We start from the raw sequence: 57,671 nt of genomic DNA, 5'->3' as shown, positions 1-57,671 counted from the left end.
TGTTTAAGGTTAACACTTTTAACAACTCTAAAAAAATTAACAAATCTTAAAATCTTTTTCAATTTACTACTTAACGAATATCTATCTTTTATAGCCATTGTTGGAGTAATCTCTTTACAGGAAATAACCCTATTTTTTAAAACTTTATTATAAAATTCTTTAATTTCATTTATATCAGAACATAAGATATCGAAGCTGCTAATATTCTTAGTATTTTCTAAATAGTCTTTTAGGACAATTTCAGCACCACTAATAATACTTGTACCTGAAACTATTAATACTTTATCCATAAACCCCCTCCTTATCTTTTTTATAACACTATATTTAAGTCGTTGCAGTTTCTATAAGTTCATATAGATTATATTCTATTTAATCCTAAATTCAGCAAGTGATTTTTCGCATAGTAAAAATTTTTTGCCTTTATTTCAAGTTTGAATTCTACATAGTTGGTCTTAATTTTTTTCATCAAGAGATGAACTTTTAGTATACTTAATAAACATCATATTAACACTAAAATTCAGAGAATATATCTTACTTTTCCTATATTATCAGTTATTAAGCTTTACTTTTTCAACAATTCTAAGCATACTAATGCTTGTAAATCCAGTTACCATTTTTAATAATTTATTTAGTGAAAAACTAAGGGTTCTCATTTTTTTCAAATTAAAACTTTGGCAAAATTATCAAAGGATCTCTTTAAAGTTTTTTAACCAACAACATTAAGCAATATTAATAACTCTGACAATCACTTACCAAACTCAAATTTATAATAAGGTTAACTACCACACCATTTGTCATAAAATATTTCTTTTTCTTAATTTCAAATACAAATAGAAAACACATGTTGAAAAATATGGATAAATAAACGTAATTTGCGTACCACAAATATGAACTAAAACTTGAAATAGACCAATAGATATTATGTATATTGGTAACTTATACGTTTTTATATATATAATTATTCTAGACATAATTATTATAAGAATTATTGACAAAGGTATTCCCACTTCAGCAGCAGTTTCTAATATTCCAAGTCCACTGTAATCTAGACCTAATACCTCTGGAAAATAAACTCTATATGTAGGATCATTTCTCACTATTGGATAATTTCCTAAGCCTACTCCTATAATAGGCTTATTCCTTATCATATTGGGCACTATATGACTACCAGCTATTCTTCCATATACGAAATTACCATCTTCTATATGCATATAAGCTTCATATTTCGCATTTTTATAACTTTGATAATAGTTGCTTATGCCATTGAAAATCATATTCCTATTTAAAAAAACAATAATTAGAAACATAAGTACAACAACTAAGTTACTTTTTTTTGTCTTGTTTCTTTTATTAATATTTAAATTTAATAGCAGCGTAGCTGCTGCTATTGTTAAAATCATTAATATTAGTGCTGCCTTTGACTTTGCTAAAATTAAACATACAAATAAAATAGAATATGATAAGTACTTAACAAATCGCTGCTTCTTAGTTAAGTTAGTATATAAATATAATATATAAATTACACTTATGATATAGTTTCCGAAAGGTCCTCCTTCAACAAAGGTGCCTCTTAATCTAAATTCATTTCCTGATATATATGCTCCCCTAAGTTCAAATCCAAAGTATTTATTCAAAATATAACAAATTAAAGAGTAAATACATATTAGTACTCCTATTCTGACGTACATTGCCAGTAACATAGTAAACTGATTCCTGTTCTCTATGCTATTATATAAAAATAATACCATAAAGGCACATATAAATAATTGTATAAACCTCGATATACTAATTACAACAGGCTTATATATAAATCCTGTTAAATTACTAGGTATATAAAAACTTGAAGCAAATGATAAAATAGAAAAAATAAAAAATAATACAAAAACTAAAAATAAAGACTTAATATATATGTTAAATTCCATATCCAAACACTTTTTCTTGCTTCTTCCCGATAAATATTTTATTGACTCTGATAAAAATAAAATAATAAAAAAACTTTCAGATAACTTAATTCCATATAATTTAACGTCAGTTAAAGGTATTAATATTAGCATAAACAAAATACTTAATTTCAAAATATGTACCACCTTTTAGCAATATATTTGCCTTATAACTTCTAATGTTTTGTCACAAGTATTCTTCCACTTAAAACTACTTGAATAGCCAATTATATTAGTTGTATATTCATTAAATTTAGTAACGTTATTCTCAAAATAATAGCTGATTTCACTTTTAAACTGATTTATGTCTAGAGCTTGTGCAAGTATTCCATAATTGTTTACTATCTCAGTTAACGAACTAGTATTTGCTGCTATAACAGGGCATCCACACGCCATTGCTTCCAATGGTGGTAGCCCAAACCCCTCGTATAATGAAGGAAAAACAAATACTGTGGCTAAGTTATATAATATAGGTAAATCATTATCTTCTACATATCCTATAAATTGAACTCTATCTTCCAACTTAAGCTCTTTTATTAAATTATTGAGCGATTCATTAGGTTTACCATTTATAATCAACTTAATATTTTCATTAGTTAACCCCATGGCCTTCACTAATGTCTCTACATTTTTATGAGGTTTTAAATTTCCAATATATAGAACAAACTTGTCAGGTAAATTATACTTTTTTCTAACTCTATTTAATTCAACAACATCTTCTATAACTTTGAATTTCTCGTCTACACCATTGTAGGTAACAACTACCTTATCACTATCACATCTTAACCAATCAATAATTTCTGTTTTAGAAAATTCTGAAACAGTCAATATTTTCTCGCATTTTAACGCTGATGGTTTTACTATGTATCTATAGTAATATTTGTGAAATGGTGTATAGTACTGAGGGAATCTTAGATGATTTAAATCATGTATTGTCATAATCATTTTACATTTAATAAATGGACTTGATACAAATGATGGAGAATGAAATATAGCTCTACCTTTATATTTATTAACTATTAAAGGTAATTCTATTTGTTCTCTTAACGATAAAAATTTAGATTTCATCTTTATAAATTCAATATTGCTTAATCCTTCAAACAACTTGTTTGCTAGATACAAATCATTAACTAGGACTATGATGTGAATATCTTTTTCTAAAGACATATTCTTAATGAGTTCATAAGTGTATCTTGCAATACCATGCAATTGTTCATTTACCATTCTTGCATCTATGATTATATTTAACTTTCCTTCCATCTAACTACAGTACCTTCCATCTCTTAGTATTTTTAAATTCATTGTATCTTTCTAAAATAAAATTATTTATTTTCTCCTTAAATATTCCTTCATCAAACTCTTCCGCATGTTTTCTTATAATATCCTTATCAAATTTAATCTTTTCAAATTCTTCAATAGCACTTTTAAGTGATTCAACTGTTTGTTCTTTAAAAAATATTCCTGTTTTCTGTTCAACAACAGTCTCCAACGCTCCACCTCTACCAAATGCAATAACAGGTCTTCCACTTGCTTGCGCCTCTAATGGAGTTATTCCAAAATCCTCTTCTCCTGGAAACACAAAGGCCCTACACTTAGAATAATAATCTTTTATAACACTATCAGGCTGTCTTCCTAAAAATTTAATATTATCTTTAGCCATAGCTTCAAGTCTTTTTCTTTCTGCTCCATCACCAATAATGACTAAAGGTAACCCGAGTTCATTAAAAGCCTCCACAGCCAAATCTATTCTCTTATATTCTACTAACCGAGATACAATAAGAAAATAATCCTCATCTACATCGCTGATATTAAATAAATTACACCTAACCGGTGGATGTATAACTACGCTTTCTCTTCTATAATGCTTCCATATTCTTCTTGCTACATTTTCAGAATTAGCAATGAAATAGTCTACCCTATTAGAAGAAACATTATCCCAAACTCTCATGTAATTAATAAAGTATTTTAATAAGTCCTTTTTTAACTTTTTCATATCAGATGTGTCGGCATATTCATAATAAAACTCCCACCCATACCTCATAGGAGAATGGCAATAGCAGACATGCATTGCGTTAGGATTAGTTACAACTCCCTTAGCACAGGATGAACTACTACTTAGCACAACATCATATTCATTTAAGTTAAAACTTTCAAAGGCCATTGGCATAAATGGAAAATACTTTTGATGGTTCTTTTTTGCATCTTTTTTATTTTGTAAAAATGACGTCCTTACATCTATATCTCTAAGCGCATCATCTAAATTGTCTGGATTATATATAGTTGTGTATATAGGTGACTCTTTATAAACCTCTTTAAAGTTTATAACCACTCTTTCCGCTCCACCCATATTGGTTAACCAATCATGTACTAATGCTACCTTCACAAGTGCACCTCAATTCTTATATATTACTAAATTACCTTATTCTTTATCTCCTTAATTCTCTCAATGTCCTCTTTTTTCCCAACAAAAATAATATCATCACTTTCAACTACAAACACATCATCAAGCCCAACAACAACAATAGGCTTTTCCTTACTTACAACGATATTATTGCTTCCTTCAATGTTCTTTATATCACCAACACAGACGTTGTTATTGTCATCTTTATCCCTGTATCTCTCTACCGAATACCAAGTGCCTATATCATCCCAACCAAAATCCGAAGGGATAACATAAATATTTTCCGCCTTCTCCATAATTCCATAGTCTACTGAAACATTATCTACCTGAGGGTACCTGTTTTCCAAGACCATGTTAAACTCATCCTCTGAAGTAGCTGCAATCTCGCTTAACACCTTATAGGTATTAGCTAAATACTCCTTGGTTAACTTAATTACAGTAGAACATTTCCATACAAACATTCCACCATTCCATAAAAAATTACCTTCATTTAAGTACTCTTTAGCTGTTTCTAAATTTGGCTTTTCAACGAATTTGTCTACTTTTCTGACTTCAAATCCATTTAATATTTCTTCTGTTTTACTGTACTTTATATATCCATACCCAATCTCCGGTCTGTCTGGTCTCATGCCTAAGGTTACTATGGCATCCTTGTTATTCTCTATAAAACCATTTGCAGCTTTTATAGTATTTCTAAAACCTTCTTCATCCACTATTAAGTGATCTGAAGGCAATACCACTATAGATGCATCCTTATAATATTTATGTATTAAAAATGCAGATAACCCTATACATGGTGCGGTATTCTTACCTACTGGCTCCACTATTATATTTCTTTCAGGTAAATTAGGAAGTTGTTCCTTGACCAAATTCACATACCTTTTAGCTGTTACCACAAATATTTTTTCTACTGATATCAACTTTTCTAATCTCTTAACTGTCATTTGTATCATAGTGTCCTCACCTAACAGCTTTAAGAATTGCTTTGGTTTTTCATCTGTAGATAAAGGCCAAAATCGCTCGCCCTTACCTCCTGCCATTATAAGTGCACATAGCATATTAATTCCTCCTAAATATTACTGTATTTTATGCTTTAAAAATTACTATTAAGCTAAGTCATATTAATATCTACTGATAAGTTTGGGTTTTCACCTTATTTTGCGCCTTCTTTTCTAACTACAGCTCCAACTGTTTTGAATATAATGGCAATATCAAACCAAAAGCTTCTCTTATCAATATACTCCATATCCATCTGAACTCTTTCCTCATATGTAGTGTCACTTCTGCCGCTAGCTTGCCATAAACCAGTAAGTCCAGGCTTAGCACTTAAAAACTTGTCCCCATATATTCCGTATTTCTCTAATTCTTTTTCAACTATAGGTCTAGGTCCTACTACACTCATATTACCTATTAAAATATTAAGCAATTGAGGAAGTTCGTCCAAACTTGATTTTCTTAGAAAGTTTCCTAATTTAGTTATTCTAGGGTCATTTTCTAACTTAAAGTTTTCCTCAAATTCCTTCTTTTGCTCTGGCGTAAGTTGTTTTAATAATTCTTCAGCATTTGTAACCATTGTTCTAAATTTATAAACTTTAATTGACTTACCATCTTGTCCTAATCTTTTATGTCCAAAAAATGCTGGTCCTTTTGAGTCTAGCTTAACAAGAATCACTAGTATTATAAAAAGCGGTAAAAAAACTATTATTGCACATAAAGAACTTATAAAGTCAAAACATCTTTTGGAGAAGTAGTACATCAAACTTTTTTCGCATATTTCAACATTTTCTACCTGTGTATAGTTTTTATTTTCCTGTAACTGTTCCAAACTCCTTCTCCCTCCCTTTTACCTCTACTTTTAATTATATATATCTATGAAAAAACAAACAACCTTCAACATTGGAAAAACAAACTCTTTTTGTTTGATTTTTCCTTATAAATCTACCAAAAACTATGGATAATAATAAAATTCTTTTTCTTATCCTATAGTTATTGTCATAAGTTAAAAATTGTTTGTTCTTATAAAATAACTTCTAAGTATTTGCTGAAGCCTTTTTAAACCAACGACCTTTGGACTTATCTTGTACTCTCTCACCATCAACACCGTAATAATAATGATAGTAATATCCATAGTATCCCTTTTCTTGAACTTCTAACTTATTTAGCACAACACCTAGTATCTTAGCATCCACCTTTTCTAAAAGCTCTTTAGCCTTCATAGCTGCTGCTCTTTCTGCTTGTCCAGAAGCAACTACTAGTAAACATCCATCTGCATATCTTGATAAAAGCTGTGCATCTGTAACAGCTATTACCGGTGGTGTATCTAGAATTATACAATCATAAGTCTCTCTTAAAGTTTCTACAAACTTTTTCATTTTTTCAGAGGCTAGAAGTTCCGCTGGATTTGGCGGTCTTGTACCAGAAGTTAAAATATTTAGATTTGGAATTTCAGTTTTTTGTACTGCTTCCTCAAAGGTAACCTTTCCTACAAGTAAGTCTGATAACCCAATACTATTAGACTTCAAGAACACCTTATTAAGCTTTGGTTTTCTCTGATCACAGTCTATTAATATAGTCTTATTTCCACTCTCTGCCATCACTACTGCTAGGTTAGAAGAAGTAGTAGACTTTCCTTCACTAGGTCCAGAGCTAGTTATAACTATTGTTTGTATCTTTTTATCAAAGGATGAAAATTGAATATTTGTTCTAAGAGTTCTATATGCCTCTGCAATAGGAGACTTAGGATCTTTTATCGTTATGATATCTGGCTTTTCCATTATATTCACTCCATTTATTTGTATTTCTAGTAATTCAAAACTATTTAACCTTTCTCTTCAAAAAGTCAAATATGCTCTTTTTCTCTTTTATCTTCTCAGGCTTCTTCTTTATTTCTTCATTATTCAAAAGAAGTTCTACGTTTTCCATTACGCTTTTGTCCATACCATTACTTAACTTTCCTGCTATATCTAATGCATTTTTTATCTTAGGTGATCTTCTGTTAACCGAATGGGCATCTGAACCTATAAAGTGGCAGATACCATGAGAAATTAATATTTCTGAAGTTTTCTGAACTCTTTTTCCAAAATGTCCTTCTATACTTCCACTATTTATCTGAAAAAGGCAGCCCTCTTCAATAAAATTGTTTATAACAGAAGGTTTTTCTATTATATAACTATATCTTTCTGGATGGGCAACTACAGGAACTATACCCTGTAATCTCAACTCATACATTGTATCTAATGCATTTTTAGGCATATCCTGCATTGGAAATTCTATGAGCATATATTTTGTATTGTTTATTCCCTTTATAATTCCTTCTTTATAGTGGTCTAGAGTATGATTGTCCAAAAATATTTCTTGTCCAAATATTATTTCTATATCCAGTCCCTGTTCTTTTACTTTTCCACTAATTTCTTCTGTTAACTTACATATATCCTCGAATTTATTTTCATAATACCCTCTATAAAAATGAGGCGTTGCTATAATTTTTTTTATGCCATTATTTCTAGCAATTTTAAGCATTTCTATAGTGTCATCTAGTGTTTTTGCACCGTCATCTATTCCCGGAAGTATATGGCTATGTATGTCTATCAAATCTAATACCTCCTCAATTCTCTCTTTAGTTCTGCTGTTCCATGTTCTTAGGTATTATACCTATAACTGGTAACCCTAAGTATTTATTTATATCTTCTTCTGTTTTCATAGTACTATCCATATATTCAAGTACAAAAGTAAGTCCTACAGAGGCCATAAGTCCTAAGAAAAAGGCAATGGCTATATTTAATGCCTTTTTAGGCTTTATAGGTTCTTCTGGTAACTTAGCCTTATCCATAATTTGAATATCTCCACCAGTTGGAAATACCCTTTTTGATTCTTCTATAAAGGTTGATGAAACTGCCCCTACTATCTTTACTGCTTCCTCTGGGCTCTTGCTTGTAGCCGTTATGGCAAGTATTTGTGTTCCCTGCTGCGGTGTTACTGTTGTTATTTTTTTCAACTGCTCTGATGTTAAACTTCCACCTAATTTTTGTGCTGATCTTTCAGATACTGAAGCAGATTTGGCAATTTCAGCATAAGTTTTTACAAGATTTTGATACATCATGACATCGTTATATTGTACGTTGCCATTCTTTTCATTCCCCTGAGGTTTCCCAACTATTATAGTTGATTTTGCTTCATAAGTAGGTTTAATTACAAAAAAACTTAGGATTCCTGCTGCCAATGTACATGCCACCGTTACACCTACTATCATCTTCACCCTTTTTCTGATTATATAGAAAAAGTCCCTCAAATCTAACGTTATCTCTTCATTCATTTACCCTGACTCCTCCCTGAAGTTATCATTAAATTATAATATTATTTCCCAATCATACTACTTACAATATTTATATCTGTGCCGTTTATATTAGAAAATACTGCCGCTTTAAGTTCAGTCTTCTCCTGCTGGGATAGTTTGTTATAAACTGCCCTCACTCCACCAGCTGCTGAGTAGGGATTGGCAGAAGGGTTTCCCTTCATACTGTTTATTGCAGATATCATTGAAGATATTACTGCCTTTTGTCCCCCTGTGCTTACAGAACCGCCGGCTGCACTTAGTCCGTTGTTTATTCTATCTAATGCTTCATCCCTTTGAGAAAGATTTTTAGTATTCTCACTAGGTGCGTCATTACCTTTAGTTTCTCCACTTGAAGTATTATTTTCTAAATTGCTCTTTGAAGCATTGTCCTCTGTTAAATTATTATTTTTCAAGGCATCTTTTATATTATTTTGTATGTCTTTTATCTTTTCTTCTATAATATTTGAAACCTTTTTCATGCCTACAAAAATTTCATCATTTTTAACTTCTATAGAGTTTATCTTTATAGGAAGGATTTCTTCCTTAACTGCTATAGTTCCATTTTCTATACTTATTTTATCTTTGGATTTATCTTTAAGCTTGGCCATAACAAAATCCTTAGGCAGTGTTATCTTTCCTGCTTTAAAATATAATGGTGTATATACTACTTTATTCTCTTCATAAGATAACTTACCTTCTGATGTTATTAGCAGATTAATTCCTTTATAGCTAGTAGGTACATAAAGTTTTAAATTACCATTTACTATATCTCCCTGAATACCTTTAATTCTAATATTCCCAGAAGACTTTTCTTCCTTAATATACATGCTTATAGCTTGATTTAACTCTTCTTTGTCTAACTTCAGAGTTTCACCTTGTTTTTGCGACTTTGTTACTTTGTCCACAAAAGAAGCTGAAACCTTTGTTTTCTCCATAGTATAAGAAGAGTTCCAAAATAATAATTTAAAAAATGTAATAAGTAATGCCGCTAATACTATAATTCCTACACATAATTTGAACTTTTTACAATTTATTATTTTATTCACTACTTATCTCCTTAGAAAAACATATTTTGTGCTCATCTATATTGACATTTCTATTTTAGCACCCTTTGAACTATAGGTAAATATAAAATAAAATCCAGTTTTTTATAGAACAAAAAAGTATGATTTTTTCTCTTGTTCTATAGTCCAAACTTTTATGATAATGCCAATAATATTTCAGCAAAACCTTTATTTGTTTTTAACACTTTTTAACATTTTTATACCTCTTCTCTCATTGTTAAATAATAAATGTATTCTCAAATCTTGATAAATATACCTTTATTATTTTATCACTTATATATTATTTACTCAAGTTATAGTATTACTAAAAGAACTCAGGCCAAAACCTGAGTTCTTAAATTTTACTTTTTAAATTAGTTTCTGTCAATATTTACATTAAAATAATTATTATTACTGTAAATCTTATAATCACCTAAAGTTGAATTTACATCCAGAAGGTTAACAACTTTGTCAACTATTTGAGCCCTTGTTAAGTCTGTAGAATATATATCTACACCATTTTGCTGTACTTTAGTTACAGCAATTCCACTAATCTTTAGTTCTGGAACCTTTGTAGTAGTATCTATATATCTTTCGTTTAATTCATTAGTTAATTTAGTTTTCAACTCTCCCTGGAACTTTTCATAGCTTAATGAACTATTTTGTATTTTTTCCACAATTAGTGTTTTATTTAAGTTTCCGTTAGTATCAAAATAAACTGAATCTGCTTTTGATAAAATATCCGTTAAAGAGTCTCCGCCAATTTCTAACGAACTAATAGTTTTAAAGTGATTTATTTGTTCTTGAACCTTGTCTAATCTTGCTCTTAACACAACTGGATCTTGATTCTTACCTGTTTCAAATATATCCTTTAGAGATTCCATGTTTTCCTTTTGTAATTGTACTTTAACAACATCACCAGTGGTATCCAGCTTTATATAGTTTGTTAAGCTGCTATTCTTTTTTAACTGATCGTTGAATTCTTTTTGAACTGCTAATTTAGCTATACTTGTTATATCGGTGTAGTTATCTCCGCCACTTGAAGATCCGCCACCGCCGCCGCCACCAGTTGATGGTGCTGTTGGTATCTCTTTCTTCATCTCATCTAGTAATTCATCGGACACGTTAGCTTTTCCACCTAATACTGTTATTGTGCTGCTTGCATTTAACGTTGATTTGATAAGATTCTTAGTATAACCACTTAAGTCCTTTCCAGTTATTACTAAAGGACTCTTGTTTTTACCTGCTAAGGCTGAACCTGTTAACGCGTCTGCAAATTCATCTCCTTTTGGTCCGTCTCCTAGTGCTATATATACGTTTTTGAAATCAAAATCTCCCTTGAATCCTTCAATTACCTTTGCATTTGTTTCATACCTGTCTACCCCACCAAATCTTTCTGGTGATGGTACCTTACCCATTGTGTCCTCACTAACTGAAGCATACCCTCCAATTATATAGGTTTTCGTTATACCTGAGTTAGCTTTTATGTAATTAGCTGTAGGCTCTGATAGTTTCTTGCTTTCCGTTAAAAGTATTGGCATTCCTTTAATAGCTGCTACTGGTGCTGCTGAAAGTGCATCAGCATAGCCTTCTCCTGAAGCTAAAACAACCTTATCTTGAACTCCAATTTTTTCCGCAACTTTTACTGAAGTAGCATATCTATCTAAGCCGCCAAATCTCTCTACACTTGTAGTTATTTCAGCTTTTATCTTATTTACGATAGTTTCTGAAACTACTCCTTCTCCGCCTATAACATACACATACTTAACTTTTAATCTTTTTAGCTCATCTAAAGTACTTTGGCTTATGCTATTTTTTTCAGTTAAAAGTATAGGTGCATTATTTGCCTTTGCTAGTGGCGCTGCACAAAGTGCATCAGCATAACCCTGTCCACTAGCTATTATGGCGTAGTCAGAAGTGCTTGTCCAACCTGCCTGTGATACTTTTACGGCAGTTTCATATCTGTCTGCTCCCCAAAGTCTTGGACTTTCAGGTGGTGTAACAGTAGCGGCCTTTACATTTATTGCTGTTGCAGAACTAGTTATAAGCAATGAAGCAACAACTGCAGACGAAATAGCCTTTTTACCTAAATTTTTCATCATTAGTACCCCCAATATTTTATAGTATAGTCATATTATGGTTGCAAAAAACAATAGTATTTCCTTGTTTCTTTGTTAAATACGATTATATTATACAATACCGATTTATAATTTAAAACTGAAAACAAAACCCACCGTATCCATGTTATTCCTCAAGATACAACAGTTTCATCAATCTCATAAACCCCTGCCCCACTAAAATTTTTGGTACTTAAAAGGCCACCTAACGGTATAATCGTTAGATGGCTCTCATGCTCTTAGTGTAAGAGTATTATAAACTCTCAAATATCTCTCTTTACTTTTCTATAGTTATATTTGCAATATTATTTCCTTTTTGTACAGCCTGAACATTTATTTTCTTATCCTTGTGAGCTGCTTTCAATTCCTTAGCATACTTTTCTGCTAAAGCTTTAGCATCCCCTTCACTTATGCCCTCTTTAATTATCATAGTTGCAATTACAGAATCATCTTTAAAATATACTTGTCCGTCATATACTTCTTTTTCCTTCTTAAGCTGTTCTGTTTTTTTTGCGTCTTGCTGAACCTTAGGTGCTTCCTCTTTTTTAGCCTTCTGCTCTGATTGCTTTGTATTATTATTTTGTTTAGAAGAATCCTTTCCAAAAGAACAGCCTGACATAGAGATAACTAAGGCAGCTGTTATAGATAAAGCTGATAATCTTTTTGCTAATTTCATCATAGCTATTCACCCCTTTTGATTTATTATTCTCCTAATAAATCTTTAAATTCCTCTACAGTTACCATATAATCATTTACTAAATTTTGAACTGTAAGCTCTTCTTTTTCTAAAGCAAGTTTCTTTGAATAAACTTCAAGCTGATCTACTTGTCCAACTTCGAACTTAGCTGAAGCATTATTATAGTTTTCTCTAGCATTTTGTAAATTTATTTGCTCAGCAGTAATACTATCTTCTTTATTTTTCATATTATAGTAAGAAGACCATGCTCTTATCTTTAACTTTAATGTTGTGTCATCTAAAGTATTAATTGCATTTTGCAGATTTAACTGAGCGTTAACTAATCCTGTAGTGTTATTATGTCCATATTTAGTATTTAAATCTACATTCATTTTTGCCCACTCTATATTTCTATTAATATTAGCTAAATCATAGTCATCTTCTATGGACTTGTTAATTCTAGCTTCTATATTGCTATCGTCAAATTTTACAAAGTCAATTTTTGCTGGTGCTAAAGTTAAATTAGCATTTAAGTCTGTGTTTAGTATTTGCTTTACAGTTAATACAGACTGTTCTATTAGAGCCTTCGGTCCATTAAGCGCTGCTACTAACTGACTTCTTTGTACATTTAACTGTTGCAAATCTGATGAAGTAGCCATACCTTGCTTTATAAGATTATTTACTTTCTCTATTTGCTTGTCTATATTTGAAATACTATTATTTATATTTGTGATTTGATCCTGATAGTTTATTACGTTCATATACTGTCTTTTCATATTAAACTTTAAAGCCTTTAATGCATCTTCTTTTTCATGCTTTGCATCCTTTACTGCTTGGGCACTTTGTTGTGGTTTAATTTCTATTGCTTGTTTTAATGATATGTATAGATTTTCATTTTTATTAACACTATATAGCATCTTATCTGCATCAATAGCATTTTGGTGATCATAATCATATTGTTTATTTAAAAGTATTAACTTTTGATCCATTAATTGTATTGATGTATTATACTTTTCTATACTATTTAAAGCTTCTTCCAAGGTAAAATTAGTTGATAAATTTACAGTGTCAGTAATTGTAGTTTGTGGTGTAGTTACAGCATTAGTAGATGCTGCCAAAGAAGGACTGCTTATTGTTATTGACATTGCAAGGGCGATTATAAGACTAAGTTTTTTATTCATGAATTATTACCTCCATAGTTTTTAAATATATTGCTATTGACCAAGACTTGTACTACTAGCTCCAATTTCACAAGCATATCCAAGCTTTATTTGAGCTATCCATATGTCCCTTTGTAAGGCTTTTACGCTATTTTGTGCATTTTGAAGAGTTATCAGCTTAGAATCAGCTTCAATTTTGCTAATTAAGCCTAGTTTATACTTTTGTAATGCCTTGTCATAATCCTGCTTGGCATAGTCTGCACTATCCTTCACTGATTTAAGCTTTTTAGATTTATTTTGTAAATCATTATATAAAGCATTTACTTCCAAAGATATGTTTATCTTGCCAGTCTCTAATGTGTTTTTAGCTGAATCTACGTAATATTTTCCTATTTTGTATTCAGCATCTCTTGTATCAGGGTAAAAGGCCTTAACAGTTTTAAATTCAAAATCCATTAAATTAACGTATTCTGAAGCATTTAGCATCTCTGCTCTATTTTTTAAAGCGTCCTCTAGATAAGAATCATATCTTCTTATGTAAGGATCTTCTGTAATCTTATCCTTTAAAAGAGTTGTATATCTAGTTTCAATAGGCGCTCCAATAAGCTTATTCAGGTTCATAGTTTCTATTTCGTATTGTCTTTTTGCCTTATTAAAGGCAGCTAATTGTGAATAATAAGCATATTCCTTTGCTTTAAGGTCATTTTGTGTTATCATTCCTGTTTCAAGCTGCAGCTTTGCCTTTTTATATTCTGCCTCTGAGTTATCTAATCTTTTCTGCTCAGTGTCTAAAACATCCTTTGCATCCATAAGCACAGTGTATTGACTATATATAGATAGCTTGACTTCATTCTTAGCTACCTCTTTTGCATTCTTGCTTTGGTATATAGAATATTTAGCCTCAGCAGGACCATTGTCTCTGGATTTTATTAGTTCGAACTTTTTGTTATCTGTTAGCAATGGAGTGTTATTTATTTGATCATTTACCTTTGGTGCATTTTCCATAGCGCTCTTATAGTTATTTTCTGCCTGCTGAACAACTATATCTTTGCTCTTTACTGTATATGAGCTTTCTATAGCACTATCTATAACAGCATCTATATCTAGAGTATTATTGTCTTGTGCAAAAACTGTATTGCTGGATAATGCGGCAATAATAACAGCAGCTGTAGTTAAGAGTTTTATTCTTTTCATTCTCTAACAATCCTTTCGCATACGAATATTTCAAATATGAAACAATTTTACCACAAACATATAGGGATTACTATATCTTTTAAATCATATTTTTTAGTTATTCATCACTTAGTGTAAAATTCATTTTTGTCATCCACTGATTCATAGGCTGACCATCTTTATTTTTAATATCATTTAGAACTATAATAGTGTACTGTTCATTTCTCTCATAGCCTTCATAAGGGGGATTTATTAAAACTACATTAGTACCTTTAATTTCAAAGGATACTCCTACACTATTCCCTTTGCTGTCTATAACCTTAACATTATTTAAGATAGTGTTTTCTATGCTGCTTATAACAGAGTTGTCGCTATCATCTATCAATTTCTTTTCATCAATAGGCATGGTAAAGGTTATTTTCCAAACCTTATAAGGGTCAGAAACGGTCTTTGTCCCCATATCTTTCATACTTGTGTTTTTTATTACGCTATAAGCAGAATCTTTTTTAACTACTGCAGCCCCTTTATTAAATGGAGTTCCTGCTTCAAACTTCCCATCAACTAAAGTGCCGCCTAATCTATCTATATAGCTCCACTTACCTGATCTTTCTACTAATGCCGTTCCCTCTTGAAAGTCCGTTGCATTATTAAACTTAGCACTAATAACTGTATCTCCTCGCTTATTAATGTAACCATACTTGTCCTCAACTTGTATTCGAGCTAACCCTTCGGAAAATGGATATATCTTCTTAAATTCAGGTTTAAATGTAACCTTTCCGCTTATATCCATGAAGCCATATCTCTTATCCTTTATTACAATAGCCATATCTTCTCTAAATTTATCTATAGATTCATATTGAGGATTTGCGAAGACTTTTCCTTCCTTATCCAAAAGCCCATATTCGTCATCTTTATTAACTAAAATAAACCCTTCATTAAGTTTATCTATACTTTTATATTTTATATCTGTTAGCTTATTTCCCTTCTTATCTATAAGCCCCCACTTGTCTTTATTTGCAACCTTAATTAAATTTTTGCTCACAAAGGCAATATCATCAAATTGAGGATTTAAAACTATATTTCCTTTTGTATCTGCAAGTCCCCATTTACTATCCTTTTTTATATAGAAAAAATCATATTCTGAGGGCTTCATTTCATCAAAATCAAATCCAGTAAAAGTTCCCTGTTTATCAATTAGTCCCCATCTGCCTTCATAACTTACGACGGCTCTACCCTTTTCAAAATCATAAGCATTATCAAACCTAGGCTCTATAATAACTTTTCCTGTCCTATCTACAATACCATATTTCCAATCCTTTTTTACCCTGGCATATCCTTCTTTGAAAGAATATACATTGTCAAACTGAGGGTCTACTATAATGTTGCCTGTACTGTCTATAAAACCGTATTTGTTACCAACAATTATTTGTGCTACTCCCTCCACTGAAAAATCAGATTCACTGTCAAATTGAGGTTCCGCAATAATTCTTCCTGATTTATCTATAAAACCGTACTTATTTCCCTTTGTCACCTTAGCAAAACCATTGACGAAGGCAGATATTGACGCAAACCTAGGCTCAATAGTAACTTTGCCAGTTTCATCTATCAATCCATATAGTCTATCCTTTTGAACTTTTGCTACTCCGTCGCCAAAGGAATAAACAGTATCAAATTTTTCTCCTATATCTATAGTGGAATAGTTATTACTAGCCTTTGCTGACACCTTATCAATTTGAACTAAAAAAGTAGTATTACAAAAAGTACAAAGTGCCAAAATTGCATTCAAATAAAGCTTTGTCCTTTTCTGCAAATTTTTCCCCTCCTTTGAGTAAATATATGGATATTAATATAATTATATCATTTAATATCTAAAGTTTACACTGATTAATTCAGGAATTAATGTAATAATATTGTAAACAGCCTAGTATTATCACTAGGCTCATCTAAATAATAACATATATTTGCTCCTTAAAATAGGCCTTTAGTAAATAACAGGATTAAATCCCACCGATTCCCGAGACGATTTTATTATTGTTATCGCATAATCAGTATTTATAATTGAATTTTTATAGTATAATATTGTTATATTACCTTATGGTGGAAGATAGGAGGGTATTACAATATGAAAAAGATAACTACAAGAGTACTTGCTAGTGCCACACTAATGTCCTTAGTATTAACTACAGCAATATCAACTGGCGTTGTGCAAGCATCTGAGCAGATTACAAGAATTGGGGAAGCAGATAGATATGAGACTGCTGCTAAGGTTGCCACAACAAACTGGACTAATCCTGAAAACGTAATTTTAGTATCTGGTGAAGGCTATGCCGATGCAGTAAGTGCTTCAGTACTTGCAAAACAACTAGATGCTCCAATACTTTTAACTACTCCAAAATCGCTTAGTTCAAGTGCTAAAGCTGCATTGGATACATTGAGCCCTAAAAACATCTATGTAATAGGTGGAAATGCTTCTGTATCTCAGTCAGTAAGAACTGAGTTGAAGAAATACAATTATAAATTAGTAGAGCTAAGCGGAAAAAATAGATACGAAACTAATACTGCCGTTGCGAAGAAATTGGTAGAGCTTGGTGTTAACGCTGATAATGTTATGTTAGTTGGTGGAGAAGGCTTTTCAGATGCTCTATCAGTAGCTTCTGTAGCAGCTGCCAAGGGCCAAATTCTTTTACTAGGAAGTAATGATAATGGTTCAATGAAATCAATTCTTGAATTCATAAAAGCACACAATTCAAAAACTACTGTTATTGGTACAAGCAATGTTATAAATGACAGTATGTATAGTAAAATTGGAGCCATTGAAAGAGTACACGGTGGAGCTAATAGATTTGAAACAAACTTAAATGTACTTAGAAGATTTGCAGAAGACTTAAAAACTGACAAGCTATTTATTGCCAATGCTTCCGGTGACGGATATGCAGATGCTTTAGTAGCTTCATCATTGGCAGGAAAGTGGGCTTCTAATTTAGTATTGATTGATAATGCATCTTCATCATCTACAAGTGAAGCTTTAGACTACATAAAGAATAAAAAGAATGATTCCACTGCTTTAAATGTTATAGGTGGAAGAGGAGTTGTGCCAGATTCAATTATTTCTAAAATAGAAGATGTTCCAGCTGAAGTTCCTGAAACTCCTACTATAAATGAGCCTACAGTAAAATCTGTAACTTCTAATGGACTTAGTCAAATTAAAGTTGTATTTAACACTGATGTAGACGAAGATACAGCAGAACTTGTAAGAAACTATCAGATTGATGGAGATAATCTATCTTCTTCCTCAGCTTCTGCTACAGTTCAGGCTGATAAGAGAACGGTATTGATTACCTTCTCAAAACCTTTTGCACAAAATAGTGATGCTAAGTTCACTGTTAAGGATGCTATACTAGATAGCAACTTAAATTATACTATAAAAAAATTCCAGCAAAAACTTGAGTTTTTCGATACTGGTCATCCTACGTTAGATTCCGTTACACCTGTAGGTGGAAATAAACTAGTAGTTAAGTTCTCACAACCAATAAGAATGGATAAGAGTGCTTTATCTTCAATGAAAATTAATAGACAAAGTGCTGCAAACTACGGTTTAAACTCATCCGAATCTACTTTCTACAATAACTCTGGTGAGTGGGCTGATAAGGTAGAGCTTTATTTTAACTCATCACTGCCAATGGGTACTAATACCTTTACTATACCAGATGGGGATGTAGGCAAGAAATTTGATACTGCTGCTGGTTTCCCAGTAAAGGCAACATCCTTCGACTTTACCATTGGTTCAACTTCTGGTACTCCAGAGGTTACTAAAGTAACTAGTGAAGGCTTAAGTGCTATTTATATAACTTACAATAAAACTATGGACAAACAAACTGCCCTTGAAGACAGTAACTACAAAATAAATAACTCCACAGTTGCTGTAGATCCAGAGGATATAACCTTTGTAGAAGGTTCAGAGGATAAGATTGTTAAAATAAAAGATTTAGACAGATACCTTGAAGATGGAGAAAATGAAATTCTTATAAAGGATAATGTAGAGGATACTTACGGAAATGAAATAAAAGAAACAAAGATGAAATTTGACGTAGGTAATGATTCTGATAAACCACAAGTTACCAATGCATCTATAATTGATAAGAATACAATCCGCGTTAAGTTCAATAAAGACGTAGTTAGCAGTTATGCTACTGATGAATCTAACTATAAGTTAATTGATTCCTCTGGAACAGATATCAGTTATAAAATTAATGACATAATCAGAGGAAGTTCTTCATCTGCAGACTATAAGAGCACTTATTTCATTAAGTTTAAAGATGCAGATCGTTTAACTGATTATGAGTATACTTTAACAGTTAGAAATATTATTGACACAAATACTGTTCCAAATATAATGGATACTACTACAAAAACAGTTACTAATTCTAGTAGCTCAGCTCCATCAGTAGTATCAATAACTAAAAAATCAGATGATACTCCTTCTGTAGTCATATTCTTTGATAGATTTATGGATGAGGATTCTCTTTTAAATTATGCAAATTACTATATTACTAATGGAGAAGGAAAAACCGAAAGACTTCCATCTGATTCAAAACTTTTTGTAAATTCTGATGGCAAGAGTGTAACCATAGAATTTTCCTCCTCTTATGAAATAGGTGATTCAAAATATGATAACTATATTAAGAGAGTAGGAGTATCTGACGTTAAATCTAGAGAAGGAGTTCCTTTAGTAGGTTTATACATGGATAATATAAGCAAAAGTACTAGCAATGGCCCAGAATTTATAGATAACTCAGGAAAACTTACTTATGATGGTGATGATATTAGGGTTACACTTTCCCTTACAGCACCTTTAGATGTATTAAATACAGGTGACTTTAAGGTTTCTGGAAAAACTCCAGACTCTGGTTTAGTATCAGGAAATGACGTAATTCTTATATTTAAATCTGGAATTAAAAATAACGAAAAAATTGATGCTATAAACAGCAATACTACAAGCACTACAATTAGCATAACTAATCCGCTTTCTGTGGATGTAGCAGGACGTAAATTAAAATCTGCTTCGGATATTTTAGTTATGCCGCCAAGAACTGTTGCAAATTCTTGGAGTGCACGAGGTGGTTACATCAGCTCAGTAGATATTGTTTTCAATCAAGATATTGATGATGATATTGAAAAGTCCTATAATGATGACTTTGTATTTATAAATGAGTCAACAGGCAAAAGACTTGATGTTACCTCTGTATCCGTAGATGATAGAACTATTACTTATAGTTTTGACAATAATTCAGTACAAGTTGGTGACAAAATTAATGTTAAAGCAAATTCTTATTCCTCTTCTATCAGCATAAGAGGTGAAGAAGAAGATGATAACGGCTACTATGGAGTATACAGCCCATCAGAAGCTGATTTAGATGGTAGATCAATCACAGCAAAAAAATAAGGAATCATTTTCCAAAATAATAGCCCGCCTCAGGGACGAAAAATTGTCCCTAAGGCGGGCTGCCTTTTAGTTCACTTCAGTTGTGATTGGTTCTTTTCCTTGAAGTTCTGCTAGTGCTTTGTCTAGCTGTGTTTGTACTGCATCAACATCAACTTTAACTGCATCATTCTTTGCTGCCAAAAGTTCTGCTGCTGCTAATTTATCTTTTACAGCTATATATTTCGTCAGATCAGTAAAATCTTCTGGTTTTTTCCCATCTATTGCTGTATGAGCCGCTGTTATAGATGCTTTTAATTTTGATATATCAACTAAAGCTGTAACTGCTGCATCTAACTCTGATTTTACAGTGTTAACCTGCTCTTGGGTTCCTTCATTTTTTAATGCTACAGCAGCTGTCAACTTATCCTGCACAGCTGTCCATGTTGTTACTGTGTAGTTTTCCTGATGTAATGCTTGAGCTGCTGATATTGATTTGTTCAAAACTTCTACGTTAACTAGTGCAGTACAAGCCTTATCTAATTCTAATTTTGCATTATCTATTTCTATTTGTTTCAGAGTAGTTTTTTCATTTATTTCTTTAGCTTCTGCTAACTGGTTTTTCATAGCTGTCCAGGAAGCAGTAGTATAGTTAGTCTCTACTAGTTTTTCAGCTTCTACAATTGAGCCTTGCAGAGTCGCTTTGTCAATGGATACAACTTTAGCTGTTACTACTTTAATCTTTGTATCATCTTTACTTGGCTTAAACTTAACATGCTTTCCATCTCTATCTTCTTCGCTCTTAATATCTATATCATCTTCATCATGGGCAACAGTTATATCAATTTTGTCTCCCTCTTCTACATCACTTTCATCAAGATCTACTATAAATACTAATGTATTGATATTATCTACTACTTCTTGTCTTACACTACTAATTTCAAGCTGTTCTCCTTGGCTTGAGTTTACAAATTCAAAGTCATCTTTATAGGAATTTACTATATCATTATCAACAGGTGTCTTCATGGTAATATTTATTTCTGCAGCAGTTACTTTTCCATTAGCTACTGTTAATGTTGCACTATAGTTATCTCTATCTGTTTCTGGAGCTATATCATTATAATAAAGCTTTTGATTATCTCGTCCTATTTCTCGTCCTGCTATATCCTCTGATGGGTCTGTTGAAGATGGTCTTATCTGGAGCTCTGCGTTAACTCCAAGGGCTTTTATCTTATCAGCAGTAGAATCTTCATCAAAGGTAAGAGTTACTGTTCTACCATTGAAATCTGCGTCATCTGCTTTTATCCCTGAAATCTTGAAGTCTGCTGGATTGATTGTGTCTAAAGCAGTACTTAATTCAAAATCTGCTTTAACGTCTTCATCATCTGTGTATAATCTAAAGGTATCTTCCTCTAGCTTTGGACCACTACTTGCAGATCCACCTATAGATAATGCTCCTATAAATACATCGTTACCTGCAGCATCCTGGACGGTTCTTAAGCCAATCTTCTTTACTGCATCCTCATCTTTAGGTGCACTTGAAGTAGTATACACAGTCTTTCCAGTATCATCAAAGTCTATAACTACAGCCTTGTTATCAGAACTTGGTGTTATATCAACATCCTCTGGTAAATCCTCTGATTCCCCATCTCCATTAATATAATAGTAGTTATCTATATCTGAAATTGAAGACTCATCCATTTCTGAATCGAAGTATATAGCTACCTCTTTGCTAGATTTCCTAAAGGCTTCTATATTTTCTATATTTGTTGAAGCATCATCACTTCCATCTACAGTTAATGTCTCATCATCCATTTTATTTGGTTCTGATGCTTTATCAATTATATTTTCAACAGTTAAAGTATATTCAGAACTGTTTAATTTATAAGATGACCTATCAAACTTTATATCATAGGTATCTGTATCTTCCTTATTTTTTTCATCTACATCAGAAGAAGCTCTTATATATACTCCTGATTTCTTCATTAAATCTATATTATAAGGATCTCTCAATTCATAGTTATCTTCATTTGTGGCATAAGCATATCTAACATCTTCACTAAATTGAACACGAAGAGTTTTACTGTCAATTACTATAGCACTTAATACTGAAGGATCTGTTTCATCCTCTTCCTTATCAAAACTCTCCCTTGTATCTTCATCCATTTTGTTTCCATAGGCATCTTTAACTCCATCAGTAATTGCTAATACGTTTGTGTTATTCTTTAATATATCACTATCGATTTTTGTTATTTTTACAGTGCAATCATCATCTTCAAGTTCAAGTTTGGCACCATCTATATCCTTATCATTTATTGTATAATAGTCTTCATCTACGGCTGTCTTTGTATCCATTGGTCTATCAAACTTAACACGGATTTCTCCGTCATCGGAGCAGGTAATGTCTTCTATTTCTGGTTCTGTATCTATATCCTCCACTGAAACATTTTCTTCTGTTTCCTTAACTGCAAAACCGGCAGCATCAACTAATACTCCATTATCTCCTTCTTCAATTTCTACTGTACGTTCTCCAGATTTAAGTCCTGAAGGTAAATAGAATTCTACTTTACTTGCCCAAGTTTCATTTCCATTAGTGGCCTTTTCCTTTATCTCACTATAATTATTATTATAATTGGATAAGCTTTTGCCATTTACTTTAATATAACTTGCCACTTTACTTAAACTTGGCATTTTTACTGCTTCTGAGAATTCTACTACCAGCTTATTATTACCTCTAATGGACACATTCTCAACAGTTGGTGCTGTAACATCTCTAAATTCTATTTTCTTATCAAAGGATTCTATAGTTTCAGACTTGTCTTCAGTTAGTATACCTTTTTTAATTGAAACAGTCCTTTCGTTTCCTTGATTTATATCAAATTCATCTTTTACTAAAGTAATTCTTACAGTATTATTATTTATTAGTTCAGCATGAGCGTTGTCATCATCTAGTGTTGTCCCTGCAACCTTGTAGTTTGACTCCAATTCTGCTGTATCTTCATCAACATCAGTATCAAATATAACATCAAATTGAATGAGGTTTATCGGCTCAATTGAAGACACTGAGTTATCTCCGTTAGTAGTATGTCCTCCATTATTATTGGGAGTTGGATTAACAGCCCGATTTATAGCATTAACAGTAGACTCTGAAACAACACCTGTTCCACCTACAACATTAAGATCAGTAGTCTTAGAGGCTTTATTCCTAACATAATTTATTGCATCCGCTGTTGCATCTGTTCCAAGTTCATCTACTAATACCAGTGGGGAAGCGTTTTTCCCTGCCAATGCTGAAGCTACCAAAGCATCTGCATATCCATTTCCACTGGCATTAGCAACATATAACTTGTCAGATTTTAATTCTGAATCAAATCTTCTTAAAACATTTATATTAGTTTCAAATCTATTCCTTCCACCATCTACTCTTTCAACAGCTCCAAGTTTATTATATATACTGTCGTTTATAACGTTGCTTGTTCCTACAACAGTTACCCTGGAGCCATAATTTTTCACAAAGTTTACTACTGGTCTCATGGAATTTACATCATTACTGCCTAGGAGCAAAATCTGCCCCTTTGCTGCTGCCACAGGTGCTACTGATAAAGCATCAGAAAAGCCTTCTCCACCAACTAGTAAAATGTTGTCAGCATTAACACCAAGCTCTACCATCTTTTTAGCAACGGCTATATTGGTTTCATATCTATCTCTACCCTGAAGCTCTATTAAATTATAAGAATATCTTAAATTATTTCTTACCGATTGACTTATTGAAGCATTTCCACCTATTACATATATGTTTTCTGGATTTAATGCTTCTAATGCTGATCTTGTATCAGAATTTAGTACCCTTGATGTAGTCAAAAGTATTGGTGCATTCAATTCTTTTGCTAATGCAGATGCACTTACTGCGTCTGCATACCCTTCTCCCGAAACTAATACTACATCTTTAGCACCACTTGCCCAATTTGATTTTGCAACAGAAGCTGCAGTTGCGTATCTATCTGCTCCACTAGTTCTCGTAACCTGTCCTACTGCTGCATAAGCCAAATTAGGTGATAAAGCTGAAGTTAAGACTAAGGAAATAATACTTCCACTGGCTAGTACCTTTCTATCCTTTTTACTCATAACACCCTCCAAAACTTATTTTTGTTTCATGATATTTTTATCTCAATGCTAATCAATAAATATTTTGAAATTTCTCACTCTATCTTATTATTATATCATTACTTTCACACTTTGTTAATTAATGGAACAGACTTGTAAGATAAACTTTTTATAAACTTTTCAAAAAGAAAAAAGTAAGAGCTAGATTGCTCTAACTCTTACTTTTTAAATCTTACAATATTATTTTACAACAACACTCTTAACTTTCTTGTCATCGTTTGATGGTACAAACTTAATGTGTTTTCCATCTCCATCTTTTGCTGTTCTAATATCTATTTTACTGTCATCTGTTGCTGTAGTTACTTCTATGCTATTTCCAGCTTTTATTGTTGTGCTGTTGATTGTAAATACTAATGTATTACCAACTACTTCTACACCACTAACATTAAGCTTAGCTCCGTTGCTTATGAATACAAAGTCATCCTTGTATGAATCCTTTATTTCAGTGTCAACTGGTGTTTTCATTGTGATATTTACTACTGCACCTGTTACAGCTGTACCATCTACTGTTAAAGTTGAAGTATATCCATCTCTATCAGTTTCTGGTGCTATTGCATTATACTGTACTAATGTTTGGTTAGCTGTAAGTTCTGTATTTATCTTACGTCCAGCTATATCTTCTGATCCAGTTGCTTTTACTGCAAGTTTAGCATTAACTCCAAGAGCTTCTGCATCTTCTGCAGCATTTGTTGTAACGCCATCAACTGTCACATCTGTATCCTTGAATGTAAGTATTACTGTTTTGCCACTAAAGTCTGCATCACTTGCTGCTACTACCTTTGTACCATCTGCTGATGTAAGTGCAAAGTCAGCTGCATCTATTGAATCTAATGCAGTATCTAATTGGAATTCAGCCTTAACATCATCACCATCTTTGTACATCTTTAGTGTCTTGTCTTGTACTGATAATGTAGTGCTTGGTTTAGCTGCAATAGTTAACGCTCCACCGTATAGCTCGTTACCTGAAGCATCTTTAAGGTTTTTAACACCAATTTGTTTTACCTTGTCATCTCCAGATGTTGCAGTTGGATCTATTGACTTATTAGCATCTTCGAAGTCTATAACTACACCTTTGTTGTCAGCACTTACTGTTATATCTGCATCTTCTGGAAGGTCTTTAGTTTCTCCGCTTCCATTAATGTAGTAGTAATTTGCTTTATTTGATATTGAAGCTTGATCCATCTCTTTGTTGAAGAAGATAGCTACTTCTGTTCTATCTGCTGCTGCATCTGAGTAATCCTTTAAGAATACTTCTTGTACTACTGGTGATTGATCATCATTTCCATCAAGTGCTACTGTGTAATCATCCATTTTATTTGGCTCAGTTGCTATATCAACTATATTCTTAACACTTAAAGTATATTTTGAACCATTTAATAAGTTAGTTGCGTTTCCACCGTTTCCAAATGTAATATCATAAGTGTCAGTATTACCAGTTTCAGCTCCTGCTGCTTTGATTACTACTCCACCCTTAGTCATTAAGTCAACATTGTATGCATCTCTTAATTCATAGTTATCAAGATTTGTTGCATAAGCACTGTTAACATCTTCGCTAAATTGGATACGTAGTGTTTTGCTATCTAATATATTAGCACTTACTACTGTTGGCTTAGTTTCATCTTTTTCTTTGTTGAATGTTACTCTTGTATCATCAGCAAGCTTATTGCCATAAGCATCTTTAACATCTTTCTTAACTTCTAGCACGTTTGCATTATCTTTTAATATTCCGCTGTCTATTCCAGTTATTTTTACTACTGTATCATCTTCTTTTAACTCGAATTTTGCTGTAGATATTGCTTTATCATTTATTGAATAATATCCTGCTTTTACAGCTGCTTTAGAGTCCATTGCTCTGTCAAACTTAACTCTTATTTCACCATCATCAGTAGCTGTGATTTCTTTTACTGTTGGTGCTGTAGTTACTGCATCAACTGTAACTGTCTTAGTTTCTTCTTTAAATGTAAATCCTGCAGCATCCTTTAATGTATTTCCAGTTGTGTCTTTAACCTTTATTGTATTTTCTCCTGAGTTAAGTCCTGAGTTAAAGTAGATTTCTACTTTGCTTGCCCAAGTTTCTACTCCATTTGTAGCAGCTTCTTTTACTGTTAAATCAACACTTGATAAGCTCTTTCCATTTACTTGGATTAATGATTTTAATGCAGATTCATCAGTCATGTTAACTGCTTCTGAGAATTCTATAACTAATTTGTTGTTACCTCTTATAGATGCACTCTTTAATGTTGGAGCTGTTATATCTTTGAATTCTACTTTTTTATCAAACTTTTCTATAGTTTTAACTTTATCAGCTGTTAAGATACCTTTCTTAACTGAAACTGTCTTTTCATTACCTTGTCCTATTTTGAATGCATCATTTACTAATGTAACTCTTACTGTGTTATCATTTATTAATTCTGCATGAGCATTTGCTTTTACTGTAGTACCATTTGCATCTGTGTAATCATCATGTAAGTCAATTCCAGCAACCTTGTAGTTTGATGCTAATTCAGCTGTGTCTTCATCAACAGTTGTGTTAAATACAACATCAAATTGGTTAAGGTTTATTGGATTTACTGATGCTACTGTGTTATCACCAGTTTGTACTGGAGTTGGGTTAACTGCTTGAGTTACTGCTTTTAATATTGCATCTGAAACAACACCAGTTCCACCAACAACATTTAAGTCAGTTTTCTTACTCGCATTAGCCTTTATGTAAGCTAAAGCATTAGTTGTTCCTGTTGCGCCATCTTTGTCAACTAATACTAATGGTGCAGCATATTTTCCAGCTAAAGCTGAAGCTACTAGAGCATCTGCATATCCATTATCTTGTGCATTATAAGCTGCTGATGCAACATATAATTTATCAAATTTAACTGTATCCTTGAATGCAGTTAAAACTTTTTGGTTTGTATCCCATCTGTCTGATCCGCCATCTACCCTGCTAGTTGCTCCAACTGCACTGTATATAGCTTCATTTATTACATTTTTAGTTCCAACTACTGTAACCTTTGAGTTATGCTTCTTAACAAAGTTAACAACTGGGCTCATGTAGTTAGCATCGTTCATTCCTAGTAAAAGGATTTGTCCTTTAGCAGCTGCTATTGGAGCTACTGAAAGAGCGTCTGAGAATCCTTCTCCCCCTACCATTATTACATTAGCTGGATCTACTCCTAATTTAACTAATTCTTCAGCTACTGCTGAGTTAGTCTCATATCTGTTAGCTCCACCTAATTCTGTTAGTTTGTATCCATCAGCTTTTAATCCAGCTCTTACTGCTGCTGAAACTGAAGCATCTCCACCAACAACATATATGTTCTTAGCACCTAAATCGCTTAATGCCTTCTTAGTATCAGCGTTTAATGATTTAGCTTCTGTTAGAAGTATAGGTGCATTTAATTTTTTAGCTAATGCTGATGCGCTCACTGCGTCTGCATAGCCTTCACCAGATACTAATACAACTGTTTCTGACTTGTCCCAATTCTTTGTAGCAACTTGTGCTGCTGTTGCATATCTGTCAGCACCACTTGTTCTTGTTGCTTCTCCTGCTGCAGCTTTAACTGGAACTGCTGATAAAGCAGTAGTTAAAACTAGAGACATTAATGTAGCACTTGCTAAAGCTCTTTTACCCTTTTTACTCATATTCTAATACTCCTCCTAAAGAAAATATAATTATTTTACTTTTGATGATTGTTACTAACTAATTGCTGCCATTGTTTTTCAATCTTATGCTAAGTTATTACTGTCTTTTCTGTTGTCATCTAATATTTTGTCTCAACCGATGTTTTCATTATACTTTTAACTTTTCTTCTTTACAATCTATGAATTATTGTTAATTACTGAATGTTAATCCACGTATTCATTATATATCCATATTGTATTCCACACTGTTCAATAGTAGTAAAATAATGTAAGCGTGTTATACAATATTAACCACAGTAATCATAAAGTTACACTATTTCTAGGGTATAAATCCTTATTATGAGTAAAAATAAAAAACCACTAAATAGTTGACCTTAATTGGTTAACCTTTTAGTGGTTTTGATGCAGGGAAATCATTCCTTTGTAAATACTACTTAATCAAACATACTCTTTATTTTTAGCAATGTACCTATTGAAAAATTACTTAATATAGCACTTTGGAAATCCTCTTTTTCAGCATTTGAGAGACTTTTATACTTTGCTTTAAGAGCTGCTGTATTTATTGTTATAGATGGATCATTTATCTTTGCATCTACTGATGATTTTAATTCAGATACTAAATCTTTTTCAGCCTGTGTTTTTACTATTCCTTTAACCTTTTCTAGTCCACTAGATGCTTCTACTAAGACAGGATCAGCCTCAGAAGTATTACCTGAGCCACTGGAGCCGCCTGAACTACCTGTGCCACCAGAGCTGCTGGAACTTGCTATAGTAAAGCTCATTCTAACTTCCTTTGAAAGAGTTTTATTAGTTTTGCTATTTAAGGACTTTTTTATAATTATAGTATAGGTCTGTCCAGCTGAATAATTTGAACTTGGTGGTAAAACATCTATAGAAGTATTATCAGAACCTGCAGTTAACTTTACCGAAACAGCTTGTCCCTTATTATCTATTACTTGTACACTGTCTTGACTAAGAGAGCTATAATCTACTTCTTTATTAAATTTTATTGTCCATTTCTTATTAGAAGGTATATTACTCTTAGACTCTAATAATTTTACTTCCGAATTCGCTGTTGTAATAGCTGAATATGTATTGTTGTTAATAAGATTAACATCAGCGGCAGCAGCTTTTGCACTAAATAATGAAACACAAATTATAGATGCTGTAAAAATAGTTTTTAATTTCACACTAATCCCTCCCCTTAAGGTTTTGAATATATTATACCACAAAATTGTAAGTTAACCACAATTTACTTAAGACAAAGCTGCATATATTTCCTTTATCTGCAAAGGATAATAATATAAGAGAGTATTTTATAAAATTAACCTATTAACCCATTGCATTCACTATTTGACACAATTTCTAAAAGTTGCTATTATATTGTCATAATTTAATATTTTTTTCCAAAACATAACAAATTAGGAGGTAAGTATTTTGCTGCTTAGGGATATTCTTAAAGAATTTATATATTACCTTAAAATAACAAATAAAAGTAACGAAACAATAAAGTCTTATACTTCAGATCTTATGTGTTTTGAAAATTTCCTAGAGGAAAAGTATAATTGTGCAATTTATTTTAACGAAATAACACTAATAGATATAGAAGACTATTTGTATAATTTAAAAGAAAAAAACCTAAAAACCGCTAGCCGCAGTAGAAATCTCTATACTCTTCGTTCACTGTGGAATTATGCTTATAAAAATAAGCTCTGTGAGTATAACTTAGCAATGGCAGTAGAGCCGATTAAAATACAAAGGAAAGAACGTGTCTTTTTGTCACTAGAAGAAGTAACTACTCTCATAACCTCCATTGATCATCCTTTAATCGGAGTTGTGGTACAAACCTTGTTTTACACAGGTATGAGAATCAGCGAATGTTTAAACTTACAATCGAAAGATGTAGATTTTGATAATGGTGTTATACATATTATTAACGGTAAAGGTGGAAAAAACAGAAATATACCTATAAATAAAAATCTTCTTCCTATCCTTAAAAACTATATAAAAAATTATCGTTCGGACATTAACGGAAATTATTTTTTTGCCACGGAAAAATCAGGCCGTCTTAGTGCCCCTTACGTTAACAGAGTAATAAGTGATACTGTAAAAAAACTTGGCTGGGAAAAACACGTCAGTGCTCATATACTAAGACATAGCTTTGCCTCCAATCTTATAAAGAACGGGGTAAACCTAGTATATGTTCAAAAGCTTTTAGGCCATTCAAATTTAAAAGTAACTTCCATATATACCCATGCAGATATGGAAGATTTAAATGAATCTATAAATGTATTATAAAGGATGTGATCTTTATGAATGATAACTATTACGACTATGAAGCAGAATATGAAAGTGCTGCAGTCCTAGAGAATTTAGAAAAACATGAATATGATGACAAGTATATACTTAAAAAACTAATGGAAGGCAAAAGCAGAGAAGAAATCGCCTTAAATCTTAACCACAAAAATTATAGAACTTTAGATATGTATATGCGTAGACGGGGATACGTATGGGATTCTATTCGTCAAACTTATATAATAAAAAATAATTTTTCATCAAAGGAATCTTTTCACGATTCAATGAGTGGAAAAGTACAAAGAATAATTTCATTATTCAGTAGTGGCCTTGACCCAATGGAGGTTGCAAAAAAGGCTGGTATGTCTGATCATCGTTCAATGGCCGCTTATATGAAAGCAAAGGGATATATATGGTCTTCAGAAAGTCAAAATTACATACTTTCAAAAGGCAAGCAAAATACTAGAGATAACCTAGAAACTGAATTTCAAAGCCTAAAAAACTTTTCCTCTAATACAAACTTACAGGAAGATGACAGATCAATTGACAATAAAGATATAGTAGACTACAATTTAGCCTCACTAAGTACATCATCATCCCAACTTGAACGGTTAGAAGGTTTAATCCCTATGTTGGAGATGATTAACAAAAATAGAGATAAACTAGCAGAATTACTTTCCTTTAACACTTCTGCTACTATTCCACGATATGTAGTTGGTGGGATAACTATAACTAAGTCTTTGTGTATGTCCCATTCTCTTGCAGAACTTATTAAAGAGTTCAGCAAGGAAAAGAATATAAGTCAAAGAGAGATCTTTGAAGTAGCTATAATTGAATTTTTCAAAAAATATGGTTATGAAAGAGAAATTAATTCATTATTTTCTTCTTAAAAATATGTTATCATTGCGCTACATAAACCCCTAATTTAAACATACTTCAAAATGTATGTTTTTAATTCCAGTTAACATCATATTTGTAATATGATGTTTTTTATTTACTCAGTTACTTGCTTTTTATAATGATTATTCTTTTAAGCTTTATTATATATTTATATTTATAATAAAGCAACATTATATCTTTATTAAATAATTATACAAATTATTCAAAAGCAATAGATTCTATATATTAACATAATGTATAAATAACAAATATAAAGAATTTATTATCCCTTTTGTACAAGCTATACTGCCATTTTTAGCCTATGGGAAATTATGTATAAAAATTGGAAATATAAGTGCTATTAATGAAACAACTCTTCAAGTAACACTATCTGGTGTTCCAACAACAACTCCTGTAGCTGGAGACTTCTCAGTAACAGCATCAATCAATGGCGCTGCTCCAACAACAATCACTGGTACAGTAACAAAAGTAGAAGAGAATAAAGTAACTATATCTGTACCGGAAATTCCTGCCAAAGATATAGATCAAAACGTTACTTATAGTATAGCATACAAGGGTGGACAAGGCAAGTCAGTAGATGTTGTAGTAAAGAAAACATCTCTTGAAGTGCAATCTGTTAATAACATAGCTAGCAAAAATGCTGTTCAAGTAATACTTAAGGACGGAGCAGATGCTGCAAAAGCTAATGATAAGACAAGCTATGTTGTTAAAGTTGGTGATGCAGAGGTTGCTGTTACTGCTGTAACATATTTACCAGAATTAAAGAAAGCAACTTTAACTGTAGACTTTAGCGGAAAAGAAGGAGAAGTTTCAGTTAACGGCGTTAAAGCAGTAGCTGCAATAGACTTTAAAGCTCCTGAATTAGTTCAAGTTACACCTGTTTCTGATAGATTAATAGACGTTAAATTTAGTGAAAAAGTAACAGAAGCAACAGCTGGTGTTGAAGCTAACTACGGAATAGTTTTAAAAGGAACAGCTTCTTCAGTTGCAATTTCATCTGTAGATAAAGTTGATGATTCAACTTACAGAATTACAGTAGCAGCTGATCTACTAAAAGAAGGTTCAGTTTACACTGTAAGCGTAAATAACTTAAAAACTATAGAAGATACTAATTCAAATGTTATGAAAGACATTAAAGTTGGGGAATTTACTTCAATAAAAGATACTACTAAGCCAACTCTAGTTTCAGCTACTGCTGTTGATACTAACAAAGTTGAGATAGTAATGAGCGAAGAATTAAACAAAACTGTTCTTCCAACAGTAGTAATAACTCCATATAAAGCAGATGGAACTTTAGATACTTCAAAAGCATACACAAAAACAGTAACAGCTGCAGATATAGCTGGAAACAAGGTTACTGTAAACATAGATGATGCTAACCTTTTAGTTAACGGAAAGAATTATAAATTAACTATAAGTGGTGGACAAGACTTATCTGAACTTGCTATAGCAGATGATCAAGCAAAAGATTTTGTTGGAGTTAGCGATGTTGTAGCTCCTACAGTAAAAGATAGTTCTTATGATGCAAAGACTCATAAATTAACTGTTAACTTCAGTGAAAAAATGAGCGGATTGGCTACTGTTGGAAACTACAAAATATTCGATAGCCAAACTGGTGTTGAGCAAACTGGTGCTGTTATAACTCCAGCAGTAAATGCGGATGCGACTAGCGTTACTTTAACAATAACAGAACTTGATACTAACAAAGATTACTCATTAAGATTAAACGGATTAACTGATGCTTCAAAGGCAGCAAATCCACTTAAAGCTAATACAATAGTTAACTTTAAAGTACCTGCAGAAGTTGTAGATGTTACTTTAAACAGTGCAACAGCAGGAGCTGCTGGAAACACAGTAGATTTAGTATTCAACACAGCTTTAGATAAAGCACAAGCTGAAAATATTAATAACTATAGCATAGTTTCATTAGCAGATGAAACAAAAACATTAAAGGTAACAAAAGCAGTTTATACTGCCCCAACAGTAGATAGCGATACTTCAAAAGTTACTTTAACAACTGATTACCAAGGAGAAAAAACAGATAGTACTCCAAACTACAAGGTTACAGTTTCTGGATTAACAAACCTTAAGAGCGATGCTGCAACTGCAAGCTTTGCAGGTAAAGATAAGGTTGCTCCAACTTTACAAAGTGTTAAGAGCATAAGCCAAAATTACATTGACTTAAATTTTGATGAAAATATAGCAGAAACTCAAGATGCTACAAACTTCGGTATAACAATTATAAAAGCTGGAACTGCTGAAATAGCAGGTGTATATGGTAATGAAGTTATAGAATCAATCTCTAATAAAACAATGAGATTACACTTAACAGATGCTTTAACTGAAAACACTACTTACACAATTACTGTTAAGAATGTTAAAGATACTTTTGGTAACTACTTAACTAATGCTTCAACACCAGCTGACAAAGCTGTATCAAAGAACTTTGATGCTGTGAAAGACACTACAGCTCCAAAGTTAACAACAGTTACAGCAGTTAACTCAGCTAAATTAGTTCTTCAATTTGATGAAGAAGTTTCAGCTGCAGGAGTGGCTTCTAACTATGAAATAAAAGATGAAAATGATGCTGTAGTAGCATTTGGTGCTAACTCAACATTTACAGTTAACTCAGAAGATAAAACTCAAGTTATAGTTGAGAATAAAGCTACTGTAGAAGATGCAGTTAAATTAGTTGACTTATTTGAAAACGGAAAGAACTATACATTAAAGATTAGTGGCGGAGTAGCTGACGTTGCTGGAAATGCAATTCAAGCTAATGCTGCACAAAGCTTAAGCTTTGTTGGAGTTAAAGATGAGGTTGCACCAAAACTATTAAGTGCAACAGCATCACCAGTAAAAGTTACTGATGGCATATACAATACAAAAGTTGTTCTAACTTTTGATGAAGAAATCAGTCCAGCATTTGCAACTACTGATTTTGTTGTTACTAATACTGAGACTTTCGATGAGTTAACAGTAACAAATGCTGTTCTTGGAGAAGATAAGAAGACTGTAGAGTTAACTCTTGGAACTTCAACTAGTGCGGATGGAAAATACAAAGTATATGTTAAAGGTAGCATAAAAGACGTAGCTGTAGACGGAAATATCATTGATTCAGCTGCTAGAGTAGCATTATTCAATGGTGTAGATACTCAAGCTCCTACTTTAACAGGTATGGAACTTAAAGGTACTAAAGCAGATGCTACTGAAACAACTGCAACAATCACATTAGGTGACTTAGATGCAAACAATAATGGAACAATTACTATAACAGGACTTGCAGCAGGAGCTAAATATTCTACTGGTTCTGTAAAATTAAGCGAAAATGTAGAAGTTACATTTGATGCTGTAAATAATGACTACGATGTTAAAACTCCAATAAAAGTATCAAAGGATACTGACCCAGCTGCTTTAACTTCATTAGTGTTAACAGTACTTGGCGGAGTTGATGGTGTAACTACAACTCAACTTCAAAACGAAAGTACTTCAAAGCTATCATTAAAGGATGCTGCTGGAAATACTTCAACTTATACTATAGTAGTTCAATAATAGTTTTTAAAACATTAAAAATTTAATAGGAGGCGTCTTTTGGACGCCCCTTCCAATCTTAAGTTTAATCACATCATAAATTTTAATTAATCATATCAAAATATAAACATATTACATATCATTTAGTGTCATATCTCAAAATACATATCATAAAATAATACAAGCCTTAAAATGCTCTAAGAGACATTTTAAGGCTTGTATTATCAATTGCAATCCAGAAACCTTATAAAGGTTTGTTTTTTACCTAAAGGCTTCTTATAGCCTTTTAAAAGATAGTATCACTGTAGTTTACTTATTCGAATATTGCACTCCAGTTATCCTTAGTTACTGACTTTTCTGTAGTTAAATCTGTTTGAAAAGCTAAGTTAACTACCTTTGCCTTCATAGGTTTTAGCACAAAGTCAGTTAAAGTAAACCTTCCAGAAGCAATAATGATGTTGTTTTCATCTTTTATTGTCAGAGGTATTTCTTGAATAGAAACATCTCTGTCTGCTGAATTTCTTATTACTAAGGTTGCAATAACCTTACCACCAGTTTGAAGACATATGTTAAAGGTTGATATACTTAATTGATTTTTCTCCATTTTAGGAAGGTCTTCTAAGAACTCTTCAAAAGTGGTTCTTATATCTTCAAACTCCTTTGGAAGTTCTTGGTATTCTATGCTGGCATAAGATATCGCTCTTATTTGGGAGTTAAAAACTACTTTACATTGACTAAAATCTACATCAATTCTATTCATGAATTTTTTTTCAAAGTAAAGCTTCCAAGGAGTAGCTGCATAGGCTGGTATATCTCCTAATTCCATTAAATCAAATACTTTCATACATAGTACGTTGTCTTCCTTGTCTACTAGAGCTAAGGATACTTTTTCAAAGTTTATTGTTCTATTTAATGCATTTCTAAAATAAACTTTAGCCTCCAGTTCATCTCCATCATCATAAACATATATGGTTGATATATTTACATCGTTCTCCTTTATAGGAGACAGTTCCTCTAATTCTTCAGTCATTATTTCTTTTTGTACACCTGATACAACGGCTTCCAGTTGAGGAGGTAATGACAATTCTATTTCTACTTTTTCTTCCATAATCTTCTCCTATTAATTACTTAAAGTAACAGTATATTCTTTTCCTGATTTATCAATAACTTTTACAGACTTGGGCTCATCAGACAAACCAGATATAGCAACTGCTGTATCTGTCTTAGTTATACTGCTGCTTGGCATCTCTTTACCGTCTATGATTACTTTATCGATTAAACTTGTGTCGTTAACTTTCATATTCATTCCATTAAGTAAATAGTAGTATCTTGCTGATACAATAGTTAAAGACTTCTCTGAATTAGCTGGCGGAGTTTCTGGAGTGGTTGGATTCTGTGGTGTTTGCGGAACAACGCCATTTATTTTAGAAACTAAGTTTTCAGATACAACTCCAGCACCACCTATTACCTGAAGATCTGTCTCTGAAACAATGTTAGCTTTTATATAGTCTATAGCTTTGGTAGTGTCATCAGAGCTTTCTGTATCTACAAGTACTAGTGGAGATGCAGTTTTTCCAGCTAAAGCAGAAGCTACTAGTGCATCAGCATAGCCATCTTTGCTAGCATTAGCTATAAATAGCTTGTTCATCTTTAAATCGCTCTTAAATGCATTTAAAACCTTAAGATTTGTATCGAATCTGTTTACTCCACCTTCTACCCTTAAAGTTCCATTTACAGTTTTAAATACATTGTCGTTTATTACATAGCTAGTTCCTACTACCACAGCTTTAGAATTATGTTTTTTTACGAAGTTAACAACTGGGCTTATGTAGTTAGTGTCATTCATACCAAGTAAAAGTATTTGTTCTTTTGAAGCTACTACTGGAGCTACGGATAAAGCATCAGAGAAGCCTTCTCCACCAACCATAATAACATTAGATGGATCTACGCCAAGTTCTACTAGCTTTGAAGCCACAGCTACGTTTGTTTCATATCTGTTTGCGCCACCTAGTTCTACAACATTGTAGTTAGTCTTTAAGCCATCTCTAACTTCTTTTGACACTGAAGCATTTCCGCCTATAACATAGATGTTCTTTGGCTGTAATGAATCAATGGCTGATTTAGCATCACTATTTAAAGTCTTTGCAGTAGTTAAGATAATAGGTGCATTTAGCTTTTTAGCAAGAGTTGACGCACTTATAGCATCTGCATAGCCTTCTCCTGATACTAATACTACATTTTCAGAGGTTGTCCAATTTGCTTTAGCAATTTGTGCTGCTGTTTGATATCTGTCAGTTCCGCTAGTTCTTGTAACTTTTCCAGAAGCTGCGCTAACTGTTCCTGCACTAATTGCAGTTGCTAGTACTAATGCAGCTAGAGATGAAGTTTTTAATACATTAATTTTTGATTTTTTATTCATTTGTAAAGCCTCCTTAATTATATTTTAAAAGTTCCATGTATTGTTCATTATACCATAGCTGGATAAAGCTATTCAACGCTGGTAATAGTAAGTTGCTTAAGGTATATTAAGGAAAACCTTATACTAAGGTTTACAACTTATCCATATCTAATTTACTCATTATTAAATACTTAGTTCTTAGTTTTTTCTTAAGAGTGAGGCTAAACTCTACCTAATTGTCAAGAAAGAAAAAGGCTGTTAACGGGTATGCTTATTATAAAGGTACCCCTTAACAGCCTTCTATATGTATTATTTCATTTTCAACCAGTGATAGGCTCTGGTAGTTTTTGCAATAATAGATCTGATTTGATTAAGATATGATTTTTTCCGTTCTATTCAGTAAATAAGTTAGAGAAAGTCCCTATATCCTAAAGGATGTAGGAACTGTCTCCACTCAGTTCATATGTTAACTTATTGAGTAAGGTTTTACACTTTTATACTTGAGCTGGTTGAGCAGTAAACTTTATTGTATAAGTTCTTGAGTTTCCAGCATCATCTGCTAATACGACAGTCTTGTTACCTAAAGCTTGTAATTGCGCTCCTGTTTTACCTGGAGCACCTAATCCGAATCCAGTTGGTAAAGCTTCTATTTGACCTACTTCTACTGGTACAGTTACTGATCCAGTTCCTAAGGTAACTGTAACATCAACTTTTTCTGAAACATCATCAGTTAATGTAACACTTCCTGTTGAGTAAGTTTTATCTGCTTGTACATTAAATGTAATTGTATCACCGTTTACCTGACCATGTACATCAGCTACATTTGTTCCACCTATTACAAAGTCTGATGCTGTTGGTGCTTGATTGTCATTTTCTAAAACACGAACTATAAACTCATGTTCACCTTCTAGTACTGATCCATCATAAGAAACTAAATTCTTATTGATTGCGATAACATTAGATTTATCTGCACCTCTTGATAATGTTCCATCTGGTAGTGTGATTATAACTTTTTCAAATCCATTATCAATATTAGTATCTAAGTCTTTTACCTCAATACTTGTTCCAGCTGGTGCAGTTTTGCCGTTTATTGTGTATTGCGCTGGATTTGTTGCATCGCTAACTCCTGTTAAACTAACGCCCTCTGTAAATGTTATTTCTATTTTATCATCAGCTGTAGTATTTAAAGTTCCTATAACTTTATAAGCACCTTGACCATCTTTAGCAACCTTAAATGGTGAAGCTGTTGCTGCAGATTTTTCAATTTTGAACTCTTTTGTTGCTGACGCTGCTGTATTTCCTATATCATCAGAAAGTGAACGAACAACAAGAGTCCAATTTTCACTACCACCAGCATCTACTACTGTTTGTGGGTTTGTAGCTCCAGTCCATTCTATTTCAATTACCTTGTCAGCTGCATTTTCATCAGCATAACTAACAACATGTGCATCAAATGTTACTGTTTTACCATTCTTGTCTTTACCTATAAACTGAGCTGTTGTATTAGGTAACTGTGTTTGTCCTTGAGCAAGTGTGCCAGTAGCGCTATCTTTTACAGTATCTGTTACCACAAGTTTCACAGGCTCGCTCATTGTAACGTAGAAGTTATTAGAGTCAGATTTTACACGCTCAATAGCACTAATAACTGGACTTGTTACATCTGGTGTATTTAATGCTGATCCAGCATAGTTAAGGTCAAGTTTTATTTCCTCATTCTTAAGACCATTTGATACATTTGTTATCTTACCCTTACCTATTACAAATCTATACTTGTCATTGTAGTAGTTTTTATTTGTGTGTGTTGTATCATAAATTTTTGTCCAATCTCTTTTAAGTTCAACTGTATATTCACTAGCTGACACTTTAGTCACTTGGAAGTCAGTTCCATAGTTGAATTTATCCTTTACATCAGTAATTGATGTATCTGTTGCTGTTGTATCTACATCAGCGTACTCTCCGTTACTATTAAGCTTTTGAAGTTTTATATCAGTTCCGTTTACTAATGTTGTAAGATTTTCTGCTATTTTCTTATCAAATGTAATACGGAATTGTTCAGGTGATTCTACTGATATCTTTGCAGTTGGTTGAGCCTTATCTTCTGCTACTGCAAATCCTAAGTTTTGTGTAGTTCCCATGTTATTCAAATCTGTAGCATATGCAAAGTCCTTCATTGATGAAATTTGTAATGTATGATTTCCTTGTGCAAAATAACCTGCTATTGTTTTATTAGTATCTAGGTTATCTGCAATTCCATCCTCATCATATGCAGCTAAAAGTTCAATAGTTGCTAGGTCACGATCATCAATTTGTGTTGCAGCATTAAATTCTCCAAATTTATAAGTGAACTTAGATTGAGAATTTTCTAATCCTTTTTTAACTCCATCAAAGCGTCCATCTATCTTAAATGCAGAATCAGCAATAGCTTCTGAGAACTTAACTTTTAATTCATTTAATCCTTGAACTGTTACTGATGTTGCTTCTGGTTTACGAGCATCTGTTAACTTAAACTGAGCACTTGAATTTGTTACCTTATTTAATGAATTTACTGTATTCACTACTACAGCAACATCTGCATTATCTTTCAATACAGTTGTTTTGTCTAGGATAACTTCTATTGCTTTTGAATTGCCAGCTACTGTCTTAAAGCCCTTTACAACAAAGTTATAATTCGAACCTTGATTGATTTTTATTGTGTCATTTAGTTTTAATGTATGACTAATAACTTCAGCAGATGTCTTTTCTAAATCTTTAGCAACATAATCTGTTTTTGCACCTACAGTATATAATAATTCACCTTTGTCATTTGTCTTTACAAAATGTTTTAGTGAAACTTCTTTATCAAAGAATAATGTTATTCTATCTGCTTGGTTAGCTTCTGCTGATACAAGTGTTACTGTTTCAACATTTTGTGTTGTTGCAGTTTTAAATGATACGCTTCCAGTTCCTGCAACATTGTTTATTAGATCCTTATAGTCTCCAGATGCTTCTATTATTTGCGCATCTATCTTAGCTGAAATATCTGTATTCGAGAATTCAGATGTTAAAATTACTGTTGCAACACCCTTTTGTACTGTTACACGTTTAGCAGCAAGTGTTCCATAAGTTGTATTTAAGTCAAGAACTATATCATTTGCTTCAGTATCTACTGTTTTAGTTACTTTATCCATAAGTTTAAATGTAACTACTGTGTTGTCTGCACCGTCAGCAACTATTGATTCATCGCTTGAGCTAACTTGTAAATCCCAAAGGTCTGTAACTGCTGGTGTCTTGAATGTCTTTGTGCCAAAATTTGATTCTTTTCCATCTACAAGTACACCTGTTACTGAAAGTGTATAATCCTTAGAATACTCAAGTCCTGATACTGCTAGAGTTACTGATTTTTTGTCGCTTGCAAGCGTTGCTGCTGTTACATTTCCACCTTCTATTTTGAAGTTTGAAGCTGCTACAGAGTCAACTTCTGTGCTTAATACAACCTTTACTTGTGTTTTAGTAATAGCACTTACAGAATCTACTTTTAGTTCAGTACCAACTGGAGTTACAATTAATTCTGGCTTGTCTTTTGCAAGGTCAAGAGCTTGAGTAATTGTTTTTCCAGCTTTCTTTTGCTCTCCAATAAAGCTGTCTAATTTAGTGAAATCTAATTTTGCATTTTTGTATTCATATGAGAAAACATCTGAATCAGTTAAGTCTATAAGTAACTTATTAAACTCTGCTGGATCAAGTCTATATTTCTCAGCTAAGTATTGAACATTCTTAGTTAAATTTGTCATGTCTCTATCTGCAGCCTGTACGTTAGTAGACGCTGCGCCTATAAACATAGCACTTAAAGCAGCTGTTGAAAGTACTGCTACCTGTTTTTTGTTATTCATTTATGAAACCCTCCTTGTTTTTAGGTAATTAAAATTGTTTTAGTATATTTTTTCTATATCAAATTCTACAGTATCCCCTGGAGAATCTGGGCTGATAAGAAACGAATCATCATTTTTTAATTCATCTAAGACTTGTCTAACAGTTTTGTTTAATTTCTTACCGTCACCTAATGCCTTATCTACCTTATCAAAATCGTAGACTCTATTATCCATTTCATAGGAAAACTTATGCGCGCCAGCCATGTCTATTAACATTTCGTTAAACTTATTAGGATCTATACTATATTCTGAATGCATATAGACCTTGTTTGTATCTAAATTTTTTACATCTCTTGGTGCTGCTTGTACAGTCACTCCTGTAAGTGATGTACATAAAATACAACCAATTATAAAACCTTTTATTTTCATAACTGACATCTCCATTTTAATATACTTCCCGAGGTTCTTAACCTCGAGAAGTATACTACTTTTATAAATTTTCAGTGCTTATGTTGTACTATTTTACAGTTACAACTTTTCCATCTTTAGCTGTTAATTTAATGCTTGTTGGTTCATCTGCAAGATTCTTTATGATAAGTATAGTTTTATCGCTTGCGTCTTTTACGATGCTTGCAGCATCTACAACGTTTCCGTTAACTTCTACTTTATCTACTAATGCTGAATCATTAACTGTTATGGATGCACTTTGAGTTAAGTTTGTATACTTGTTATAAGTAGCTGTTAAAGTTGCACCTGGTGCTGCTACATTATAAGCAGTAACTTTCTTTCCATCTTTATCTGCTAATTCTATTTTAACATATTCATCGCAAGAAACCTTTATAGTGTTGTTTGTTTTATCGATGAATCCAGCAGGTATATCCTTAACATTTCCATCTACGTATACTTTGTCAACAGCTGTTACATCGTTAACTTTTACTGTAACAAATCCAAAAGCATCATAGCTTGCGCTAACTACTTTTATTTCTGTAGCTGGATTTGGAGTGTTTGGATCTTCAGTTAATTCACCTTTTGTAACTTTAACTTTTTTGATTTTTGTATCATCAGATGATGGAACAAACTTAACTGTCTTTCCGTTTTCATCTTTTGCAGTTCTTAAATCAATATCGTCCTCATCTGTAGCTGCAGTTATATCAATACTTCCACCTAATTCAACTTTTGAAGCATCCTTTAGCTTGAATACTAATGTAGGTCTTCCATCAGCTTTTATTAATTTTACGTCTGCAACATCAAGCTTAGATCCACTTGTGAATACAAAGTCATCTTTGTATGATCCAAGTATATCAGTATCAACTGGTGTCTTAAGTGTGATGTTTACTGATGCAGATGTTACCTTTCCAGCAGCGTCTACAGTAACTGTTGCGCTATAGTTATCTCTATCAGTTTCTGGAGCAATTTCATTGTAGTAAACTTTTTGTGTACCAGCTACTATCTTACGTCCAGCTATATCCTCTGATGGTTCTGTTGAAGATGCTTTTATTTGAAGCTCAGCATTTACTCCAAGAGCCATTATAGCATCAGCACTGTCTCCTTCATCGAATGTAAGTGTTACAGTTTTTCCATCAAAGTCTGCATCGTCTGCTTGTCTTCCTGAAATCTTGAAGTCTGCAGGGTTTATTGTATCTAAAGCAACATCTAATTGGAACTCTGCCTTAACATCGTCTCCATCTTTCTTCATCTTAAGTGTATTTTCTTCTAGTTTTGGACCAGTAGCTGAAGCTGCTTTTATGCTTAATACTCCTGGGAACATTTCATTTCCTGAAGCATCCTTAACATTCTTAACACCTATCTTCTTAACAACGTCATCTCCTGAAGTTGCATCTGTCTTTATTGTCTTGTTAGCATCTTCAAAGTCGATAACTACACCTTTGTTGTCATTACTTACATCTATATCAGCGTCTTCTGGAAGATCTTCTTGCTCTCCATCTCCGTTGATGTAGTAGTAGTTAGCTTTGTCATTAAGTGTAGATGCGTCCATTTCCTTACCGAAGTAAATAGCTACTTCTGTAGAAGATTTTTGGAATACATCTAAGTCCTCTACGCTTGGAGCTGTATCGTCATTTCCATCTATAGTTATAGTTTGATCGTCCATTTTGTTTGGTTCAGTTGCTTTGTCGATTATGTTTTCAACAGTTAAAGTATATTTTGAACTATCTAACTTGTATGATGACTTATCAAACTTAATGTCAAATGTATCAGTATCAGCTTTGTCTTTGTAATCAACATCAGATGATGGTCTTACATATACTCCGCTCTTACCCATTAAGTCTACGTTATAAGCATCTCTTAATTCATAGTTATCTTTGTCTGTTGCATAAGCATACTTAACATCTTCACTGAATTGAACACGAAGTGTTTTGTTGTCTATTACTGTAGCACTTAGCACAGTTGGCTTAGTTTCATCTTTTTCTTTGTCAAAGCTCTTTCTTGTATCATCGTCTATTTTGTTTCCGAAAGCATCTTTAACGCTGTCAGTTATTGATAATACGTTTGTGTTGTCTTTTAATACATCAGCAGGGATGTTTGTTATTTTAACAACAGTATCATCTTCTTTAAGCTCAAGCTTAGCTCCATCGATGTCTTTGTCGTTTATTTGATAGTAGTCATCTTTTATAGCTGTCTTTTTATCCATTGCTCTATCAAATATAACTCTTACTTCACCATCATCAGTGCAAGTAATATCTTTTATTTCTGGTTCAGTAGTTACGTTGTCTACTGTAACTGTTTCTTCTGCTTCTTTAAATGCAAATCCTGCAGCGTCTACTAACACCTTGTCTTTTGCATCTTTAACTTTTATTGTATTTTCTCCAGATTTAAGTCCTGAACTAAAGTAGAATTCTACTTCACTTGCCCAAGTCTCTGTTCCGTTTGATGCAGATTCTTTTACTTCTACTTCAACGTTTGATAAGCTCTTGTCATTTACTTGAATTAATGACTTTAATGTGCTTACACTGCTCATATTAACAGCTTCTGTAAACTTAAGAACAAGTTTGCTGTTACCTCTTACAGATATTTCTTTTATTTCTGGTGCTGTAACATCTTTGAATTCTATCTTCTTATCAAAAGTTGCTATTGTTTGAGTCTTGTCTGCAGTTAAGATACCTTTCTTAACTGAAACTGTCTTTTCATTACCTTGATCTATAGAGAACTCACTCTTTACTAAAGTTACTCTAACTGTGTTATCATTTATTAATTCTACGTGAGCGTTTTTGTCAGTTAATTGAGTTCCACCAACTTTGTAGTTTGAAGTTAACTCAGCTGTATCTTCGTCAACGTTTGAATCAAATACGATATCAAATTGGTTAAGGTTTATTGAATTTATTTCAGCAACCTTATTGTCACCGTTTGTTCCAGGTTTTTCTGGGTTAACAGCTTTAGTTATTGCATTTAATACTGATTCAGAAACAACACCAGTTCCACCAACTACATTTAAGTCAGTTTTCTTGCTTGCGTTCTTTCCAATGTAAGCTAAAGCATTGTTAGTTCCAGTTGATCCATCTTTGTCAACTAATACTAATGGTGCAGCATATTTTCCAGCTAAAGCTGAAGCTACTAGAGCATCTGCAAATCCATTGTCTTTTGCATTATAAGCTGCTGATGCAACATATAATTTATCAAATTTAACTGTATCCTTGAATGAAGCTAAAACTTTTTGGTTTGTATCCCATCTATCTGCTCCACCATCTACTCTGCTAGTTGCTCCAACTGCATTGTATATAGCTTCACTTATTACACCTTTAGTTCCAACTACTGTAACCTTTGACTTGTGCTTCTTAACGAAGTCAATAACTGGGCTCATGTAGTTAGCATCGTTCATTCCTAGTAAAAGGATTTGTCCTTTAGCAGCTGCTATTGGAGCTACTGAAAGAGCGTCTGAGAATCCTTCTCCTCCAACCATCATTACATTAGCTGGATCTACTCCTAATTTAACTAATTCTTCAGCTACTGCTGCGTTAGTTTCGTATCTGTTAGCTCCACCTAATTCTGTTACTGTGTAGCTAGCTTTTAATTCAGTTCTTAATGCTGCTGAAACTGAAGCGTTTCCACCAACTACATATACTTTTTTAGCGCCTAATTTTGTTAAAGCAGCTTTAGTTTCTGCAGTTAATGTGTTTCCTGAAGTTAAAAGTATTGGTGCGTCTAATTTCTTAGCTAATGCTGATCCACTTACTGCATCTGCATATCCTTCACCATTTACTAATACAACTGTTTCTGCTTTGTCCCAGTTCTTTGTAGCAACTGATGCAGCTGTAGAATATCTATCAGCCTCACCTACTCTTGTTGCTTGTCCTGCTGCAGCTTTAACTGGAGCAGCTGATAAAGCTGTAGTTAAAACTAAGGACATAAGTGTAGCACTAGCAAGTGCTCTTGTACCTTTTTTACTCATATCGTAATACCCTCCTCGATTTAAGTGAATAAATTGTTTTACAATTTTAGATATATATTTTTACAATATATACTTATTAAATATAACCAAACACTTGTAGCTTGGTCCATATTTTTAGAAACAGATTTAATTATAACACACTTATATTGCATATTCCACTAATTTTATGTAAATCTTCTACAATCTGTGATTACATTAAATCTTACAGAAGCTATTTCTGTGAAACTCACTCCTTATTATACCATATTCGTATTGGATTTTCTATACTTTACATGATTTAATAAGTTTTTTTGTCTTAAATAATCATAACATATTAATATAACCTCTTCTACCATTATACAACATTAATTTCAGCTTTTCCATACTTTTGTAATAGGTAATTTAAGGTACGGTCATCGATTATTTTTAGTTATGAAGTATAAAATTATCAACTTGATGAAAAATATGGTTGTCTAGACTTATATTTTCATATGACTTATACTATTCTACACATATTCAAAAATTCCTTTTTTTATTCATAAAAAAGCCATAGATAATTTTATTTAAATTATCTATGGCTTTGCCAGCTATTATTCAATACTTATTACTTCAAGTGAATCTTGGTTTACAAATTTAGCTTCAATATCTGTCGAAACAGATCCTGTTCCACCAACTATAATTACCTTGCCGCTGTCTCCTGCTTTTGCTAGTACATATTCAGTAGCGTTTGCTATTTGGTCCGCATTTGCTCCTATTCCACTTAAAACTAGTGGTGAACCTTTTGTAGCTGCTGCTGCAGAAGCTACAAGAGCGTCAGCGAATTGAGTATTAGTTGCTCCACCTGCTGCTAAATATATATTAGTAAAATCTAAATCATCTTTAAAGTAATCTAAAACTGCTAAGTTTGTAGCAAATCTATCCTTAGATTTTTCTGCTGTGTCTGTTATCTTTGTTCCATTTACAGATTTTACAACAGCATCTGGTAGTGCCCATGATCCACCTACACCTAGAACAGTTAAATCCTTAGCAACTTCCTTAACTACTGGAGCTACTTCTGTACGAGTTCCAAATAATACTGGGTATCCTTTTTTGGCAGCTATAGATGCTACTGATAAGGCATCCGCATATCCATCTTGTCCATTTACAAGGATCGCTCCCTTTTGTCCACTTAAGCCTAAAACTTTCTTCGCAACCTCTGCGTTAGTTCCCATTCTTGAAGTATCTGTTACTCCTGCTATACGCTCTACAGTATACTTTGATTTTAAAGAAGCTTCTATAGCTGGAGATACAACTCCTGTTCCACCAACTATATAAACCTTAGAAGCTCCAAGGCTTTGGATTGTAGTTAACACTGATGATTCAAGTGCACTCTTATTTTCTGTTAAAAGTATCGGTGCGCCTAACTGCTTAGCAAGAGGAGTTGCACTTACTGCATCTGCATAGCCATATCCGTTTACAAGAATTACATTCTGTGCAGTTCCAAAGGATTTAACAGCAAGCTGATTTGCCGTTCCTATTCTATCACTTCCGCTAGTTCTCTCTACGGAAGCTGCTTGTACACTTGCAGTTCCTAAAGTTACTGACACAACTAGAGCCGTTAAAACAGTGCTTAGAAATCTTCTTCCCTTCATCTTAAAGTCCTCCTAATCTATTAGTGAAATATTCAACTATTTTCATTATATATTATAACATAACTTTTTTACAGCTTAGGATAAATATTTTACCATTGAAAATTTTTCCTAAAAAGTATGTCCCAGTATTATAATCGAAAACTTTTAAAATATCTTCATAATTTTTTTCTACTAAAAAGTTATCTGCTGCTGCCTAGAAAAAATAAGGCCACCGTTCCAGGACCTGAATGCGAGCCTATAACAGGACCTACATTAGTTATAATAAACTCTTTCACCTTATACTGCTCTAAAATTAAATCTCTTACATGCTCTGCATCTTCAATGCAGTCGCCATGACTTATACCTATTATCTGCTCTTCAGCATTTACTATTTTCTCACTTAGTTTATCTACAAGAGTTTTTAAAGATTTTTTTCTGCCCTTTACTTTTTCAACAGGAACTAATTTACCTTCATTATCTACATGAAGCACTGGCTTAATGTTAAGTAGTGTGCCTACTACCGCTGCAGTACTGGATATTCTGCCTCCTCTTTTCAGGTGGTTCAAATCCTCTACTGTGAACCAGTGACTTAGTTTTAGCTTATTTTCTTCTAACCAGTTAACAACTTCTTCTTTAGAATCTCCTCTTTTTAACATCTCATTAGCATAATAAACTAAAAGCCCCTGGCCCATAGAAGCACCTTTAGTATCAACTACTGTAATATCAGCATCCTTAAACTCTTCTAGGAGCTGTTCTCTTGCTATAGCAGCACTATTAGTGCTTCCGCTTAAAGCAGAGGAAAAACCTACATATATAATAGAGTTATTCTGAGTTATATGTTTCTTAAATTCTTCATAGTATCTGTGTGAGTTAACCTGCGAGGTTTTTGAAAGTTCCCCTTCTCTTAGTTTGTCATAGAACTCTTTAGATTTTGTTGTTTTCCAAAAGTCATCTTTAAATTCTTGTCCTTTAATTTCGTAGGTTAATGACATATATATTATGTTGTTATTTTCTATATACTCTAATGGTAAATCGCTGCAAGAATCAGTTATTAATATTGTTTTCATGTCAGCACTTCCTTTCTTCTATATTCACGTCATATCTGCTTCAGCTTGATTTGCTAATACTAGCCATTATTATTTAATGCACTATTGCATTATTGTAGTTTTGTCCATTTTAAGTTTAATTAATCTAACAAAACAAAAAAGAGCTTTTCTAGCTCTTAGAGTCCTAGTACTAAATTATACTGGTCTTCTTTTGAAAATATTAATTAACATTATATCACTTATGAACCTTTTTGTGAACTCTCCCCCTTTTCCACCACTTCCATTATTTCTTCATTGAAGTGGTCGGAAAGTTAAAATATAATTACATGATGGAAAGTGTTTTAAATTGTGACCTTATAAAGGAAAATTAATCCTACTAGGAGGTTTTTGAATGAAAAGAAGAAATAAGTTTATTATGTTTATACTGACATTTTCTTTAGCTACAAGCTCTTCAATATACAGCCCTAAGGCCGCTTCAGCCATTTCTAGACAGGAAGCTCAGGACAGAGCTTATAAGATGGCTTATACTCAGTGGCACTATAATAAAGACTTGAACGGGAAAACCTATGGTTATATTCAATTACCTGAACATTTAAGAGATAAAACCGATTCTACAGAAACAGGTATACCTTACAATTACGGCGGATCTGACGGAATTGATACTACTTCTAATAGATTATGGAGTAACTTTTCTGAAGCTCTAACTAAAGGGGCTACCGCTGGAAATGTACGCTTTGAAGGTGGTTATAAAGGCGAGACTGCCGGTATAGATTCTGCTAGTTTTATTCAAAGCAGTTTAAAAATTGCCGGCGGAAAGCTTACTTCTTATACTTTAAAGGATTATCTAGATCCTATATCCTTTGATGACTTAAGAAATATGGACGTGCTTTTAAATAGAGGCGATAGTGCTGCCTTCTTCCAAGGTTGGGTTTATGATGATTATGGTAATGTAATAGGAGCTGCTACTCTGGAGGCAACTATAGATAATACTGACGGTACAGGGCAAAAGGTAAAGGAGTTTTATAGATCTAAGGACTATTTAATGAATAATTACAAAGCCTACAGATATAAGTATATAAACAGTGATTATATTGAAAGCAATTCTGCACAGCCTACTTTAGAAAGTCCTTTATACAGACAAGCTGTTGATAAAAAGAGTGGTAAAGTATTCTTCGACTGGAACTTTAACGACACTAGAAGCAATGGATACCAAAGCGAGTACAGAATTAGAATTTATAAAGGTGATTTAAATAACAGTTCTGATCAAAGTGGTCTTTTAGTTAAAGAGATATCTGGAACTACTCAGGTAACAGAAACAACAGTATATCTTAATAACATGGCAGAAGGTAATTATTACTTTATTCTAGAAACAAAAAACAATAGAGGCTACTGGAGCAATCCTGTTCTAAGTCCTTTAAACTTTGTTAACGGAACCTCCACTGTACCTTCTAAAATAAACAAAACTGAAAGATTTGGCGGCCAGGATAGATATGAGACTTCAAAGATTATAGCAGAAGAGAACTTTAAAAATGTAGACTTAAAAAATGTAGTTATTGCCAGCGGTAATGATTTTCCAGATGGTCTATCAGGAGTTACTTTAGCGAGAAGGCTTAATTCTCCACTGCTTCTTGTAGATAAAAATCCTCAAGATAGTCAGGTTGTACTGCAGTATATAACTAAAAATCTTAATAAAAACGGCAAGATATACATTTTAGGAGGACAGGGCGCTGTTGACAGCTCCTATGTTGAATATTTTACTAAACAAGGCTATTCAGGAAATAATATAATAAGAGTTGGTGGACTAGATAGAAATGACACTAGTGTTAAAATAGCCCAAACTTTAAACTTACCAAAGGGAATGCCTGTAATAGTTACAAATGACTCTATGTTTGCAGATGCCTTAAGTATTTCCTCAAAGGCAGGTGCCAGTCAGATGCCTATACTTTTAACTTCTAAGGATAGCTTGAATGAAACAGTAGAAAATTATATTAAAAATCAACAGCCTTCTACTGTTTATATTGTAGGTGGTGCCGGTGTTGTTTCTGAAAATATAAAAAATAAAATCAGTAATATTACTAGCAGTAAAATTGTAAGATTAGGCGGACTAGACAGATATGATACCAATGAAAAGATAAATGATTATTTTTATTCTGGTAACTTAAATCGAGTATTTTTAGCAAATGGTGAAAACTTCCCTGATTCTTTAAGCGGAAGTGCTGCCGCAGCCTTTAATAACGGTGCTCCTTTAGTTCTTGTATCAGATATATCCTATGTTAACGGAGCAAGGTCTATAAACAAGCTTACAGGAAGCAATAGATTTACTCTTGATATTCTAGGCGGAAATGGGATAGTGAGCAACTATCTTGTGTCTAAAATAAACAATGCTGCTGTTAAATTGCAGTAAAAAAAGATGAGGTGTTTCTACTTGGACACCTCATCTTTTTTATTACATACTAATTAAATTGAAGTTTCTTCCACCTATATTTCTCCCTCCAATAGCTAATAATAACTCTGTAAAAAATTCTAAGGAGGTCAAATTTATGCCAAACAACATGCAAATAGAAAGCAACAACTTAAAGGTCTTAGAGGACCAACTAAATCATGAAGCACTTATGAACAAAAAGTTCCATGAAGTTGCTGGAATGTGTCAGGACTCTAATTTAAAAAACCTATGCAACCAAGCTGCAAATGTTCACAAACAAAACTTTACTTCACTTAAATCTTATTTAGACTCTCATCAATAACATAAAATTTAATTAATTGGAGGGAAACATAATGCAAGAAAAAGACTTAATGCAGGATTTACTTACTAGTGAAAAACAGGTTATATCAGCTTACAGTACAGGAATAACTGAAGCTTCCTGTCAAAATCTTAGAGATACTTTAGTTAACAACTTTAAAAATGTTGAAGATGTTCAATACAAAATATTTGATGCTATGAAGCAGAAGGGCTGGTACGCTACAAAGGATGCTCCAGATGCTGATGTTACTAAAGCTAAAAATGATGCTAATAAAATGATGGGTGAATTGCAATAATGTATACTAACTTTCCAAAATCAATACCTCCCCAAAAACAGGATAAGCAGCCTGGTGTAGAGGCATTGATGAATCCAAGACCTATTTTTGATGACCCTCAGTATAAAGGTTCTGATAAATTAAAGGATAAGGCAGCTTTAATTACTGGTGGAGACAGCGGTATTGGAAAGGCTGTAGCTATAGCCTATGCTAAAGAAGGCGCAGATATAGCTATAGTTTATTTTGATGAGCATGAGGATGCAGAAGAAACTAAAAGTCTCATAGAAAAATTAGGGGGAAAGTGTATATTAATACCTGGTGATGTAAGCAACGAAGACTTCTGCAGGGAAGCAGTTGAAAAAACTATAACTGCCTTTAACAAAATAGATATTCTTGTAAATAACGCTGCTGTGCAGTATCCTCAAAATAGTATAGAGGATATAACCTCTCAGCAGCTTGAAAAAACCTTTAAAACAAACATCTTCAGTCTTTTTTATATGACAAAGGCTGTTATGCCTCATTTTAAGGATGGCAGTATTATAATTAACACTGCCTCTATTACTGCATACCAAGGCAGTAAAACTTTAATAGATTACTCTTCTACTAAAGGTGCAGTAGTTACCTTTACCCGTTCTATGGCTGCATCTTTGGCAAATCGCAATATAAGAGTTAACGCCGTTGCTCCAGGACCAATTTGGACTCCTCTTATTCCTGCCTCCTTCAGCGAAGAAGATGTTGGTACCTTTGGTTCAGATGTAACCTACGGAAGACCAGGTCAACCAGTGGAGCTAGCTGGTGCCTATGTATTTTTGGCTTCCAGTGATTCTACCTATGTATCTGGGCAAACTATCCATGTAAACGGCGGAGAAATTGTAAACGGATAAATATAATTAGTCTTTAATTTTAACAGGCTGGTATAAAAGTAATATTAAATACCAGCCTACAGTTCCTATGCTCAATTTTCAACCCTTCCAATAAGTGCTTCCTCAATAACTATACCTTCTACCGGCTTACTAAATAAATATCCTTGAACCTCATCGCAGTTAAGCTTCCTTAGTATTTCTAATTGTTCCTTTGTTTCTACCCCTTCTGCTACTACTTTAATTCCCATACTCTTAGATAAGTCAATTATAGTCTTAACTATAGCCTCATTTTCTTTATTTTGAGTTATATCCCTTATAAAAGACTTGTCTATTTTTAGTTTGTCTATAGGAAACTTTTTCAAGTAGGCTAAGGATGAATACCCGGTACCAAAATCATCTAAAGCTATTTTTATACCCATGCTCTTTAATTCATTGAGAATTTTAATAGTTTCTTCTGGATATTTCATAAGAGCACTTTCTGTAATTTCAACTTCTAACCAGGCAGGACCTGCTTTAGTTTCATCTATTGTATTTCTCACATATTCTATAAACTTTGGATCTTCAAACTGTTTACTAGATACATTTATTGAAATTCTTATAGGCTTTTTATTTAATTCCTGCCATCTTCTGCTTTGAAGACAGGCAGTTTTCATAACCCATCTGTCAATAAAATCAATCAGTCCGTTTTCCTCTGCAAAAGGTATAAACTTGTCCGGTGGAATAATTCCATGTTCAGGGCTATGCCATCTTATAAGAGCCTCCACCCCTACTACCTTATTATCTACTATACGAATTTGAGATTGGTAGTAAAGAATAAATTCCTCTCTATTTATAGCTTTAATAATAGAGTTCTCCATAGATACCTGATTTAAAGTTCTACTGCTTAAGGCTGGTTTATAAAACTCATAATAGTTCTTTCCCCTTTCCTTAGCGTAGTACATAGCTGCATCAGCATTTTTTAGAAGTTCGAGAGCAGTCTCACCATGCTGCGGATATACTGCTATTCCTATGCAAACTGCTATATTGAAGTTTCTATTGCTAATCTTCCAATCTCTATTTATAGCTGCTATTATCTTGTCACACAGCTGAAGAACTTCTTCCTCACTTTTAACCTTAGGCATCAATATACCAAACTCATCTTCGCCAAGTCTTCCAAGTATCATACTTTCTCCTAGACAGGAAGGAAGTTCTTCTGCCAAATCTCTCAAAAATTTATCGCCTGCATCGTAGCCTTCAATATCATTTATTATTTTAAACCTGTTAATATCAAGATATAAAATAGCTATGCTTCCAGAATTCTCTTTTGCAGTAGCAACGAAATCCTCTATACACTTCAAAAATAAGAGTCTATTTGGCAGCCCAGTGAGCTGATCAAAATATACTACATGATAGAGCTTTTCTTCCGTTTGCTTTTGTTTAATACCTGGCAGCAGCACTTTATATTTTAATATCCACAGCATTACAGCACCACCTATTACAAAAACTAGTATAAGCACTATCCCTTTCCCCTCCTTAGTAACCACTTACCCTTTGTGGTTTTATACTATGCAAGGTTGTACCTTCTTGCTACCTTGTCCATAAAAGCATTTATTAAAAATTCACTAATAATTTTTTATAATATTTGTAACCATTTCAGTGCTGTAAAATAAAATAATATTGTAAGCAAAATTAATGAGGTGTATAACTTAATGGATAACAGGGAACTACTGGCAAGACTTATAAAATGCGAGGCCGGTGGGGAAGGTGACAATGGCATGAAAGCCGTTGCTTCTGTTGTATTGAACAGAGTAAGAGCGCCCGGCGGCGAATATCAAAGAATAGGTCAAGGTAATGTGAGAAATGTAATTTATCAAAAAGGCCAGTTTGACTGTACCCGTCCAGTACTTGGTGGAGTAGCTAATCCTCAGACTCTTTGGGCTAATCCTCCAGAGCAAATACATTATGATATTGCCGATTGGGCATTAGCTGGTAACAGATTATTTACTGTAGGGGCTTCTTTATGGTACTTTAACCCATATGCTCCTTGCCCTTATCTTTTCCCATATAACGGAAATGGAACTTTTCAAGTAAAGGTGGAAAATCATTGTTTCTATAATCCTACCGCAAGTTATTTTCAAAGCTAGTTAGCTACTATTTGTATCACTAGCTTTAAAAACGGAAAGTTACGGAGCCTTTAATTTTATAAATTTATCACGGAGGTATTTTTATGTATCCAAATTACTGCTTTAATTGCATGATGCCTTGTCAAAGAGCTGTTCCAATAATGCCTGGTTCATTTCCTAGTTCATTTCCAGCAGCTACTGGAACACCTATTAATATGTATGAAGGAGAGGATATGATGGCTGATGAAATGATGCAAGGAACTGAAATGGGTCCTGCTAACGGCGGTGCTGGAATGACTCCTGGTACTGGTATGGGAGCTGGTGTGACTCCTGGTACTGGTATGACTCCTGGTACTGGAACTACTGGTGTTCAATCTCCTCAGGCACCTTTTGCTGGTTCACCTTTCGAAACTGCACCAGGCTCACCTACTATTCTAGACACTGAATATACTCAAGGCTACTTAAGAACTCAGGTAGGTAAAAGAGTATTAGTAACCTTCCTTCTAGGAACCGGTACTCTTCAAGACCGTACAGGAGTTTTAGAAAAGGTTGGAATTAGTTATATTATCATAGGAGAACCAGAAACAAATAGACGTACACTATGTGATATTTATTCTATTAAATTTGTAAGCATCCTTTCATAAGTAAAAGACCAGCACTGCTGGTCTTTTATTAAGATATTTGTTTTACTTCCTTTAATATCTGCTTTTCTTCTTCCCCAAAGTTTATCATATCTTTTACTATAAACAAAGGCCTATTCTTGCTTTCATCGTATATTCTCGCTACATATTCTCCTAGAATGCCTATAGATAGAAGCTGTATTCCACTAAAGAATATGATTCCTTCCATTATAAAAGTCCAACTGTTAATGGGACTTCCACCTGTAAGTTTCATAATTATTGAGTAAAGCAGCATTGCTAAGGATAAAGCTATGGTTACAGTTCCTAGCTTTGTTACTGCCCTTAAAGGTTTAGTGGAGAAGGAAATTATACCGTCACAGGCTAACTTCAACATCTTCTTTAAAGGATACTTTGTCTCTCCTGCAAAACGTTCATCTCTTTCGTACTCAATATAACTTTGATTAAAGCCAACCCAGCTTACCATTCCTCTTACAAATCTATTTTTTTCAGGCATAGATTTAAATACTTCTACCACCTTTTTATCCATAAGTCTAAAGTCACCGGTGTCTCTAGGTATTGCAATTTCTGACATACAGGATAGAAATTTATAAAAACACTTAGCAGTGAATAACTTAAAAAAAGTTTCTCCATTTCTCTTCTTTCTCTTTGCATATACTACATCGAAGCCGCTTTTCCATTTATCAATCATATCTATAATCAGCTCCGGAGGGTCCTGAAGATCTGCATCTATTATAACAACTGCATCTCCTTTAGAATTAAAAACTCCTGCAGTAACTGCTGTCTGGTGACCAAAGTTTCTGGCAAAGTCGATTATTTTTACCTTTCTGTCCTCCTTTGCTATAGACTTCAGTATTTCCAGAGTTCTGTCCTTGCTGCCATCGTTAATAAATATAAGTTCATAATTCGGCTCAGCAGTATTCATAACCTCCTTTAATCTCCTATAGCATTCCTCTGCTACTTCTTCTTCATAATACATAGGTACAACTACTGAAATTAAAGCCTTATCATCCATTAGTATATGCTGGTTAAGAAAACTTAGAAAAACTTAATCAGTGCCTCCATTCATTATTAATTTACAGCTCTAAGTTTTTATCCTAACTATCATTATTCTTTGGTAAAAGAACTTTTATTCTTGGTCAAAATGTACATGGAGCCACTGTCAGATATAACCCTAAGCTTATTATCTTCTATAACCTTAGTAAACTCTTTTCTTTTAGGGACTAATATAACAGAGTTCTCTCCATCCTTAAGAAAGGCTTTAAAACCACCATCCTTAGGTACCAAATCCCAATAAAACTCTGCAGACAGCAAATCGCTTTGCTCCCAATCCTTCATTTCACTAATAGGCCCCACATTTATTTTTGCATCTGCACCATAATAGACATAAACGTCAGCACCTCTTATATCCTCACTCAAGTGGATGTTTTGAATATTTACCCTTTTACTGTCATTTTTAAATTGTACAATGTGCTTTAAAATTACAGTCTCATAGGTGCCTGCCCCTACTAAAAGGGATATAATCACTGCTAGTTGAACTGCTGCATTTCGTCTTACTCCCCTTATCAAGGCACCGCATATTCCGCTGACTGCTATAGCTATAGGAATATACACCGGATATATGTACCAGTATATCTTTGTACTGGCCTTTGAATAGGCTAGTAGGGGAACTAGTATCCATAAAATCAGTGCCAGATAATAATTTCTCTTTTCAGTATTAATTTTATTTTTTTTTATTAAATCAGAATTTGAGATATAGTAAGTAAATAAACCTAATATAAGAATTGCAAACCACATGGAATAATAGGACCTTAATGTATTAACGTAAAACCACTTATTTCCTATATGTCCTTCTAAGGTTCTGCTTGTTCTTGCTAAAAGGTCATAATTTATCATCATGTTGAAAAATTCAAAACCGTCTCTGCTGTATCTTAAAATCCCCCATATTAATATAGGAGAAAAGGAACTTAAAATAAATAAAATCCATTCTTTAATCTTTAGCTTGAATAAAGTCTTAGTAAAAAGCAGATAAATAAAGCCTGTTAACGCTATGCTTAAGGCATGCCAGCTTTTAGTTAAAAAAGCTAATGAAAATGCTAATCCTGCTAAATATAAAAATCTTCTATTTTTTTCTATTAAAATCATAGCTATCATAGCTACAGTGAAAAACAACACAAATAATGCATCTGCATCTCCTGTTCTAGCACTGTGAATTACAATATACTTTGGTGATGTAGTAAGAATTAATACACAGATTAAAGAAGCTGCTGCTCCATGTTTATATTTCACCAGCATTGCTGCTATAAATATAGTTAAAAGAGCTGCAACTGCAGAAAATAATCTTAAACCTAAAGGATTGAAGCCTGCTATTTTATAACCAAGGGCTATTGCCCAAAAGCTTACAGGAGGCTTTAGGTTCCAGTAATCATTTTTATATCCGTAAGTGTTTACTATAAAGTCATTATTTTTAACCATTTCATAGGCACTCACCCCGTGTCTTGCCTCATCCCAGCTGTAGATAGGGGTTTCTCCTAGATAATAAAAAAGATTGAATAATGTTAAGGAGAGTACAAGCATTAGAAATACATAATAGTATTTCTCAATAAAACTCAGCAATTTATCCAGGCTATTTGATTCAGTACTTCTCATGTCGGCACTCCTTTTCCAAAAGTTAACCCAGTTGTTATTTTGTACAACTGGGCTCAATTATATTCATTAATATGGTTAAAAGCTATTCCTTTATAAATAAACTAAAGGAGCTGTTACATTAGCGATTTTTTTAATCACTATGAACAGCCCCTTTAATTTAGAAGGTTCTACGCTATTTTAATTTTAGTAGTTTCCTTGTTGATGCATAGCTTCAGCAACTTTTACGAAACCAGCGATGTTAGCACCAGCAACTAAGTTGTATCCAAAGCCATAGTCTTCTGAAGCTTTCTTACAGTTGTTGTAGATGTTAACCATTATTTGGTGTAACTTAGT

At 33.1% G+C, this 57,671-nt stretch carries 39 protein-coding genes and 1 pseudogene (1 of these 40 running past the window's edge); 10 read left to right on the top strand and 30 right to left on the bottom strand.

The window, feature by feature from the left end; translation table 11 throughout:
• The 15 genes from P8V03_RS15725 to P8V03_RS15655 form a co-directional block, all read right to left on the bottom strand.
• Window positions 1-290, bottom strand: the 5' portion of a protein-coding gene (locus tag P8V03_RS15725) for a glycosyltransferase family 4 protein (protein WP_318798912.1). 820 nt of this gene lie to the left of the window's left edge; only the first 290 of its 1,110 coding nucleotides appear in the window; it begins with the start codon at window positions 288-290; its stop codon lies off the left edge, out of view.
• A gap of 504 nt (window positions 291-794) precedes the next feature.
• Complete coding sequence (locus P8V03_RS15720) at window positions 795-2,075, bottom strand: O-antigen ligase family protein (protein WP_318798911.1); 1,281 nt, start codon at window positions 2,073-2,075, stop codon at window positions 795-797.
• Between the two features lie 15 nt (window positions 2,076-2,090).
• Window positions 2,091-3,200 carry a glycosyltransferase family 4 protein gene (locus P8V03_RS15715; protein ID WP_318798910.1) on the bottom strand — a complete coding sequence of 370 codons (1,110 nt, stop codon included), beginning with the start codon at window positions 3,198-3,200 and terminating at the stop codon, window positions 2,091-2,093.
• Window positions 3,201-3,204: 4 nt separating this feature from the next.
• Window positions 3,205-4,323, bottom strand: a complete 1,119-nt coding sequence (locus P8V03_RS15710) for a glycosyltransferase family 4 protein (RefSeq protein WP_318798909.1) — start codon at window positions 4,321-4,323, stop codon at window positions 3,205-3,207.
• A gap of 26 nt (window positions 4,324-4,349) precedes the next feature.
• Window positions 4,350-5,399: a mannose-1-phosphate guanylyltransferase gene (locus P8V03_RS15705; protein ID WP_318798908.1), complete on the bottom strand. Its 1,050-nt coding sequence runs from the start codon at window positions 5,397-5,399 to the stop codon at window positions 4,350-4,352.
• A gap of 95 nt (window positions 5,400-5,494) precedes the next feature.
• Complete coding sequence (locus P8V03_RS15700) at window positions 5,495-6,097, bottom strand: sugar transferase (protein ID WP_428978984.1); 603 nt, start codon at window positions 6,095-6,097, stop codon at window positions 5,495-5,497.
• Between the two features lie 274 nt (window positions 6,098-6,371).
• Window positions 6,372-7,115: a CpsD/CapB family tyrosine-protein kinase gene (locus P8V03_RS15695; protein ID WP_318798906.1), complete on the bottom strand. Its 744-nt coding sequence runs from the start codon at window positions 7,113-7,115 to the stop codon at window positions 6,372-6,374.
• Between the two features lie 40 nt (window positions 7,116-7,155).
• Complete coding sequence (locus tag P8V03_RS15690) at window positions 7,156-7,932, bottom strand: tyrosine-protein phosphatase (protein WP_318798905.1); 777 nt, start codon at window positions 7,930-7,932, stop codon at window positions 7,156-7,158.
• 25 nt (window positions 7,933-7,957) lie between these two features.
• On the bottom strand, window positions 7,958-8,653 hold the full coding sequence (locus tag P8V03_RS15685; RefSeq protein ID WP_318798904.1) for a YveK family protein: 696 nt from the start codon (window positions 8,651-8,653) through the stop codon (window positions 7,958-7,960).
• A 41-nt stretch (window positions 8,654-8,694) separates the two neighbouring features.
• A complete protein-coding gene (locus P8V03_RS15680; protein ID WP_318798903.1) occupies window positions 8,695-9,720 on the bottom strand; it encodes a hypothetical protein in 1,026 nt (341 codons plus the stop codon).
• A 371-nt stretch (window positions 9,721-10,091) separates the two neighbouring features.
• Window positions 10,092-11,816: a cell wall-binding repeat-containing protein gene (locus P8V03_RS15675; RefSeq protein WP_318798902.1), complete on the bottom strand. Its 1,725-nt coding sequence runs from the start codon at window positions 11,814-11,816 to the stop codon at window positions 10,092-10,094.
• A 295-nt stretch (window positions 11,817-12,111) separates the two neighbouring features.
• Window positions 12,112-12,513, bottom strand: coding sequence for a hypothetical protein (locus P8V03_RS15670; RefSeq protein WP_318798901.1), 402 nt, complete (start codon window positions 12,511-12,513; stop codon window positions 12,112-12,114).
• A 23-nt stretch (window positions 12,514-12,536) separates the two neighbouring features.
• Window positions 12,537-13,691 (bottom strand): TolC family protein, encoded by a 1,155-nt coding sequence (locus tag P8V03_RS15665; protein WP_318798900.1) that lies wholly within the window; start codon window positions 13,689-13,691, stop codon window positions 12,537-12,539.
• A gap of 33 nt (window positions 13,692-13,724) precedes the next feature.
• Window positions 13,725-14,864: a TolC family protein gene (locus P8V03_RS15660; protein ID WP_318798899.1), complete on the bottom strand. Its 1,140-nt coding sequence runs from the start codon at window positions 14,862-14,864 to the stop codon at window positions 13,725-13,727.
• Between the two features lie 97 nt (window positions 14,865-14,961).
• Window positions 14,962-16,653, bottom strand: a complete 1,692-nt coding sequence (locus tag P8V03_RS15655; protein WP_318798898.1) for a WG repeat-containing protein — start codon at window positions 16,651-16,653, stop codon at window positions 14,962-14,964.
• Window positions 16,654-16,965: 312 nt separating this feature from the next.
• On the opposite strand from P8V03_RS15655, the gene P8V03_RS15650 reads away from it, so the two are divergent.
• Window positions 16,966-20,286, top strand: coding sequence for a cell wall-binding repeat-containing protein (locus tag P8V03_RS15650; protein WP_318798897.1), 3,321 nt, complete (start codon window positions 16,966-16,968; stop codon window positions 20,284-20,286).
• 66 nt (window positions 20,287-20,352) lie between these two features.
• Here the strand turns inward: P8V03_RS15650 and P8V03_RS15645 are convergent, their stop codons facing one another.
• From P8V03_RS15645 to P8V03_RS15635, 3 genes are all read right to left on the bottom strand, one after another.
• A complete protein-coding gene (locus tag P8V03_RS15645) occupies window positions 20,353-24,387 on the bottom strand; it encodes a cell wall-binding repeat-containing protein (RefSeq protein WP_318798896.1) in 4,035 nt (1,344 codons plus the stop codon).
• A 219-nt stretch (window positions 24,388-24,606) separates the two neighbouring features.
• Entirely contained in the window at window positions 24,607-28,062 is a 3,456-nt protein-coding gene (locus tag P8V03_RS15640; protein WP_318798895.1) for a cell wall-binding repeat-containing protein, read from the bottom strand.
• Between the two features lie 434 nt (window positions 28,063-28,496).
• A complete protein-coding gene (locus tag P8V03_RS15635; RefSeq protein WP_318798894.1) occupies window positions 28,497-29,252 on the bottom strand; it encodes an Ig-like domain-containing domain in 756 nt (251 codons plus the stop codon).
• 247 nt (window positions 29,253-29,499) lie between these two features.
• Here P8V03_RS15635 and P8V03_RS15630 point away from each other — a divergent pair, with 247 nt between their 5' ends.
• Together P8V03_RS15630 and P8V03_RS15625 are read left to right on the top strand one after the other, a co-directional pair.
• Window positions 29,500-30,360 carry a tyrosine-type recombinase/integrase gene (locus P8V03_RS15630; protein ID WP_318798893.1) on the top strand — a complete coding sequence of 287 codons (861 nt, stop codon included), beginning with the start codon at window positions 29,500-29,502 and terminating at the stop codon, window positions 30,358-30,360.
• Window positions 30,361-30,374: 14 nt separating this feature from the next.
• Window positions 30,375-31,247 (top strand): hypothetical protein, encoded by an 873-nt coding sequence (locus P8V03_RS15625; RefSeq protein WP_318798892.1) that lies wholly within the window; start codon window positions 30,375-30,377, stop codon window positions 31,245-31,247.
• A 366-nt stretch (window positions 31,248-31,613) separates the two neighbouring features.
• Here P8V03_RS15625 and P8V03_RS15620 read toward each other — a convergent pair whose 3' ends face one another.
• Window positions 31,614-31,772 carry a hypothetical protein gene (locus tag P8V03_RS15620; RefSeq protein ID WP_318798891.1) on the bottom strand — a complete coding sequence of 53 codons (159 nt, stop codon included), beginning with the start codon at window positions 31,770-31,772 and terminating at the stop codon, window positions 31,614-31,616.
• Window positions 31,773-31,863: 91 nt separating this feature from the next.
• Here P8V03_RS15620 and P8V03_RS15615 point away from each other — a divergent pair, with 91 nt between their 5' ends.
• Window positions 31,864-34,806: an Ig-like domain-containing domain gene (locus P8V03_RS15615; RefSeq protein ID WP_318798890.1), complete on the top strand. Its 2,943-nt coding sequence runs from the start codon at window positions 31,864-31,866 to the stop codon at window positions 34,804-34,806.
• Window positions 34,807-35,098: 292 nt separating this feature from the next.
• Here P8V03_RS15615 and P8V03_RS15610 read toward each other — a convergent pair whose 3' ends face one another.
• From P8V03_RS15610 to P8V03_RS15580, 7 genes are all read right to left on the bottom strand, one after another.
• Window positions 35,099-35,893 (bottom strand): SLAP domain-containing protein, encoded by a 795-nt coding sequence (locus P8V03_RS15610; protein WP_318798889.1) that lies wholly within the window; start codon window positions 35,891-35,893, stop codon window positions 35,099-35,101.
• A gap of 12 nt (window positions 35,894-35,905) precedes the next feature.
• A complete protein-coding gene (locus P8V03_RS15605) occupies window positions 35,906-37,204 on the bottom strand; it encodes a cell wall-binding repeat-containing protein (RefSeq protein ID WP_318798888.1) in 1,299 nt (432 codons plus the stop codon).
• Window positions 37,205-37,677: 473 nt separating this feature from the next.
• Entirely contained in the window at window positions 37,678-41,052 is a 3,375-nt protein-coding gene (locus tag P8V03_RS15600) for a hypothetical protein (RefSeq protein ID WP_318798887.1), read from the bottom strand.
• 39 nt (window positions 41,053-41,091) lie between these two features.
• Window positions 41,092-41,460, bottom strand: coding sequence for a hypothetical protein (locus P8V03_RS15595; protein WP_318798886.1), 369 nt, complete (start codon window positions 41,458-41,460; stop codon window positions 41,092-41,094).
• Between the two features lie 88 nt (window positions 41,461-41,548).
• The gene (locus tag P8V03_RS15590; protein WP_318798885.1) at window positions 41,549-45,436 is read right to left on the bottom strand and encodes a cell wall-binding repeat-containing protein; all 3,888 of its coding nucleotides are present in this window, start codon (window positions 45,434-45,436) and stop codon (window positions 41,549-41,551) included.
• 569 nt (window positions 45,437-46,005) lie between these two features.
• Window positions 46,006-47,046 (bottom strand): cell wall-binding repeat-containing protein, encoded by a 1,041-nt coding sequence (locus P8V03_RS15585; RefSeq protein WP_318798884.1) that lies wholly within the window; start codon window positions 47,044-47,046, stop codon window positions 46,006-46,008.
• Window positions 47,047-47,225: 179 nt separating this feature from the next.
• Complete coding sequence (locus tag P8V03_RS15580) at window positions 47,226-48,092, bottom strand: DegV family protein (RefSeq protein WP_318798883.1); 867 nt, start codon at window positions 48,090-48,092, stop codon at window positions 47,226-47,228.
• 370 nt (window positions 48,093-48,462) lie between these two features.
• Here P8V03_RS15580 and P8V03_RS15575 point away from each other — a divergent pair, with 370 nt between their 5' ends.
• The 4 genes from P8V03_RS15575 to P8V03_RS15560 all read left to right on the top strand — a co-directional run bounded on the left by P8V03_RS15575 (window position 48,463) and on the right by P8V03_RS15560 (window position 51,970).
• On the top strand, window positions 48,463-50,475 hold the full coding sequence (locus tag P8V03_RS15575; protein ID WP_318798882.1) for a cell wall-binding repeat-containing protein: 2,013 nt from the start codon (window positions 48,463-48,465) through the stop codon (window positions 50,473-50,475).
• Window positions 50,476-50,611: 136 nt separating this feature from the next.
• Window positions 50,612-50,815, top strand: coding sequence for a hypothetical protein (locus P8V03_RS15570; protein ID WP_318798881.1), 204 nt, complete (start codon window positions 50,612-50,614; stop codon window positions 50,813-50,815).
• Window positions 50,816-50,846: 31 nt separating this feature from the next.
• Complete coding sequence (locus P8V03_RS15565; protein ID WP_261670647.1) at window positions 50,847-51,107, top strand: spore coat protein; 261 nt, start codon at window positions 50,847-50,849, stop codon at window positions 51,105-51,107.
• A complete protein-coding gene (locus P8V03_RS15560; protein WP_318798880.1) occupies window positions 51,107-51,970 on the top strand; it encodes an SDR family oxidoreductase in 864 nt (287 codons plus the stop codon). Before P8V03_RS15565 ends, P8V03_RS15560 begins: the two co-directional genes overlap by 1 nt.
• A gap of 71 nt (window positions 51,971-52,041) precedes the next feature.
• Here the strand turns inward: P8V03_RS15560 and P8V03_RS15555 are convergent, their stop codons facing one another.
• Complete coding sequence (locus tag P8V03_RS15555; protein ID WP_318798879.1) at window positions 52,042-53,445, bottom strand: putative bifunctional diguanylate cyclase/phosphodiesterase; 1,404 nt, start codon at window positions 53,443-53,445, stop codon at window positions 52,042-52,044.
• 192 nt (window positions 53,446-53,637) lie between these two features.
• Between P8V03_RS15555 and P8V03_RS15550 the strand changes: the two genes are divergently transcribed.
• The gene (locus tag P8V03_RS15550) at window positions 53,638-54,072 is read left to right on the top strand and encodes a cell wall hydrolase (RefSeq protein ID WP_318798878.1); all 435 of its coding nucleotides are present in this window, start codon (window positions 53,638-53,640) and stop codon (window positions 54,070-54,072) included.
• A gap of 83 nt (window positions 54,073-54,155) precedes the next feature.
• Window positions 54,156-54,695 (top strand): hypothetical protein, encoded by a 540-nt coding sequence (locus tag P8V03_RS15545; protein WP_318798877.1) that lies wholly within the window; start codon window positions 54,156-54,158, stop codon window positions 54,693-54,695.
• Between the two features lie 28 nt (window positions 54,696-54,723).
• On the opposite strand, the gene P8V03_RS15540 is transcribed toward P8V03_RS15545, so the two are convergent.
• The 3 genes and pseudogenes from P8V03_RS15540 to P8V03_RS15530 all read right to left on the bottom strand — a co-directional run.
• Window positions 54,724-55,704, bottom strand: a complete 981-nt coding sequence (locus P8V03_RS15540) for a glycosyltransferase family 2 protein (protein ID WP_318798876.1) — start codon at window positions 55,702-55,704, stop codon at window positions 54,724-54,726.
• Window positions 55,705-55,796: 92 nt separating this feature from the next.
• Window positions 55,797-57,338, bottom strand: a complete 1,542-nt coding sequence (locus P8V03_RS15535; protein ID WP_318798875.1) for an ArnT family glycosyltransferase — start codon at window positions 57,336-57,338, stop codon at window positions 55,797-55,799.
• 183 nt (window positions 57,339-57,521) lie between these two features.
• Window positions 57,522-57,671: pseudogene (locus tag P8V03_RS15530) on the bottom strand (NADP-specific glutamate dehydrogenase); the annotation flags it as partial.

The sequence above is a fragment of the Clostridium tanneri genome, from assembly GCF_033659955.1.
Lineage (GTDB): Bacteria > Bacillota > Clostridia > Clostridiales > Clostridiaceae > Clostridium_AM > Clostridium_AM tanneri.
Note: the sequence above shows the minus strand (reverse complement) of the source record. Positions and strands in the feature narration are given on the sequence as shown.

Coding starts and splice junctions, on each gene's coding strand:
- P8V03_RS15595 (WP_318798886.1), bottom strand. CDS start 41,460: ATGAAAATAAAAGGTTTTATAATTGGTTGTATTTTATGTACATCACTT.
- P8V03_RS15715 (WP_318798910.1), bottom strand. CDS start 3,200: ATGGAAGGAAAGTTAAATATAATCATAGATGCAAGAATGGTAAATGAA.
- P8V03_RS15645 (WP_318798896.1), bottom strand. CDS start 24,387: ATGAGTAAAAAGGATAGAAAGGTACTAGCCAGTGGAAGTATTATTTCC.
- P8V03_RS15570 (WP_318798881.1), top strand. CDS start 50,612: ATGCCAAACAACATGCAAATAGAAAGCAACAACTTAAAGGTCTTAGAG.
- P8V03_RS15695 (WP_318798906.1), bottom strand. CDS start 7,115: ATGGAAAAGCCAGATATCATAACGATAAAAGATCCTAAGTCTCCTATT.
- P8V03_RS15675 (WP_318798902.1), bottom strand. CDS start 11,816: ATGAAAAATTTAGGTAAAAAGGCTATTTCGTCTGCAGTTGTTGCTTCA.
- P8V03_RS15640 (WP_318798895.1), bottom strand. CDS start 28,062: ATGAGTAAAAAGGGTAAAAGAGCTTTAGCAAGTGCTACATTAATGTCT.
- P8V03_RS15580 (WP_318798883.1), bottom strand. CDS start 48,092: ATGAAAACAATATTAATAACTGATTCTTGCAGCGATTTACCATTAGAG.
- P8V03_RS15685 (WP_318798904.1), bottom strand. CDS start 8,653: ATGAATGAAGAGATAACGTTAGATTTGAGGGACTTTTTCTATATAATC.
- P8V03_RS15550 (WP_318798878.1), top strand. CDS start 53,638: ATGGATAACAGGGAACTACTGGCAAGACTTATAAAATGCGAGGCCGGT.
- P8V03_RS15545 (WP_318798877.1), top strand. CDS start 54,156: ATGTATCCAAATTACTGCTTTAATTGCATGATGCCTTGTCAAAGAGCT.
- P8V03_RS15575 (WP_318798882.1), top strand. CDS start 48,463: ATGAAAAGAAGAAATAAGTTTATTATGTTTATACTGACATTTTCTTTA.
- P8V03_RS15605 (WP_318798888.1), bottom strand. CDS start 37,204: ATGAATAAAAAATCAAAAATTAATGTATTAAAAACTTCATCTCTAGCT.
- P8V03_RS15625 (WP_318798892.1), top strand. CDS start 30,375: ATGAATGATAACTATTACGACTATGAAGCAGAATATGAAAGTGCTGCA.
- P8V03_RS15670 (WP_318798901.1), bottom strand. CDS start 12,513: ATGATGAAATTAGCAAAAAGATTATCAGCTTTATCTATAACAGCTGCC.
- P8V03_RS15535 (WP_318798875.1), bottom strand. CDS start 57,338: ATGAGAAGTACTGAATCAAATAGCCTGGATAAATTGCTGAGTTTTATT.
- P8V03_RS15705 (WP_318798908.1), bottom strand. CDS start 5,399: ATGCTATGTGCACTTATAATGGCAGGAGGTAAGGGCGAGCGATTTTGG.
- P8V03_RS15560 (WP_318798880.1), top strand. CDS start 51,107: ATGTATACTAACTTTCCAAAATCAATACCTCCCCAAAAACAGGATAAG.
- P8V03_RS15650 (WP_318798897.1), top strand. CDS start 16,966: ATGAAAAAGATAACTACAAGAGTACTTGCTAGTGCCACACTAATGTCC.
- P8V03_RS15665 (WP_318798900.1), bottom strand. CDS start 13,691: ATGAATAAAAAACTTAGTCTTATAATCGCCCTTGCAATGTCAATAACA.
- P8V03_RS15610 (WP_318798889.1), bottom strand. CDS start 35,893: ATGGAAGAAAAAGTAGAAATAGAATTGTCATTACCTCCTCAACTGGAA.
- P8V03_RS15565 (WP_261670647.1), top strand. CDS start 50,847: ATGCAAGAAAAAGACTTAATGCAGGATTTACTTACTAGTGAAAAACAG.
- P8V03_RS15540 (WP_318798876.1), bottom strand. CDS start 55,704: ATGGATGATAAGGCTTTAATTTCAGTAGTTGTACCTATGTATTATGAA.
- P8V03_RS15600 (WP_318798887.1), bottom strand. CDS start 41,052: ATGAATAACAAAAAACAGGTAGCAGTACTTTCAACAGCTGCTTTAAGT.
- P8V03_RS15585 (WP_318798884.1), bottom strand. CDS start 47,046: ATGAAGGGAAGAAGATTTCTAAGCACTGTTTTAACGGCTCTAGTTGTG.
- P8V03_RS15700 (WP_428978984.1), bottom strand. CDS start 6,097: ATGTACTACTTCTCCAAAAGATGTTTTGACTTTATAAGTTCTTTATGT.
- P8V03_RS15590 (WP_318798885.1), bottom strand. CDS start 45,436: ATGAGTAAAAAAGGTACAAGAGCACTTGCTAGTGCTACACTTATGTCC.
- P8V03_RS15660 (WP_318798899.1), bottom strand. CDS start 14,864: ATGAAAAGAATAAAACTCTTAACTACAGCTGCTGTTATTATTGCCGCA.